Source organism: Collinsella sp. BA40, from assembly GCF_008014645.1.
GTDB lineage: Bacteria > Actinomycetota > Coriobacteriia > Coriobacteriales > Coriobacteriaceae > Collinsella.
The window spans coordinates 1-57,671 of record NZ_VOWY01000016.1; the positions used below are offsets into that span (position 1 = coordinate 1).

The 57,671-nt window shown below is 63.9% G+C and carries 43 protein-coding genes and 1 tRNA gene (1 of these 44 running past the window's edge); 26 read left to right on the forward strand and 18 right to left on the reverse strand.

Annotation, left to right across the window (positions count from 1 at the left end):
- Positions 1-144: 144 nt before the first annotated feature.
- Entirely contained in the window at positions 145-1,152 is a 1,008-nt protein-coding gene (locus E4J93_RS07145) for a YitT family protein (RefSeq protein ID WP_147588781.1), read from the reverse strand.
- A 263-nt stretch (positions 1,153-1,415) separates the two neighbouring features.
- On the opposite strand from E4J93_RS07145, the gene E4J93_RS07150 reads away from it, so the two are divergent.
- Together E4J93_RS07150 and metA are read left to right on the forward strand one after the other, a co-directional pair.
- Entirely contained in the window at positions 1,416-3,365 is a 1,950-nt protein-coding gene (locus E4J93_RS07150; protein ID WP_147588782.1) for a RecQ family ATP-dependent DNA helicase, read from the forward strand.
- 594 nt (positions 3,366-3,959) lie between these two features.
- Positions 3,960-4,880 carry a homoserine O-succinyltransferase gene (metA, locus tag E4J93_RS07155; RefSeq protein WP_147588783.1) on the forward strand — a complete coding sequence of 307 codons (921 nt, stop codon included), beginning with the start codon at positions 3,960-3,962 and terminating at the stop codon, positions 4,878-4,880.
- Positions 4,881-5,670: 790 nt separating this feature from the next.
- Here metA and E4J93_RS07160 read toward each other — a convergent pair.
- On the reverse strand, positions 5,671-8,637 hold the full coding sequence (locus E4J93_RS07160; RefSeq protein ID WP_147588784.1) for an insulinase family protein: 2,967 nt from the start codon (positions 8,635-8,637) through the stop codon (positions 5,671-5,673).
- A gap of 203 nt (positions 8,638-8,840) precedes the next feature.
- Here E4J93_RS07160 and E4J93_RS07165 point away from each other — a divergent pair, with 203 nt between their 5' ends.
- On the forward strand, positions 8,841-9,863 hold the full coding sequence (locus E4J93_RS07165; RefSeq protein WP_147588785.1) for a DMT family transporter: 1,023 nt from the start codon (positions 8,841-8,843) through the stop codon (positions 9,861-9,863).
- Positions 9,864-9,896: 33 nt separating this feature from the next.
- On the opposite strand, the gene E4J93_RS07170 is transcribed toward E4J93_RS07165, so the two are convergent.
- Both E4J93_RS07170 and E4J93_RS07175 read right to left on the reverse strand, forming a co-directional pair.
- Positions 9,897-10,478, reverse strand: coding sequence for a Crp/Fnr family transcriptional regulator (locus E4J93_RS07170; RefSeq protein ID WP_147588786.1), 582 nt, complete (start codon positions 10,476-10,478; stop codon positions 9,897-9,899).
- Positions 10,479-10,790: 312 nt separating this feature from the next.
- A complete protein-coding gene (locus tag E4J93_RS07175; RefSeq protein ID WP_187231655.1) occupies positions 10,791-11,738 on the reverse strand; it encodes an SPFH domain-containing protein in 948 nt (315 codons plus the stop codon).
- Between the two features lie 244 nt (positions 11,739-11,982).
- Here E4J93_RS07175 and E4J93_RS07180 point away from each other — a divergent pair, with 244 nt between their 5' ends.
- Complete coding sequence (locus tag E4J93_RS07180; protein ID WP_187231656.1) at positions 11,983-14,817, forward strand: DUF4091 domain-containing protein; 2,835 nt, start codon at positions 11,983-11,985, stop codon at positions 14,815-14,817.
- Between the two features lie 161 nt (positions 14,818-14,978).
- Here E4J93_RS07180 and E4J93_RS07185 read toward each other — a convergent pair whose 3' ends face one another.
- Positions 14,979-16,670 carry a carboxypeptidase M32 gene (locus E4J93_RS07185; RefSeq protein ID WP_147588788.1) on the reverse strand — a complete coding sequence of 564 codons (1,692 nt, stop codon included), beginning with the start codon at positions 16,668-16,670 and terminating at the stop codon, positions 14,979-14,981.
- 292 nt (positions 16,671-16,962) lie between these two features.
- On the opposite strand from E4J93_RS07185, the gene E4J93_RS07190 reads away from it, so the two are divergent.
- A complete protein-coding gene (locus tag E4J93_RS07190; RefSeq protein WP_147588789.1) occupies positions 16,963-18,087 on the forward strand; it encodes a C45 family peptidase in 1,125 nt (374 codons plus the stop codon).
- Between the two features lie 355 nt (positions 18,088-18,442).
- Here the strand turns inward: E4J93_RS07190 and E4J93_RS07195 are convergent, their stop codons facing one another.
- A complete protein-coding gene (locus E4J93_RS07195; protein ID WP_147588790.1) occupies positions 18,443-19,051 on the reverse strand; it encodes a thioredoxin family protein in 609 nt (202 codons plus the stop codon).
- 58 nt (positions 19,052-19,109) lie between these two features.
- Positions 19,110-19,772 carry a cytochrome c biogenesis CcdA family protein gene (locus E4J93_RS07200; RefSeq protein ID WP_147588791.1) on the reverse strand — a complete coding sequence of 221 codons (663 nt, stop codon included), beginning with the start codon at positions 19,770-19,772 and terminating at the stop codon, positions 19,110-19,112.
- Between the two features lie 312 nt (positions 19,773-20,084).
- Between E4J93_RS07200 and E4J93_RS07205 the strand changes: the two genes are divergently transcribed.
- The 4 genes from E4J93_RS07205 to E4J93_RS07220 all read left to right on the forward strand — a co-directional run bounded on the left by E4J93_RS07205 (position 20,085) and on the right by E4J93_RS07220 (position 29,566).
- Positions 20,085-24,266, forward strand: a complete 4,182-nt coding sequence (locus E4J93_RS07205) for a family 20 glycosylhydrolase (RefSeq protein ID WP_147588792.1) — start codon at positions 20,085-20,087, stop codon at positions 24,264-24,266.
- 548 nt (positions 24,267-24,814) lie between these two features.
- Complete coding sequence (pheS, locus tag E4J93_RS07210) at positions 24,815-25,891, forward strand: phenylalanine--tRNA ligase subunit alpha (RefSeq protein WP_147588793.1); 1,077 nt, start codon at positions 24,815-24,817, stop codon at positions 25,889-25,891.
- Between the two features lie 227 nt (positions 25,892-26,118).
- On the forward strand, positions 26,119-28,593 hold the full coding sequence (gene pheT, locus E4J93_RS07215) for a phenylalanine--tRNA ligase subunit beta (RefSeq protein ID WP_147588794.1): 2,475 nt from the start codon (positions 26,119-26,121) through the stop codon (positions 28,591-28,593).
- Between the two features lie 148 nt (positions 28,594-28,741).
- Positions 28,742-29,566 (forward strand): hypothetical protein, encoded by an 825-nt coding sequence (locus tag E4J93_RS07220; RefSeq protein ID WP_147588795.1) that lies wholly within the window; start codon positions 28,742-28,744, stop codon positions 29,564-29,566.
- 208 nt (positions 29,567-29,774) lie between these two features.
- Here E4J93_RS07220 and E4J93_RS07225 read toward each other — a convergent pair whose 3' ends face one another.
- Together E4J93_RS07225 and pyk are read right to left on the reverse strand one after the other, a co-directional pair.
- Positions 29,775-30,866 (reverse strand): hypothetical protein, encoded by a 1,092-nt coding sequence (locus E4J93_RS07225; protein WP_147588796.1) that lies wholly within the window; start codon positions 30,864-30,866, stop codon positions 29,775-29,777.
- A gap of 381 nt (positions 30,867-31,247) precedes the next feature.
- A complete protein-coding gene (gene pyk / locus E4J93_RS07230; RefSeq protein ID WP_147588797.1) occupies positions 31,248-32,708 on the reverse strand; it encodes a pyruvate kinase in 1,461 nt (486 codons plus the stop codon).
- A 447-nt stretch (positions 32,709-33,155) separates the two neighbouring features.
- Here pyk and E4J93_RS07235 point away from each other — a divergent pair, with 447 nt between their 5' ends.
- The 17 genes from E4J93_RS07235 to rsmI all read left to right on the forward strand — a co-directional run bounded on the left by E4J93_RS07235 (position 33,156) and on the right by rsmI (position 49,364).
- Complete coding sequence (locus tag E4J93_RS07235; RefSeq protein WP_147588798.1) at positions 33,156-35,834, forward strand: calcium-translocating P-type ATPase, PMCA-type; 2,679 nt, start codon at positions 33,156-33,158, stop codon at positions 35,832-35,834.
- 333 nt (positions 35,835-36,167) lie between these two features.
- On the forward strand, positions 36,168-37,337 hold the full coding sequence (gene rsgA, locus E4J93_RS07240) for a ribosome small subunit-dependent GTPase A (protein ID WP_255431963.1): 1,170 nt from the start codon (positions 36,168-36,170) through the stop codon (positions 37,335-37,337).
- 245 nt (positions 37,338-37,582) lie between these two features.
- On the forward strand, positions 37,583-38,233 hold the full coding sequence (gene cpaB, locus E4J93_RS07245) for a Flp pilus assembly protein CpaB (protein WP_147588800.1): 651 nt from the start codon (positions 37,583-37,585) through the stop codon (positions 38,231-38,233).
- Positions 38,234-38,337: 104 nt separating this feature from the next.
- Complete coding sequence (locus E4J93_RS07250) at positions 38,338-39,636, forward strand: P-loop NTPase (protein WP_187231657.1); 1,299 nt, start codon at positions 38,338-38,340, stop codon at positions 39,634-39,636.
- The gene (locus E4J93_RS07255) at positions 39,633-40,967 is read left to right on the forward strand and encodes a CpaF family protein (protein WP_370511761.1); all 1,335 of its coding nucleotides are present in this window, start codon (positions 39,633-39,635) and stop codon (positions 40,965-40,967) included. Before E4J93_RS07250 ends, E4J93_RS07255 begins: the two co-directional genes overlap by 4 nt.
- Positions 40,943-41,893, forward strand: coding sequence for a type II secretion system F family protein (locus E4J93_RS07260; RefSeq protein ID WP_147588802.1), 951 nt, complete (start codon positions 40,943-40,945; stop codon positions 41,891-41,893). The genes E4J93_RS07255 and E4J93_RS07260 overlap by 25 nt, the downstream gene beginning before the upstream one ends.
- 170 nt (positions 41,894-42,063) lie before the next feature.
- Entirely contained in the window at positions 42,064-42,534 is a 471-nt protein-coding gene (locus E4J93_RS07265) for a type II secretion system F family protein (RefSeq protein WP_255431967.1), read from the forward strand.
- A gap of 9 nt (positions 42,535-42,543) precedes the next feature.
- On the forward strand, positions 42,544-42,759 hold the full coding sequence (locus E4J93_RS07270; RefSeq protein ID WP_229056313.1) for a hypothetical protein: 216 nt from the start codon (positions 42,544-42,546) through the stop codon (positions 42,757-42,759).
- The gene (locus E4J93_RS07275; RefSeq protein WP_147588803.1) at positions 42,723-43,247 is read left to right on the forward strand and encodes a hypothetical protein; all 525 of its coding nucleotides are present in this window, start codon (positions 42,723-42,725) and stop codon (positions 43,245-43,247) included. Before E4J93_RS07270 ends, E4J93_RS07275 begins: the two co-directional genes overlap by 37 nt.
- Before the next feature lie 104 nt (positions 43,248-43,351).
- Complete coding sequence (locus tag E4J93_RS07280; RefSeq protein ID WP_147588804.1) at positions 43,352-43,564, forward strand: hypothetical protein; 213 nt, start codon at positions 43,352-43,354, stop codon at positions 43,562-43,564.
- Positions 43,545-44,030, forward strand: a complete 486-nt coding sequence (locus E4J93_RS07285) for a TadE/TadG family type IV pilus assembly protein (protein WP_255431964.1) — start codon at positions 43,545-43,547, stop codon at positions 44,028-44,030. The genes E4J93_RS07280 and E4J93_RS07285 overlap by 20 nt, the downstream gene beginning before the upstream one ends.
- A 22-nt stretch (positions 44,031-44,052) precedes the next feature.
- Complete coding sequence (locus tag E4J93_RS07290; protein ID WP_147588805.1) at positions 44,053-46,071, forward strand: hypothetical protein; 2,019 nt, start codon at positions 44,053-44,055, stop codon at positions 46,069-46,071.
- Positions 46,068-46,529 carry a hypothetical protein gene (locus E4J93_RS07295; RefSeq protein WP_147588806.1) on the forward strand — a complete coding sequence of 154 codons (462 nt, stop codon included), beginning with the start codon at positions 46,068-46,070 and terminating at the stop codon, positions 46,527-46,529. Before E4J93_RS07290 ends, E4J93_RS07295 begins: the two co-directional genes overlap by 4 nt.
- A 2-nt stretch (positions 46,530-46,531) precedes the next feature.
- Positions 46,532-46,864, forward strand: coding sequence for a DUF192 domain-containing protein (locus E4J93_RS07300; RefSeq protein ID WP_147588807.1), 333 nt, complete (start codon positions 46,532-46,534; stop codon positions 46,862-46,864).
- 105 nt (positions 46,865-46,969) lie between these two features.
- Positions 46,970-47,042: transfer RNA gene (locus E4J93_RS07305), tRNA-Phe, on the forward strand.
- A 325-nt stretch (positions 47,043-47,367) separates the two neighbouring features.
- Positions 47,368-48,441, forward strand: a complete 1,074-nt coding sequence (locus tag E4J93_RS07310; protein ID WP_147588808.1) for a glycoside hydrolase family 5 protein — start codon at positions 47,368-47,370, stop codon at positions 48,439-48,441.
- 2 nt (positions 48,442-48,443) lie between these two features.
- A complete protein-coding gene (gene rsmI, locus E4J93_RS07315) occupies positions 48,444-49,364 on the forward strand; it encodes a 16S rRNA (cytidine(1402)-2'-O)-methyltransferase (protein ID WP_147588809.1) in 921 nt (306 codons plus the stop codon).
- Between the two features lie 81 nt (positions 49,365-49,445).
- On the opposite strand, the gene E4J93_RS07320 is transcribed toward rsmI, so the two are convergent.
- The 9 genes from E4J93_RS07320 to E4J93_RS07360 form a co-directional block, all read right to left on the reverse strand.
- Positions 49,446-52,616, reverse strand: coding sequence for a type I restriction endonuclease subunit R (locus E4J93_RS07320; protein ID WP_147588810.1), 3,171 nt, complete (start codon positions 52,614-52,616; stop codon positions 49,446-49,448).
- A gap of 213 nt (positions 52,617-52,829) precedes the next feature.
- A complete protein-coding gene (locus E4J93_RS07325) occupies positions 52,830-53,195 on the reverse strand; it encodes a hypothetical protein (protein WP_147588811.1) in 366 nt (121 codons plus the stop codon).
- The gene (locus E4J93_RS07330) at positions 53,192-53,608 is read right to left on the reverse strand and encodes a hypothetical protein (protein ID WP_147588812.1); all 417 of its coding nucleotides are present in this window, start codon (positions 53,606-53,608) and stop codon (positions 53,192-53,194) included. Before E4J93_RS07330 ends, E4J93_RS07325 begins: the two co-directional genes overlap by 4 nt.
- Entirely contained in the window at positions 53,609-54,271 is a 663-nt protein-coding gene (locus tag E4J93_RS07335) for a DUF4417 domain-containing protein (protein ID WP_187231658.1), read from the reverse strand. It abuts the gene before it with no gap.
- A 176-nt stretch (positions 54,272-54,447) separates the two neighbouring features.
- Positions 54,448-55,011, reverse strand: coding sequence for an ImmA/IrrE family metallo-endopeptidase (locus E4J93_RS07340; protein ID WP_187231659.1), 564 nt, complete (start codon positions 55,009-55,011; stop codon positions 54,448-54,450).
- A gap of 13 nt (positions 55,012-55,024) precedes the next feature.
- Positions 55,025-55,330 carry a helix-turn-helix domain-containing protein gene (locus E4J93_RS07345; protein WP_222705707.1) on the reverse strand — a complete coding sequence of 102 codons (306 nt, stop codon included), beginning with the start codon at positions 55,328-55,330 and terminating at the stop codon, positions 55,025-55,027.
- 123 nt (positions 55,331-55,453) lie between these two features.
- Positions 55,454-56,278 carry a GIY-YIG nuclease family protein gene (locus tag E4J93_RS07350; protein ID WP_147588815.1) on the reverse strand — a complete coding sequence of 275 codons (825 nt, stop codon included), beginning with the start codon at positions 56,276-56,278 and terminating at the stop codon, positions 55,454-55,456.
- Complete coding sequence (locus E4J93_RS07355) at positions 56,275-57,459, reverse strand: restriction endonuclease subunit S (protein WP_147588816.1); 1,185 nt, start codon at positions 57,457-57,459, stop codon at positions 56,275-56,277. The genes E4J93_RS07350 and E4J93_RS07355 overlap by 4 nt, the downstream gene beginning before the upstream one ends.
- Positions 57,452-57,671: the 3' portion of a Fic family protein gene (locus E4J93_RS07360; protein ID WP_147588817.1), read on the reverse strand. 1,364 nt of this gene lie beyond the right edge of the window; the window shows 220 of its 1,584 coding nt (coding positions 1,365-1,584); the start codon falls outside the window, past its right edge — the gene reads right to left on this strand; its stop codon occupies positions 57,452-57,454. Before E4J93_RS07360 ends, E4J93_RS07355 begins: the two co-directional genes overlap by 8 nt.

Below are 57,671 nucleotides of genomic sequence, written 5' to 3' on the forward strand. Positions count from 1 at the left end.
GTAGCTCCGCGGACGGCCGGGCCGGTTTTGCCTCTTGACAATGTTCAACTCATATTAAAGGGGGGGGGTGCAGCTCGCATCGAGTTGCACCCCCGTCACGTTGGGCAATGTGTGCCGCGGCTTGCTCGACTCCGCGACTGATTCCTAGCGGCCGTCGTCCTGCTGCAGCTCGCTTTGCTTGTGGCGGCGGGCCTGCTTGGAGAGCAAGCGGGCGGGCTTATCGGGGTCCGGGACGGCGGTGGGCAGCGGCTCGTCTACCGCGCCGTGGTACCAGCCGCCTACGAAGTTGTCGGTGCGGAACACGTTGATGACCGCCCCTGGATCGACATCGCGCACCAGGTCGATGATGTCGGCCGATTCGTACGTGGACACCACGGTGTGCAGCAGCCACATGGTCTTGCGGCTGTAGCCGCCGATGACCTCGGCGCAGGAGATGCCGTGCTGGAACTCCTCGATATAGGCGTCCATGACCTCGTTGGGGCAGCGCGTGGTGATCTGCAGCGTGACGCGGTCGTAGCGGTTATAGAAGCTGTCGATGGTCTTGGTGGCGATGAACTGGAACACGATGGAGTACGCCGCGTTGTCCCAGCCGAACAGGGCGCCGAAGATCACCAGCAGCAGGCAGTTGCTGGCAAAGATGAGTCCCCAGATCGTCTTGCCGGTGCGGTTGGACACGAGCAGCGCCACGAAGTCGGTACCGCCGGTCGAGGCGCCTGCCTTGAGTGCCACGGCGATGGACAGGCCCGATATGAAGCCGCCGAAGATCACGAGCATCATCTTGTCGCCCAGCAGCGGCGCGAAGTTGAAGACGTTGAGGAAGAGCGAAGAGAGCGCGACCTGCATCATGGAGAAGATGACGAAGCGCTTGCTGATGGAGCCCCAGCACAGCGCGGCGACGGGGATGTTGAGGAGCAGCATGCCCACGGAGGTCGAGATGTGCACGCCGCCGAGCGAGGTGATCTGGTTGACGAGGACCGCGACGCCGGTAAAGCCGCTGGGGAGCAGGTTGGCGGGCTCGACGAACGCCTGGATGAGGAAGGTCTGCAGCAGCGCCGAGAACGTGACGGCGATCGCGGTGATGATGCGGCGTACAACGGCGAGGCGCGCGAGTTCGAGCGCGCGATCGGTGATGGCGTCAACGGCGTTTCGCATGGACCCTCCTTGGGCATCGTGCGCCGGGTGCGGCGCGGCTATTCGTTTGATCGCGTACAGGGAACGAGAGCGATGATTCTATCACGCATGATAGCCGCTTGATAGGGGGTCGGGCATCCAGCCGCGCGCCCTTTTACACGACGATAAAAATGTGGGCGTCCAGCGTGCCGCGCGCTGTCCGGTGTCCGGTCGGGCGCTTCCAGCGGGCGGATTGGGCGATAATGGTGCGCACGAGAACACGACGGACGATGCGGGGGACCACCATGAACGAGCACGCGCTCCAAACGCTCAAGACCTACTTCGGGTACGGCTCGTTCAGGCCGGGGCAGGACCGCATGGTCGATGCCATTCTGGCGGGGCGCGATGCGCTGGGCGTCATGCCCACGGGTGCGGGTAAGTCGATCTGCTACCAGGTCCCGGCGCTCATGCTGCCGGGTATCACCTTCGTGGTGAGTCCGCTCGTCTCGCTCATGGGCGACCAGGTGCGCGCGCTCAAGGCCGCCGGCGCCCGTCCGAGCTATCTCAACTCCACGCTTTCGCCCGCCCAGCAGAACACCGTGCTCAAGCGTGCCGAGGAGGGGTGGTACCAGATCATGTACGTGGCGCCCGAGCGCCTGTCCGACCCCCGCTTCCTGGCGTTTGCCCAGCGCGCGGCGGGCGAGGGCGGCATCGGCGTTCCGTTGGTGGCGGTGGACGAGGCACACTGCGTATCGCAGTGGGGCCAGGACTTCCGTCCCGCGTACCTGCAGATCGCGGAGTTCATCGAGGCGTTGCCCGCGCGCCCCGTGGTGGCGGCGTTCACGGCGACGGCGACCCAGCGCGTGCGCCGCGACATCGTGGGCATGCTGGGACTCGAGGAGCCCGAGACCGTCGTGACGGGCTTCGACCGCGCGAACCTTTCATGGAGCGTCGAGGAGTTGGGCGACAAGGCCAAGACGCGTTGGATCACGGAGTACGTGGTCGCTCATGCACAGGAGAGCGGCATCATCTACTGCTCCACGCGCAAGGCGGTGGACGCGTTGTCGGCCGAGCTCGCGCTCGCGCTCATGCCCCACGGCATCTCCGTGGGGCGCTATCACGCCGGCATGGCCATGGGGGACCGGCAGGAGAGCCAGGCGGCGTTCATCGATGACCGTGTGCCGGTGATGGTGGCTACCAACGCGTTCGGTATGGGCATCGATAAGCCCAACGTGCGATACGTGATCCACAACAACGTGTCCGAGAGCATCGAGGCGTACTACCAGGAGGCGGGGCGTGCGGGCCGCGATGGCGATCCGGCGAGCTGCTATCTGCTGTGGAACGGTCGCGACTTCGCACTGCGCCGCATGATGATCGACCGCGACCCGGACGATGACGGGCTGGACGAGGAGCAGCGCGAGCAGGCGCGCGCGAATCGGTACCGGCTCCTCGGCCAGATGGAGGGCTACTGCCAGACAACGGGCTGCCTGCGCGAGTACATCCTGCGCTACTTCGGCGACGAAGCGGCAGCGGGCGAACTGCTGCACGAGGCGCGCGATCAGGCGGCGGGCTGCGGCGCCTGCTCCAACTGCCTGGGCGCGTTCGAGGTCGAGGACGTGACGGAGGCTGCTCGCGAGGCGGTGCGCTTCGTGGCGGCGCGGCCGGGCCGGTTCGGCAAGGTGTTGATCGCCGATGCTCTGCACGGCTCGAAGGCCGAGAAGGTGCTGCGCGTGCACTTGGACGAGGCGGAAGGGTACGGCGCGCTGCACGCCATGCCCATCGCGCATATTCGCAAGCTGCTGGACCAGCTGGCGGGGCGCGGTTATCTGGCGGCATCGCAGGGCGAGTATCCGGTGCTGGAGCTGGGACCGCGCGCGGTGGAGGTGTTGGGCGACGCGGAGGGCCGCTTCCGGTTCTCGGTGAAGCGCCCGGCGGGTAAGCGCGCTCAGTCGTCGAGGGCGCAGCGCGCCGTGGACCTGCTGCGTGACGAGGCGGCGCTGGATGCGCGCCCGCGCGTGGGCGACGACGCGGAGCTCTTCGAGCGCCTGCGCGCTTTGCGTACCGAGCTGGCACGCGAGCGCCAGTGGGCGCCGTATATGGTGTTTGCCGATAAGGCTCTGCGCGGCATGTGCCGCCAGCGTCCGCGCACGCGCGACGAGCTGCTGGAGGTCTCGGGCGTGGGCGAGAAGAAGGCCGACGACTTCGGTGAGCGCTTCCTATCCGAGATCGCGGCGTTCGAGGACGGGCAGCGGTAGGAGGCGCCGGGGTCTGCGCCGCATCGTTGCGGCGAGGGGTGTGCGCGTCGTGTCGAGGAAGGGTGCGTCGGTGCATGCTGGTGCGCCATTTGACGGTGCTGGGTGCAAAACGCATATTTTTTAGGTTCTTCTGTATAGGTTTTGCCGTAAAGCCTGACTGCTGGGCGCCGCGGGCCCGTTTTCGACGGTCTTGTGGCAGTAAACGCAAAAAATGAGTCTTTTGCTGTAGGCTGCAGCGACCATCGTGTGGGTACGTTGCTAATTTGAACGTGGTCTGCGCGTCGAGCAGGGCGTTTTGGCCTCCCATCTCGCCTCGGCAACCCCTATTGACGAACATATGTGGTGTATCTTTTTATGCATCGCATTATTGCGGCTGCCAAAAGACTCAAATCTTGCATTTAATGCCCGGCGGTCCGCCACCCCCTCAAGCGATTGGGCTATTTCGCGCCCCGGCGCCATCGAGCGGTCTGGAATCGGCTGGCGGCGCGCTCTGCAGGGGGCTCCCGCGCGCGGAATTCACGCGACGGGGGTTGAAATAAGCGGGTATCGTATTCTGTACGTGTACCGAGAGAACCGAGCAACCGCGAGGTGACCATGCCCATTCGAATCCCCGACGCCCTTCCGGCAACAGAGACGCTCGAGAGCGAGAACATCTTCGTGATGACCGAGTACCGCGCGCTGCATCAGGACATCCGTCCGCTGCGCGTGCTCATCTTGAACCTCATGCCCACGAAGGTCGCCACCGAGACGCAGATCATGCGCAAGCTTTCCAACACGCCGCTGCAGGTGGATGTGGAGCTGCTGCGAACCGCCAGCCATGAAGCAGCGCATGTGTCGGCGAGTCATCTCGACACGTTCTACCGCACGTTCGTCGAGGTGGAAAACGACTACTACGACGGCCTCATCATCACGGGCGCGCCGGTGGAGCAGATGCCGTTCGAGGAGGTCGACTACTGGCCCGAGCTCTGCCGCATCATGGATTGGTCCACCACGCACGTGCACTCCACGCTGCACATCTGCTGGGGCGCGCAGGCCGGCCTCTACCACCATTACGGCATCGACAAGCACGACCTGCCGCAGAAAGCGTCCGGTGTGTTCGAGCATCGCATCCTCAAGGCGTCGAGCCCGCTCGTTCGCGGCTTCGACGATCGCTTCTGGGCGGTCCACTCGCGCAACACCGACGTGCGCATCGAGGACGTGGAGGCGTGCGCGGAGCTCGAGATCGTGGCGGCGTCGGATGAGGTGGGTCTCTACCTGGTGAAATCGACCGATAGCCGTCGGTTCTTCGTGTTCGGGCACCCCGAGTACGACCGAGAGACACTCAAGCTCGAGTACGAGCGCGACGTGGCGCGCGGCATCGATCCACAGGTTCCGCGCAATTATTTCCCTGATGACGATCCGTCCCGCGAGCCGCGCAACACCTGGCGCTCGCAGGGTCAGCTCCTCTATACCAACTGGCTCAACTACTACGTGTACCAGACGACGCCTTACGACATCGAGCGCGTGGGCGCGTAGGGGTGCTTCGGCTCGGGGCCGTCGCGAGCGGAGGGCGCCTGCGGCCTGCCGTCGGTGTTTGTTCATGGAGGGCCCCTCGTGCCGAAAACCTGACGCGAATGGCGGCGCCTGGGGCTTACCGTCGCTTTTTGTGCACGAAGGGGCGCCTCATACCGGAAAGCCGACGCATACGATGGCGACTGAGACTTAGTGTCAGTTTTTGTCCACAACATTCCCCTCGTACTGGAAGGCTGACGCGGAACGGGGGGCGTATGAGGCTTAGCGTCGGTTTTGGGTGCGAAAGGGCGCTTCGGCCCTGAAAACCGTCGCGAGCGAAGGGCGCCCGCGGTTTTCTCCCGCGAGGGACGCTTGCGAGGGCCCCTAGGCGTCAGGAATCCGCGCATCGCTGCCGCTGCCGTCAGGGATCCGTGCAGGGTGGCCCTTTCAATCCGGAAAGCTGACGTGAGCGGGCGCCGCCCGCGGCTTGCCGTCGGGTTTTACGCACGAGAGGTCCCGCGTGCTGGAAAGTTGACGCATGCGGCGGCGCTTGAGGTTTGGCGTCGGTTTTTGTTTACGGTTGCGCTTCGGCTTTGAAAGCTGGCACGAGAGGGGCACCCGATTCCCGGCCCCGCGCTCGCAGCCCCGAGATCTGGCCCGTTCGCATTCTGTCGCGGCAGCGCCCGTCCCGCCCGAATCCGGCGCCCATCCCGCCCGCGCCCGCTGACGCCCGGCGCCCATCCCGCCCGCGCCCGCTGACGCCCGGCGTCGCGCGCCGCACGCCGTGTCGGGCGCGCGGCGCACGGGCGGGCGCTTACGCCATCAGGTCGATCACGTTGAGGTCGGCCTCGCTCGCCTGAAGGATCTCACGCCCTCCGAAGACACACAGTGGTGCCTCCGCGGCCACGCGCGAGACGGCGGCACCGAGCTCGCGCAGATGCTCGGGCGTGGTGGCAAGCAGCTCCTCGCGCAGCTGCGCCCGCCAGGTGGCGGGGCGCTTGGCCAGGTAGTTGATGTCCTGGCGCTTGGCGAGCCCATAGGGCTTCACGGGTGCGTCGAATCCTGCGGCGCAGCTCACGATGAGGCCGTCGAAGGCATCTGCATCGGGCTCGTACGACGCCAGCCACGCGCCCGCCTGGGTGATGCGCTCGAGCGATGGGTCGACAGCGGGGTCGCGGTAGGTGTAGAACGCGAGCTGCGAGCCCGCCACCGAGCGGAAGCCGCAGCCGTAGGCACCGCCCTTCACGCGGATCTCGTTCCAGAGGTACTCGTAGGTGAGCGCCTGCGAGACCGCGCTCCACGAGCCGTCGGTTTCGATACCGAGTACGCGCGGGTCGGTGGCGCGGGCCACGTAGCAGACGTCGCTGGGGATGATGAACGCCTCGCGCTTGGGTTCGGGCATGGGGACGTACAGCTCCTTGGCGGGCGCGGTGCGCGGGGCCAGGCCCAGGCTGCCGGCTGCCTCCCAATAGCGACGGTAATCCTCGTTGCTGCCGGTGAAGCTCGTCACCAGCCCGGTAGATGTGAAGATGCGCTCTTGCAGCTCGCGCAGCGTGGCGCACAGCTCGTCCTTGCGCTCATCGAAATGGTCGAGCAGGTCGCGCAAGAAGCGGTAGAAGTCGACGCCCGACAGCTTCTGGGCGACGACCGCGGCAGGGGAGACGTAGGACAGCGCGCGGCCGAGCGCCGCCTGGTGCCCGGCGTTGAGGAACGACTGCTCCATGCCGATGCGCATCTGCACGAGCACGTCGTGGATGCGGTCGGTGTCTTCGAACACGGTCTCGCTCCACACCTCGCGCGGGATGCGCGCGAGGTGCTCGATCTTCTCGGACAGGGCGCCGGCCGATACGGTGAGCTTGGGCGCGGCGAGCTTCCAGTTGGGCTGGCCGATCACCTCGCAGCGGAACGACAGGAAGCCCAGGTTGGAGTCGATATAGCTGTCGAGCTCGGCGGCGGTGCGGTTCTTGGTGGCGAGCTGCTGCATGAGGCGCGCGAGGATGGTGGCGTAGGGGAGCTCGGCGAAGGAGAGGTGGGAGATGTCGAAGTAGGCCACCGCGTAGGCGAGCTGGTGCGTCGGGATGTCGTGCTTGAGGCAGGGCAGCGGCGCCTGCGTATCGAGCGCAAACGAGGGCTCGGGGCGCGCCTCGCCGATATCGGAGACGTGCAGGCGCGGCAGCGTGGCCCTGGCCTCCGTCGTGTCCTCGGCCTCCTGGGCGGCGCGCAGGGCGTCGACGTTGGCGCAGACCTCGTCACGGGCTCCATCGGACATCCGTGCGAGCGCGGCTGCGAGCTCGGCCTCCTCGCCGGCGTCCCCTTCGGTCGCGTCGCCCGCAACGGGCACGAGTTCGACGAGGGCGCGATGCTCGCTTTCCAGTACGAGCTCGCGCAGCAGGTCCTCGAAATAGGTGGTATCCAGCAGCTCGCGCAGCTCGGCGTAGATGGGCGCGTACTGCAGGGCCAAGGTGGCGTCGTCGTCGCTGTAGAGCCAGGTGCCCAGCGCGTCGCAGGCTATGGCCACGCCGTCGGGGTAGCCGAAGTCGCGCTGGCGCAGGTCGTATTCCTCGCTGGCGAGCACGGCCTCGAGGCGCTCGCGCGGGATGCCGTCCTCCACCAGGCGGCGGCACTCCTCCTCGACGATGCGCCGCAGCTCGCGCGCGGCCCCGGGCTCGGCGTTTTGCACCATGATGAGCTCGTAGGGTTGCAGGCGGTCGCCCGCGGTGTAGCTGGTGATGTTGCCGCCCAGGTTCGCCGCCATGAGGGCCTTCTTCACCGGCGCCTCGTTGGAGCCCAGGATGGCGTCGAAGATCATGTCGGCGGCGACCAGGCGCTTGCGGTCGTGCGCGGTGCCTATGACGTAGGCGAGGCCTGCCATGGCGTTCTCGGGCGTGGTGCGCATCTCGATACGCTTATGCTCGCAGATGACGGGCGCCTGCATCTCGAGCGCGTTGGGCGCGCCGGCGCCGGCGCGCGAGGCGCGGTTCTCGCGCGAGAGGAACTCGTCGTCCAAAAAGGCGAGGAAACGATCGATATCGAGGTCGCCATAGAGCGTGATGTAGCTGTTGGCGAGGTTGTAGTGGCGGGCGTGGTTGTCGAGGAACCCCTCGTAGGTGAGCGTGGGGATCGCGCGGGGGTTGCCGCCCGATTCGAACGCGTAGGCGGTGTCGGGGAACAGCGCGCCGTTGATGGCGTTGTCCAACACGTCCATGGGGTCGGACAGGGCGCCCTTCATCTCGTTGAACACCACGCCGTTGTAGCGCAGGCGGTCGTCGGCGGGTGTCTCGCCGCGGTCCAGTTCGTAGTGCCACCCCTCCTGCTCGAAGATGGCGCGCTTGGTGTAGATGGCGGGGTTGAGCACGGCGTCCATGTAGACGCTGGCGAGGTTCATGAGGTCTTGCTCGTTGGTGGAGGCGACCGGGTAGACGGTCTTGTCCGGATAGGTCATGGCGTTCAGGAACGTCTGCATCGAGCTCTTGATGAGGTCGACGAAGGGCTCCTTCACGGGATAGCGGTCCGAGCCGCACAGGACCGAGTGCTCCAGGATGTGGAAGACGCCCGTGTCATCGGCCGGCGGGGTCTTGAAGGCGATGGAGAACGACTTGTTCTCGTCCTCGCAGGGCAGGTACAGCAGGCGGGCGCCAGATGCGTCATGGCGCAGCACGTAGGCGTCGGCATCGAGTTCGGGTACCGCTTCGTGGGAGAGCACGGAGAAACCGTGCTGCGGCGCGATGCGGCCGAGCGAGGCGGCGGCGCGTGCGATGACATCGGGTACGGGTGTGGACATACAGCTCCTTATGATAGGGCCCGTGGCGAGGGACGCCGATGCGCCGGGAGGGCGCGGCGTTTCCGCACAGGGCATGGCGAGTCTATCCGATAGCTTACCCATCCGGGCTTGTTTTGGTGCGCGGAACCTTGGGAATGACGCGTCATCCGTGAGGTGGCATGATATAAGGTTGAGGAAATCGGTTTGAACGGGGGAATGCATCTATGACACGGGAGGACGCAGGTCTCGAGGTGGAGCGGTCCGACGGCTCGTCGCGGCATGGCGGCGCCGGGCACCTGGTGGACGATGGCGCCGATGCGGCGTCGCGCGCACGCCGCCGGGCATGGCGGGAGCGGCTGAACGACCAGGCGGGACGTCAGGCCCTGGTGGGCGTGATCGCCACGCTGCTGGGCGGTACGTTCTGGGGGTTCTCGGGCACGTGCGCGAGCTTCCTGTTTGCCAACTACGAGATCGACACGATGTGGCTCACCTGTATCCGGCAGATCCTGGCGGGCGCGACGTTCCTGATCGTGGTGCTGATCTTCGACCGCAAGCGCCTGTTCAAGCTGCTCACCACGCCGCGCCATATGGTGACCCTGCTAGCGCTTGCGGCGTTCGGCGTCTTCTTCAACCAGTTCTTCTATCTGCTGACCGTGCGCCTGACCAATGCGGGAACCGCCACGGTGCTCCAGTGCCTGCAGCTGGTGCTCATCATGGGCTATACCTGCGTGACCGTTCGGCGCCTGCCGCGCCGCCGCGAGCTCGCCGGCCTGCTGCTGGCGTTCGGCGGCACCTATCTCATCGCCACGGGCGGCGACCCCACCCAGCTGGCGATTCCGCCCGAGGGCTTGGCGGTGGGGCTCATCGCCGCGTTGGGCGCCGCGTGCATGACGATCATCCCCACGAGCATCCTGCCGGTGTACGGCTCGGCCATCGTGACCGGAACCGCGATGTTCATCTCGGGTATCGTGAGCTCGATCTTCATCCAGCCGTGGAACAACGTGCCCGTGCTGGACGGCATGGGTTGGGGCGCGCTGCTGGTGCTTATCTTCGTGGGCTCGTGCCTGGCGTACGCGCTGTACCTGCAGGGCGTGAAGGATATCGGCTCGGTACGCGCGAGTTTGCTGGGCACGGTCGAACCCGTGTCGGCCACGGTGACCAGCGCGGTGTTCCTGGGGACGTTCTTCGCCCCCACCGACATCCTGGGCTTCGCGTTTATCATCGCCATGGTGTTCCTCACGGCATAGGCGGCGCGATCCCGCCGTGCGGAATGGGGCGCGTTACGCCTCCGGCACCTCTTTGCGTACGCGCGAGAGGGTGACCTGCGTCATGCCGAGATACGATGCGATGTAGTGGTGGGGGATGAGGTCGATCACGCCGGGATAGGCGTCGAGGAACCACAGGTAGCGTTCGCGCGCGGTTTTCTGGCATACCGCCGTTTTTATATCCCAGTGCATCTGCCAGGCGTTTTGCAGAATCGCGATGAAATCGTGCGCGAAGGGAAGGCTGGTGCCGAGGAGGCTCTGGACGGCTTCGATCGGCATGCTCGCCACGTGGGAGGGAATGATCGCCTCGATGCGAACGGGCGAGGGCCTGCTGAAATCGGCGCATGGCGCGATGACCATGCCTCTCTTGGTGATGAGGCAGTCGGTGGTGTCGCGGCCCGCGCTGTCGATAAGCGCGGTCCGCACCGCACCGTCGATCAAGACCGCGATTTCCGCCTGATGCTCGCCGGCCTGCAGGAGGGCTTCGCCCTTGGCAAGCGCGCGCACGGTCGCATGGGCGGCAAGGGTCCCCGCCGCCTGCGGGTCTTTGATGCCGGCCGAATCTTGCAGGAACTGTGCGACGTTGATGGTGTTCACGAATGCTCCAAGCGCCTTGACTCTGGGTTCGTGTTAACCAAACCATAGAATCCCGAACCGCGTCATTATCAAACGTTAAAAATGCAACAAATGGCGCAGATTCTGTGCTGTATGCAACGAAGCGTCCCTGGTGCGCCCTTGACCGCATTTCCGCCGCATCCGCGCGGCTCGTCTGGTCGGGGCGCAACCCGCGTGTTCCAGCCTGCCCGCGGCATAGAAACGGGGAGGCCGCAGCCTCCCCGTTTGATGGATCCGAATCGGGCTCGCATCGTTTGCCGGCGCCGGGCGATGCGCGTTCGGCGGCGCGCTTTCCTACGCCTGGGTTCCGGCGTCGTCCTTCGCAACCTGCTCGGCGGCGATGATCTGCTCGAACATGCTCGCTGAGTCGCGGAAGTCCGTCGGCAGCACCACGGTGCTCGCCCGACCGCTCTTGGCGAACTCGTTCATCATCTCGGTCCACTGCGTGAACATGAAGAGCTGGTTGGCCTCGTCGTTGCCCACGCCCGTCTCCTGGATGGTTTCGAGCGAGTCCTTGATGCCCAGCGCGATGGCCTTGCGCTGGTTGGCGATGCCCTCGCCGGCCTTCTCCATGGCCTCGGCCTCGGCCTTCGCCTCGGTGACCCGGCGGATGCGGTCGGCCTCGGCCAGGTCCTGCGCCGCGGCTTTGGTGCGCTGTGCGGCGTTGATCTGGTTCATGGAGTCCTCGACTTCGGCGGGCAGCGCGATCTTGGTGATGAGCGTGCTCACCAGCGTGAAGCCGTAAGCGTCCATCTGCTCGGACACGGTGGCGTTCACGTCCTTGGCGATATCGTCCTTCTTGGCGAAGACCTCGTCGAGGGTGTAGACGGGAATGGACGAGCGCAGGGCGTCGGTGATGAAGTCGCGCATCTGTGCCACGGGCTGCTGGAGCATGTAGTAGCTCTTGTAGACGCCGGAGTCGGCGGGACCGGCGCCCATCTCGTAACTCACGTGGTACTGCGCCGAGACCTCGAGGCCGATGGTCACGTTATCCTGCGTCTTCACGTCGATGTCGAAGCCGTTCTTCATGGTGCGCAGCGATACCGTGGCCGCCTTGCGATCGATGAGCGGGATCTTCGCATGGAAGCCCGCGCCCACGATGCGGTTGAATTTGCCCAGGCGCTCGATGATCACGGCGTGCTGCTGCTTGACTACGAAGAACAGGTTGCCGGTGAGCGCGCCCACGACAATGAGGACGAGCGCGATGCTGAACAGTCCTCCCAGCAGGTCGAAGATGAACATGGCGGTTCCTTTCCGTCGGCTCGCCTGGTGCGGCGAGCGAATTAGAAAGAGGATACCCGTTTCCTTTTCGGCGAACGGTCTGCTCTCGGTGAGCGGAATACACAATTCGGATGCAATTGTCCGTATAATAGGCAGCTGCGAAAATGCGCAAACGATGGTGCCAGACGAAAACGTGTGCGCAATCTCGCATATTGGTTCGCCCCTTATACAGAGGTCCGCCGAATGGGCGGAGGAAAGGAGCAAAATGTCATTACAGCATGCTAACAATCGAAAGCGAGGTGTCTTTTCGGCAGCCGTCGCGGTCCTCGCGGTCGTCGTCTTGGCGCTCGGCGTGGCCCTGCCCGCCTACGCCGCGAGCGTGAGCATCGGCGGCACGAAGGTCGATATGGACACGGCCGTCCCCACGAAGATCGACGATTCGGTCATGGGCGACGCAGCCTTCCAGTTCAACTACAAGGGCGACTGGAGCCCTGAGGCCGGTTACGACCAGTTCTTCAATGGAACCGACCATTATTCCAATACCGTGGGCGATTCGTGGAGCATGAAGTTCACCGGCCCCAAGATCGATATCTACGGCAGCAAGAACCCCGCTCACGGCACCTACGCCGTGACGATCGACGGCAAGGCGCAGAAGGATATCGTCGCCACCGCAGGCTCTGCGCAGCACAAGCAGCTGCTCGGCTCCTATGAGGGCCTCGATGCCGACGCCGAGCACACCATCGCCGTCGAGCTGAAGAGCGGCGGCGCGATTCAGGTCGACTACGTGGTCGTCGAGCGCAAGCCCGTGGCCGCCACCGACTTCACCCTGTCCACGCGCGCCAAGGTGCTCGAGAGCGGCAGCTCCTTCGAGCTGTCCTACAGCGTGTCCCCCAAGGGCGCGGTCGATCCCGGCGTCACGTACGATTTCGACGAGAAGCTGCTGGAGATCGACGAGACCGGCGTGGTGACGGCGAAGCAGGTTTCCAAGAAGACCGTTACGTCCATCACCGCCGCGCTCAACAACGAGAGCGGCGCCTCCCACAAGATCGACGTCACCATCTACCCGCAGGTAGAGGGCTTCAACGCGTTTGTGGGCAACGAGAAGCTGCTCGATACCCAGGAGGACTGGGAGGCCAAGAAGGCCGATCGCACCGATTCCTGGTCGGGCACCGCATGGCTCGCGGACGAGCGCGCCAGCAAGATCGGTATCGCCACCCGTGCCGAGGGCGCCAAGAACGTGCGGATCATCGCCGGCGACCTGGTCGCCGCCGACGGCTCCGTGATCTCGGGCAAGGATATCGAGGTCAAGTGGCTGCGCAACGTGCAGGCCAAGGAGGGCCGCAACGCGCAGGGCAGCCTGAAGAGCTATCCGGATGTCATCTACTATGACAACACCGGTATGGATGTTCCCGCCAATACGCTGCAGTACGCTTGGCTGACCATTCCCGTTTCGGCCAGCGCCCATGCCGGCACCTACACCGGCACCGTGCAGGTCGTTGCGGATGGCGTCGATCCCGTCGAGCTCACCTATACGCTCGAGGTCATCGGCATCAAGCAGCCCACGGCCGACGAGGCCGATTTCGAGGTGCAGGTCTGGCAGCACCCCTTCAGCGTGAGCGGCTACTATTTCGCCAACAGCACGGCTGACGCCGCTACGGGCACGGGCACCAACGCGCCCATCGATACGTTCCTCAGCAAGGAGCACAAGGACCTGCTGCGCGGCTCGCTGAAGGAGTACGCCTCCATCGGCGGTCACGACCTGGTTGCCAACATCGTCGAGGAGGCCTGGAACCACCAGTCCTATTACGGCGACACCTCCATGGTCACCTGGATCTTGAACGATAAGGGCGAGTGGACCTTCGACTACACGCTCTTCGATAAGTGGATCGCGTTCGCCACCGAGTGCGGCGTCATCGATCCCGCGACCGATCTGGGCCAGATCAAGTGCTACTCCATGGTGTCGTGGGGCGGCTTTAAGTACAAGGACGCCGAGACCGGCGAGATGAAGTCCTATAACATGCAGCTCAACGGCAACAACCCCGAGGGTGAGGCCGCATGGACCGCGTTCCTGAAGGACTTCTACAAGCACTGCCAGGAGCTCGGCATCTGGGATATCACCTACATCTCGATGGACGAGCGCGATTACGGCCAGCTGAAGCCGGTCGTCGACCTGGTTTCCGCCGTTGAGGAGGAGCTTGGCATCAACATCAAGCTGAGCTCCGCGCTCAACGTGAGCACCGACCAGAACATCGTGTCGCTCTCCGATAAGATCGACGACATCTCGGTGAACACCGGCAACGTCGACGACGGCTTCCGCGGCCTGGCCGACGCCCGCGCCGCCAAGGGCTTCACCACCACGATCTACAACTGCACCGGCAACTATCCGGGCAACTTCATGATCTCCGACCCGGGCGACAACTACTGGGCCATGTGGTACGCCATGTCCTCCCATGCCGATGGCTTCATGCGCTGGGCTTGGGATAACTGGACCAACGATATGTTCGGCAACGCCACCTATCGTTATTGGGAGCCGGGCGACGGCTGGTACATCTACCCGCTCGAGAGCGCCGATGACCTGGCCGAGAACCCCGACGGCTTCTACAGCACGCCCCGCTACGAGATGTTCAAGCAGGGCATCCGCGATGTGTGCAAGGCCAAGTACCTGGTTCAGAACGAGAAGGTCGCCGACCGCGTGATGGAGCTGGTCGAGTCCCTGCAGGTGCCGCGTGCGACCACCGTTCACGGTGCCGCCGTCGCGCAGAACGAGGAGCAGCGCATGCTGGCCCACAGCGAGACGGACCGCATGTACGACGGCATCAACGAGATCGCCCGCGAGCTCGCGCCCGCTCCCGAGCCCGAGCCGCAGCCCGATCCGGAGCCGGAACCCCAGCCGCAGCCGCAGCCCCAGCCCCAGCCTGAGCAGAAGCCGGAAGGCGGCCAGGGTGCTACCGGCAAGCCGAACGGTGGCCAGGGCAAGCCCGGCACCGACGGCCCCCTTGCCCAGACGGGCGACCCCGCGCTGTTCGCCCTCGTGGCGACGGGCGCCCTCGGCGCGAGTGCGGTGGCAGCCGGCTACCGCGCGCGCAAACGCTCTCGCTAGAAGCGACGTCGCGCACGAGTGATGCGCGCATCGCATTGACGCGCGATCCGTGAAAACAAGGAAGCCTCCCTTCCCGTTGATAGGAAGGGAGGCTTCCTGCGTTATCGGCGGGATGGCCGTCCGGTGCGATATGGTGCGGGCGGCTGCCTGCGCGCGCCGTCCTACAGGTTGTAGAGCGTGCGGAACTTGCCGCCGAGGTAGTCGCAGTAGAACGTCGCATCAAACGGCGCCCCGCAGGCTCCCTGCACGAGCTCGGGAGCGTCCTTGCCGCGGCCCCAGCGCCAGATGTTCTCGCCCAGCCAGGTGCGAACCGGAGCGAGGTCGCCCGCCGCGCAGGCGGCTTCGAGGTCCACGCCCGCCGCCTTCATGGCGGGCACGTACTGCGCGTCGTAGGCGCTGCCCAGCGCGTAGCTGGGGAAGTAGCCGAATGCGCCGCCCGACCAATGGGTGTCCTGCAGCGCGCCCTCGGTATGCGTGGGTACGTCGAGGCCCAGGTATTGCTTGGTCTTCTCGGCCCACAGCCCCGGGATGTCCTTGGCGGTGGCCTCGCCCGCGAACAGCAGGCGCTCGATCTCGTAGCGGATCATGATGTGGAGCGGGTAGGTGAGCTCGTCGGCGTCGCAGCGGATGAGGTTGGGGCGCGCGATGTTGACGGCGCGGTACAGCTCGTCCTCGCCCACGTTACCGTAGACCTCCGGCGCGTGGCGACGCAGCAGCTGGAGCAGCGGTCCCATGAAGGCGCGGGAGCGCCCGACGGTGTTCTCGAAGAAGCGGCTCTGGCTCTCGTGGATGCCCATGGAGGTGCCGCCCTCCAGGCAGGTGAACGCGTACGCGGGGTCGACGCCCAGCTCGTAGATGGCGTGGCCGGCCTCGTGGATGATCGAGTAGACGTTGCTCATGGCGTTGTCTTCGTAGATGTGCGTGGCCACGCGGGCGTCGCCGGCGCTGAAGCCCTCGGAGAACGGATGCTCGGTGAAGGCGAGTGTGGTGGATGCCATGTCGAGCCCCACGAGCTTCATGAGGTCGAAGGAGAGCGCGCGCTGGGCCGCCTCGGGGATGCGGGCGTTCAGGAAGGCTGCTTCGGGCTGCTCGCCGCGCTCCGAGATGTCATGCACCAGCGGCACGACGGTCTCGCGGACCTGGGCGAAGAACGCGTCGTAGGCGGCGGCGTCCATGCCGCGCTCGTACTGGTCGAGCCAGACGTCGTACGGGTCGCGCGTGCTATCGAGGTAGCCGGCCTGGCGCTTGAGCGCCTCGACCATGCGGTCGATGTAGGGCTCGAACGAGTCCCAGTCGTTGGCGCCCTTGGCCTTGTGCCACACGGCATCGGCTTCGCAGGTCAGGCGGCTCCAGCTCTCCACCTCCTCCTTGGGGAAAGCGAGGGCTTCGCGCTGGTCGCGCTCGAAGACGCGCAGCTCATCGGCCAGCTGCTCGTCGGTGAGCTTGCCCTTGGAGAACGCCTTGCTGAGCTTGCGGACGAGCTTTTGCGCGCGCTCGCTGGTAAGCAGCTCGTGGTGCTCGCCGGCGAGCGTCGCCATGGCCTCGCCGCGTGCGGCGGCACCGTTTTCCGGTGCGACGGTGGCGCCGTCGAACTCGGCGATCTTCAGCAGGTAGGAGCGGGTCCAGAGGTCGCGCTCAAGGGCGCGGAACTCCTCGGCGCGCTGCGGGGCCTGGCAGACGTGGCCCTCTTCGTGGCCGTGGCAGCAGCAGCCGTCGCCGTCGTGCTCCTGGTCGCGTTCGTGCTTGCCGCAGCATTCGTCGGCGCGCTCGGATTGCTTCTTATGCTTGCCGCAGCAGCTGCCGTCTTTCTTGTAGTTGCCGCAACATGATTCGTCGTGCTTATGCTTGCCCATGGGGCCTCCTTGCATATCGAAGTGGTCCATCGAACAGCAGTGTACCCGTACTCGCGGGGTTATGACGCTTATGACTCCCCCTGTTCGGTTGTTTGACGACGCGGGCTGATGGGGAACGGGTGGGTGCAAGATGACAGTTCTCCTTAGGAATTGCAGCAACGATAGCGTACAAATTATGTGAAATGTCTCCGAAAATAGGTGAACGATGCAAATAGGTTAACAACTATTGTTAGAATCCTCTCCGCTGTATGGACGCCCGGCGGGGCGACGATAACGTGAGGGATAGGTTTCTATGCTGCATTCTCAGGGGCACGACAACGCATCGGTGCAGGCGGGACGCCGGGGCAAGGGCATCGTCGGCCGCGTCATCGCGGTGTTGGCGGGCGTGTGCCTGGCGGCCGCGGGCGCGGTACTGCTCATGTTTGGCGGCGAGCTCAAGACGCTCGGCACGATCGAGAAGATCGACGAGTACCCGCTCTACACCATGGATTACGCGGCCGATTACGGCCTGGATGAGTTTCTCGAGCAGGGCGGCGCCTCCAACGACGCCGAGCTCATCGACTTCGTGGTGGGCCGCCTGCTGAAGGGCCTTCCCATCAAGATCGAGCTTCCCAACCTGGCGTGTTCGACCTTCAATGCGAAGACGCCCGAGGGCGAGGCGCTGTTCGGCCGCAACTTCGACCTGGAGTTCTCGCCCGGCATGATGGTGCGCACGACGCCGAAGGACGGGTACGCATCGATCTCGATGGTGAATCTGGCATTTATCGGCTATGGCGAGGATAAGCTGCCTGACGATTTTGCTTCGAGCATCGTGTCGCTTGCCGCTCCGTTCGCCCCCCTCGACGGCGTGAACGAAAAGGGCCTGGCCGTGGGCGTGCTGCTTATCGATACCGAGGCCACGCACCAGCAAACCGAGCGCGTGGACATCACCACCACTACGGCGATTCGACTGATGCTCGATCGCTGCGCTACGGTGGACGAGGCCGTCGAGCTGCTGTCCAGCTATGACATGCATGCGTCGGGCAACCGCTGCTACCACTTCCAGATTGCCGATGCGAGCGGCAAAAGCGTGGTCGTCGAGTACATCGATAACGAGATGCGTCTGGTGGAACCCAGTGAGGAAGGTTACCAGGCGGCAACGAACTTCCTGCTCACGCCGGGCGAGTACGACTTCGGCGGCGGCCAGGACCGCTACGAGACCGTGATGGGCGTGCTCGATGCCTCCGACGGCGTGATGACGGAGGCGGAAGCGATGGATACCCTGCAAAGCGTCAGCCGCGAAGTCAAGATCAAGGATAACGGCGAGGTCTTTCAAACGCAGTGGTCGGTCGTGTACAACCTGGACCGCGCATCGGCCACGGTGTGCATGGGCGGTAAGTACGACGAGTTGCATGAGATCACGGTAGCGAGGCAATAGGACCGTAGGAAAATGCGGGGGTTTGAATTAATGAATAAAACTTGCTCGCCGCTGCATAGGAAATCATAACGAGACGGCTTCGGTGCGTTATCTGCGCATTCGGAGCCGTCTCGTTGGCACTAAATGTCATTTTTGAGTCCGCTTAGAGCCTGTTTGGTTGACCGGCTCCTCATTTTTATGCTGGCGGAGATGCTTTCCCCTCTTGTGGGGATGCAAAACCGGCCGAGTTACTACACATCTGATGATAAAAAGCGCTTGCAGGAAGTATGCACGCTGTTTTTAGAGAGCCAAAAGACTCAAAATCTGCATTTAGTGCCAGCTGGGCCTTTCGTCCGGGGAGAATCGGGTTTTGGCGCTATGATTCCGCCTGCAAGGTAGCGCCCTGGGCCATCTCGATGCCCTGCTCGATACCGTCCAAGCCCAGGCGGCCCTGCCCGTAGGCCACCAGGTTCCCCTCGGCGTCAACCAGGTACGTCACGGGAACAGCGTTGACGCCATATGCGCTGGCGGCTGACATCTCGGTGTCGAAATAGATCGGGAACGTGTAGCCCTTCTCCTCGATATAGGTGCGGGCAACGTCTTGCGTCTCGCTGCCGGCGGTGAGGTTCACCATCATGAAATGGACGTTGTCGCCATAGGCGGCGTACGCCTCCTCGAAGTCGGGCATGCCGGTTTTGCATACGCCGCACCAGCTGGCCCAGAAGCTCACCACCACGGGCTTGCCGCGCAAGTCGGAGAGCTTGACTTCGTTGCCGTCGCGATCGAGCACGGTGAAATCGGGCGCCGGCTCGGGCTTGGGGTCCGTGTCCGCGCTGACCGAGTCCTGCGGTTGCTTGCCTGCCGGTGCGGCAGCGGGAACGGGGGTCGTGGGCGCGTCGCCCATGGTGCTGTAAAGCACCGCGGCGCCACCGATCACCGCTGCGAGTGCGAGCGAGCCCACGAGTGCGAGTTGCTTGTTGTTCATGGGTGGTCCTTTCGAGTGCTCGTATGGGGGCGTGGGTGTGCGAACGTGCGGCGGCGCGCTATGACAGCGCGCCTACCAGGCCGGTCATGGCTCCGGTGGCCATGAGGACGCCCATGGCTATCAGCAGCGCACCGCTTGCCTTGGTGATTGCGTCATAGTGTCGCTTGATAACATCGAATGCCCCTTTGAACTGGTCGATCAGCAGGGCGCTGGCGAAGAACGGAATACCGAGCCCGGCGGAGTAGGCGAGCAGCATGAGCATGCCCTCGATGACATGGCCCTGCTGCCCGGCAAGCATGAGGGCGGAGCCCAGAAAGGCGCCGACGCACGGAGTCCAGCCGAGCGAGAAGACCGCGCCCAGGGCGAGGGCGGAAAAGAAGCCAAGGTCGCGGACTGCGGCAGCACGCCGTGCTCCATGGAACAGGCCGAGCTTGATGACGCCGAGGAAGTTGAGGCCCAGCACGATGACCACGCTGCCGCATACGACGTTCACCACGGTCTGGTATTCGCGCAACAGGCCGCCGATGGAGCCGGCCAGCGCGCCCATCGTAACGAATACCAGCGTGAATCCCAGGATGAAGCCGAGGGCGTTCCGTGCCGTCGCCCCGCTTCCGCGCGTCGAGTCGCCGGCGAAGTACGCTATGTAGACGGGAAGCATGGGCAGCAGGCACGGTGAGATGAAGGTGATGATGCCTTCAAGAAAGGCGGCGACATAGGGCATGCGGGAACCTCCGCGGTTGGATGGCGTTACAGGTCTGATGCTGCCCAGTTTAAAGGAGCGGACAGGTTTCTGCGGGTGATAAAGTCACAAATCCTATGGTTGCAGCGTAGGGGCGCCCGGGCCGCTGGGAGGGGTAAAGCGCGCCGTCTGGCGAGCGGGCTGCCGTGCGACGGCGCGCTCGATTCATACTTACCAAATGGTATTGACAGATCGCGGGCGTTCGACAGGCGCCGTGCGATACGAAGCGATGCGTTCCGGGTCCCGGCTTGCGCAGACGGTGCCTTCGGACGCGTTTCCTATGTTAGGAGGACCATGTCTGCTTTCCGTTCCACCTCGTGGCGCCGCGCGACGCGCCTTGTCATCTCCGGTGCGCTCACCCTGGGCGTCGTGGCCGCCCCCGCTTTGCTGCCCCCTCCTGCGGCGTATGCCGCGCAGCAGCAGAGCTCGCAGGAGCTGTGCGAGCTGGTGAACCCCGTGCTTCAAAGCTACGTTCCCGCAGCGGGGGAGCCGTGGTCGTTCGAATCGACGTCGCGCATCATCGTCAATGCGAGCGAGGCCAACCTTAAAAACGAGCGCCTCGCCGAGGTCGTCAACCTCATGAATGCCGAGTACGCCGAAAAGGAGCTCGTCGCCGGCTTCATGGGTATGGTCTACGCCCCCGCCGACTCCGCTGCCGCCGCCGACATCGTCGTCGACGTCGTGCCGGTTGAGCAGATCACCGATCAGACGAAGTCCGCCGAGGCCTATAAGATCGATGTCTCCGCAACCGGCGGCGTGCGCATCTACGGCGCGAGCGAGAACGCGGTCATGTTCGGCCTGCGCACCATCGAGGCCATCATGCAGACCAACAACGGCGAGCTTCCCGCGGGCCAGATCGTCGACTGGCCCAACCTGCAGGAGCGTCGCCTGTTCGTGGATTGCGGCCGCAAGTTCTTCTCCAAGGATTGGTTCATCCGCCAGATCCATGAGATGGCCTACCTCAAGCTCAATACGATCGACATGCACTTCTCCGAGAACCTGGGCTTCCGCATCGAGTGCGAAACCGACCCCGCGATTGTGTCCCCCGAGTTCCTCACCAAGGCCGAGGTTCTGGAGATCCTCGAGGAGGCCCGGCTGTACGGCATCAAGGTCATTCCGTCCATCGACTCCCCAGGCCATGTCGACCAGATCCTTAAGGTGCATCCCGAGTACGGTCAGATCGCCAGCGACGGCAAGACGCACTACGACCGCGGCCTCGATGTGACCAACCCCGAGGCCATCGCCTATATGAACAGCATCTACAAGGAGTACATCGACCTGTTCAAGCAGGGCGGCACCACCACCGACATCTCCATCGGTTGCGATGAGTACATGGAGTTCGACCGCCCGCCGTTCACCTCGATCTACCAGTCCGTCCTGGAGAAGTGGGCCGACGAGAACCTGGGCCGCGAGTACAGCTGGACCGATACCCTGGCCACCTATATCAACAACCTTGCCGAGTTCTGCCGCGACGAGGGCCTCACGCCCCGCGTCTTCAACGACGGCATCTATTATGGCGAGAACACGAGCTATCGCCAGAAGGTGCAGATCCACGACTGGATCGGCGTCGACTTCTGGTCGCAGATGAGCTGGAACTGGAATATCGCCAACCTGCGCAAGCTCGTGGACCGCGGTATGAAGGACTTCTACAACTTCAACGCCAACTACGGGTACTTCGTCCTGCGCAACGACAACCGCGGCGCGTCCTTCGATTTCGACGACAGCCTCGAGCGCTGGTGGAACCAGTGGCGCCCCGGCGATTTCCAGGACCGCCAGAACGCCAACGTGCTGCCCGATACCGACCCGCGCATCAAGGGAACGGCTATCGCTATCTGGTGCGACTATCCCAACGTCGCCACCGAGGACGAGGTCGCGCAGGGCATCTCCAAGGAGCTGCGCGCCATGGCGTCTCGCAGCTGGAACGTCGCCTCCAACCGCAACATGAATCTCGACGAGTTCAAGGCCCTTACCGAGCAGCTCGGGCACGACGGCGCCTGGGACCGGGGCCAGAAGCTTCCGAGCTCTGGCGAGATCTTGCCCGCCGAGAACGTGGGCAAGGTAACGGTGAGCCACGTCGACGGAGCCGGTAAGAAGCTCGCCGAGGACACCGTGAAGTACGGCGTCGCGGGCGACCCCTTCAGCATCGAGGCGCCCGAGATCTACGGCTACCGACTGGTGAGCGAGAAGCCCACCGTGACCGGCACCTTCACCAAGGAGGGCGTCGAGGTCACCTTCGTCTACGAGCTCTTCACCAATAAGGACTCCCTGCTCGAGGCGCTCGCCACCGCCCCCATCGCATCTATGGGCATCGACGCCACCTATGAGGGCGTTGCCCGCGCGCTGGCCGACGGCCGTGCCGTATTCGAGGACGAGGAGGCTACGCAGCTGCAGGTCGACGCCGCGCTCAAGGCCATCAACGACGAGGTCGCCGAGGTCGTCTCGATCGACCGGTTCGCGCTGTACGTCGAGTGCACGCACCCGCTCAAGGCCTCGGATTACGTTGGCGGCTACGATGCCTACCAGACGGCGCTCGATAAGGCCAAGGCGCTGCTGCATGGGTCCGATGTGACCGAGGAGCAGCTCGGCGCCGCCCTCGAGGAGATCCGCACGGCGAAGGCCGGCCTGTCGAAGCCTTCGGGCGAGAGGCCCTCGATCGACGCGACGGTCGATTGGTACACCTTCGACGGCGGATTCCCGTACGACAACATGATCGATGGCAACCCCGAGACCAAGTGCTGGTTCAATTCCGCTCAGGAGGCGGGCGACGAGGTCGTGTTCACGTTCCCGCAGGCCTTGCAGATGCGGGCGGTATCCATCCTGCAAACCGCCGATCTTGGTGGAGACGCCATCAGGGGCGCGGATATCCAGGTGAGCGCCGAGGCATCGGGCGATGCGTGGACCAAAGTGGGCAGCATGGATAACTCGAAGGCCGAGTGGACCTTCGATTTCGAGGAGCAGCCGGTCCGCCGCGTCCGCATCCTGCTGACTGAGTCTATTGGCAACTGGTACCAGATCCACGAGGTGACGTTCGCGTCCAAGCCCGCTGCGCAGGACAACACGCTTGCCGATATGATCGAGAACGGCGAGGACGTCAACGTGTCCCGTGCTTCGGAAGCCGATGCGAAGGCCCTGGTCGCCGCGCTGCTCGAGGGCCAGAAGGCGCTCGTCGCCGGTCGGACCGATGTCGCCGGCCTGGTCACCGCCATCCGCGATGCCGCCCGCAGCGTCGAGGCGAGTACCGGCGTCGCGTCGAGCAAGGACGACCTCAAGGCCTTCTACGATTCCGTGAAGGATCTTTCCTCGAAGAACTATGACCCTGCGAGCTGGAAGGCCTTTGCCAAGGCGCTCGAGCAGGCCAAGGTGGTCTTGGACGCCAAGGCTCCCATGCAGGTCGACCTCAACGCCGCGCACCTTGCGCTGCAGGATAGCTATTATCGCCTGGTGAAGGGCGAGGGCGAGACGCCCGAGCCCGAGGTCGACAAGACCAAGCTCCAGGCCAAGTACGACGAGGTCAAGGACATCAAGGCCGACGGCTACACCGCCGACTCCTGGAAGGCCTTCGAGTCCGCCCTCAGGACCGCGAAGACGGTCCTCGAGAGCGATAAGGCCGGCCAGGCCGACGTCGACCTCGCGCTCCAGATGCTCGCCGACGCGCACGCCGGCCTGAAGAAGGAGGAGGCCCCGCAGGTCGATAGGTCCAAGCTCGAGGCTGCCGTCGAGGAGGCAGGGAAGCTGAAGGCCGACGACTACAAGTCCGCTTCCTGGAAGCCGTTCGTCCGCGCCCTGGCCGAGGCCGAGAAGGTCCTGGCTGACGAGAAGGCCGACCAGGCAACGGTCGACGCCGCCGCGAAGGTGCTCGCCGACGCGAGGGCCGGCCTGGAGGGGGTCGAGGAGGTCTCCTTCGTCGACGTGGTAGCCGGCACGCCGCACAAGGGCGACATCGAGTGGCTCGCCGCCAACGGCATCGCTTCCGGCTGGAAGAACGCCGACGGCACCCTCAGCTTCCGCCCGTATGCTACGGTGAGGCGCGCCGACATGGCCGCCTTCCTCTACCGCCTTGCCGGCGAGCCGGAGTTCGACGCGAAGGGCGTCTCCTTCACCGACGTCGATGAGGGCACCCCGCACTACAAGGCCATCCTGTGGCTGGCGGCCGAGGGCGTTTCCACCGGCTGGGAGGCCGCCGACGGCACCGCCGAGTTCCGCCCCTACGACGAGATCGCCCGCTGCGACATGGCCGCGTTCCTCTACCGCATGGCCGGGGAGCCGAAGTTCGAGACCGATAAGGGCTTCGCCGACGTGGAGGAGGGCACTCCGCACCGCGAGGCCGTCCTGTGGCTCGCCGACGCCGGCGTGTCCACCGGCTGGACGCTCGAGGACGGCAGCTCCGAGTTCCGTCCCTACGACATGATCGCCCGCGCCGACATGGCCGCGTTCATCCACCGCATGGACCAGAAGGACCTGGTGGACCTGAAGTAGCGCTACCTGCGTTGCCCCGGAAGAGGGCTGTCGCTCCTGCCGACCAGGCGATGTGAGGGGCCCGGCTTTCGAGCCGGGCCCCTTCGCCAACCATCCCGAAGGGCGCCTCGTGCGCCCTTTCATCTTTCGAGTCATGGGGCGAGGGCGCATCCGCTTCGATTCGTGCGGCATTCGTCGCGGGCGCACCGTGCTGTGCTATCATAGTGGCGAATGCGTTGACGGAGAGGTTGTGCGCCTCACGCGCTGCGGCACAGAGAGGGTGGGTCACCGGCTGAAAGCCCGCCTGCGGCAGCGAGGACACGAGTTCACTCCCGAGCAGCGACTTGAACGGTCGCCTCGTCGAGTTCTATCGGGCGGGTGCGCACTCAGTAGGGGAGCCGCGCGGCCCCGCGATATGGGTCAAAAGAGGGTGCGCCGGAGAGAAAACCGGCGGCCAACCGAGGTGGTACCGCGGAATTCCATCCGTCCTTGGGCAGTGCGAGAGCACGCGCCCACGGGCGGATTTTTTCATGGATAGACGCGACAACGTAAAACCGAGAGGGGTTTGCATGAGTCTGATCGACGAGCTCGAAGAGCTGGAGGCACGCGCCAAGGAGCTGATCGAGGGCGCTGAGTCGAGCGAGAAGCTCGAGGCGGCGCGCGTGGCCCTGCTGGGCCGCAAGGGCGAGATCACGAGCCTGATGCGCATGATGGGCAAGATCACGCCCGAGGAGCGCCCGGTGCTGGGCAAGCGCGCCAACGAGATGCGCCGCATGGCCGAAACGCTGCTCGAGGGCCGCATGAAGGAGCTCAAGCGCGCGGCGGTGCGCGAGCTCATGGCCACCGAGGCCGTGGATATCACGCTGCCGGGCGTGCGTCCGCAGCTGGGTCACCAGCACCTCATCAACCAGATCATCGAGGAGATCGAGGACGTGTTCTGCGGTATCGGCTACACCGTGGAGACCGGTCCGCAGGTCGAGTCGAGCTGGTATAACTTCACCGCGCTCAACGCCCCGCTCGACCATCCGAGCCGCTCGGCGCGCGACACCTTCTACGTCGAGGACAACGCGCCGGGCACCGCGGCTCATCCCGAGCAGCATGCGCACGGCGAGTCCGACGTGCTGCTGCGTACCCAGACCTCCGGCGTGCAGGTGCACACCATGGAGAACCAGGAGCCGCCCATCTACATGATCGCCCCGGGCCGCGTGTACCGTCCCGACACGGCCGACGCCTGCCACCTGCCCCAGTTCCACCAGGTCGAGGGTCTCGTCGTCGACCGCGGCATCACGTTCGGCGACCTGAAGGGCACGCTCGACTACTTCGTGAAGTGCATGTTCGGCGAGGACCGCGCCACGCGCTACCGCCCGCATTTCTTCCCGTTCACCGAGCCTTCCTGCGAGGTCGACGTCTCCTGCGGCGTGTGCGGTGGCGAGGGCTGCCCCTTCTGCAAGCACTCCGGCTGGATCGAGATCTTGGGCTGCGGCATGGTCGACCCCAACGTGCTGCGCAACTGCGGCATCGACCCCGAGGTGTACTCCGGCTTCGCCTTCGGCGCCGGTGTGGAGCGCATCGCGGCACTTCGCTACGACCTGCCCGACCTGCGCGCTCTCGTCACGGGCGATATGCGCTTCCTGAACCAGTTCTAAGCTGACGGCTTGCCCGGGCACCGCATCTTGGCGTTCAATCGTCGGGCGCCGCATGTCAGGCGTGCACCCTCCTTTTTCGTGCCAACCGAGGCACCCGGACAACCCGTCCCCGTTGTTGAGTTTCCGCCTCAGATTGGTGCCTATCCCCAAATCGAGGCATGAAGTAGAGATAACGCCTCAGATTGGTGCCTGTCCCCAATTTGAGGCTTCGATAGAAAAGGTTTGAGATGAAAGTTTCTTACGACTGGCTGAAGAGCATGGTCGAGCTGCCGGAGGATCCCTCCGAGCTTGCAACCGAGTTCATCCGCACCGGCACCGAGGTCGAGTCCATCGACACCGTGGGCGAGTCCTTCGACCACATCGTGACGGCCAAGGTCCTCTCCAAGGAGGCCCACCCCGATTCGGATCACCTGTGGGTCACCATGGTCGACGTGGGCGCCCACAACGTCGACGCCGAGGGCAACGCGCAGCCGCTGCAGATCGTGTGCGGCGCGCAGAACTTCAATGCGGGCGACCACATCGTCACCGCCATGATCGGCGCCGAGCTCCCCGGCGACATCAAGATCAAGAAGGGCAAGCTGCGCGGCGTCGTGTCCATGGGCATGAACTGCTCCGCGCGCGAGCTCGGCCTTTCCGCCGACCACGAGGGCATCATGATCCTGCCCGAGGATGCGCCCGTCGGCATGCCGTTCGCCCGGTATGTTGGCGCGTCCGACACCGTGCTCGACTGCGAGATCACGCCCAACCGCGCCGACTGCCTGTCCATGATCGGCATCGCGCGCGAGGTCGGCGCGATTTACGACCGCGACTTCCATGTGGAGCTGCCCGCCGTGCAAGCCGAGTCCGGCGCCGCGACCGCCGATACCGTCTCCGTCGAGCTCGTCGACGAGGGCCTGTGCGAACGCTACGTGGCGCGCGTGGTGCGCGACGTGAAGGTCGGCCCCTCGCCCGAGTGGCTCGTCCAGCGCCTCAACGCCTGCGGTATCCGCACGCATAACAACATCGTTGACATCACCAACTACGTGATGATGCTCACCGGCCAGCCCCTGCACGCCTTCGACCTCAACGCGTTCGAGGAGCGCGATGGCCGCCGTACCGTGGCCGTGCGCGCGGCGCGCGAGGGCGAGGTCTTCCGCACCCTCGACGATATGGAGCGCACGCTTACCGCGGGCATGGGCCTCATCGTCACGGGCGAGGGCGGCGCGACCCCGGTCGCGCTCGCAGGCGTTATGGGCGGCATGGATTCCGAGGTCACCGACGCCACGGTCGACGTGTTGGTGGAGAGCGCCTGCTTCAACGCCGGTCGCACCTCCCACACCAGCCGCGACCTCGCGCTCATCTCCGATGCATCCATTCGCTTCGAGCGCCAGGTCGATGAGACCGGCTGCGTGGACGTGGCGAACATCGCCTGCGCCCTTATGGAGGAGCTCGCCGGCGGCACGGTGGCTCCCGGTTGCGTGGACGTGTATCCTGCGCCCAAGGCCGTCGAGGCCGTCGACCTGCGCTACGCCCGTGTCCTGGACCTGTGCGGCGCGCCCATCGAGGCGTCCTACATCGAGCGCGTCCTCGGCCGTCTGGGCTGCACCGTCGAGGTTTCGGGCGAGGGTCGCGAAACCCTGTTCCGCGTGACGCCGCCTACCTTCCGCGCCGACCTCCCGCGCGAGATCGACCTGATCGAAGAGGTCCTGCGCCTGTGGGGCATGGGCCGCGTCGAGGCCACGATTCCGGCGGCGAAGAACCACATCGGCGGCCTTACGCGCGAGCAGCGCCTTACCCGTAAGGTCGGCAGCGTCCTGCGTGCCTGCGGCCTCAACGAGACGATGAACTTCTCGTTCGCGGCTCCGGGCGACCTCGAGCGCATCAAGATGGGTACCGAGAACCTCGGCTGCCCGGTGCGCATCATGAATCCGCTGGTCGCCGAGCAGACCGAGATGCGCCGCTCGCTGATCCCAGGGCTGCTGCAGGCGGTCGAGTACAACATCTCGCATAGCACCGCTAACGTGCAGCTCTACGAGATCGGCACGTTGTTCCTGGGTCGCGAGAACGCGAGCGCGCCTAAGGAGCGCGAGAGCGTGGCCGGCGTCATGTCCGGCTCGATGGGCGACGTCGAGTGGAGCCGCAAGCCCATGCCCCTGCGCTTCTTCGACGGCAAGGGCGTCGTCGAGGAGCTGCTGGCCCAGCTCCGCACGCCTAAGGTACGCTTCCGCGCCGCGGAGGGCGAGGGCTATGCCTTCCTCCAGCCCGGCCGCTGCGCCGAGGTGCTGTCCGGCGGCACCGTTCTCGGCTGGGTCGGCGAGATTCACCCGGATGCGCGCGACGTCTACGGCATCGATATCCCGGTGGTCGCCTTCGAGCTCAACCTCGATGCGCTCATCAAGGGTGCGGGCTCGCAGGAGGCCTATCGCGAGTTCTCCCAGTTCCCGAGCGTCGAGCACGACCTTGCCATCGTGGTGGACGAGGGGTGCACCTGCGAGGACCTGGTTCGCCGCATCACAAGCGCCGGCGGCAAGCTGCTGGCCGACGTGCGCCTCTTCGACGTGTATCGCGACGCCGAGCGCGTGGGCGAGGGCAAGAAGTCGATGGCGTTCGCGCTGACGTATCGTTCTGACGACCATACGCTCACGAGTGAGGAAGTCGAGAAGGCGCACCAGAAGATCGTGACGAAGGTGTGCAAGGCCCTCAACGCCGAGGTCCGCTCCTAGGGTGCGGCCCCTCCTGGTGTCCGGTTGCATCTGTTAATCGTCGGGCGATCCAGGCGGCGTGCGGGCCGGTTGATATGATCGTTGTAGCTTCGACCTCCTTGGACGCGTTCCAAGGAGGTCTTTCCACACCGCGAAGGAGCGGCTTGTTATGCCAAGTTGGAACATCCACCTCGCCCATACCGAAGATGTGCTTGCCCGCAACGGTGCGCTTGCGCGTGCGCTGTGCGACCGCAACGCGTTTCTGTTCGGCGGGTTGGTCCCCGACATCCGCGTGGGCTACATGGTTCCCGGCGTGGTCGGACTCATTCCGTATCGCATCACGCACTTCGCCAAGCCCGAGCACATCCCTAAGCCGCGCGAGCACGACTTCTGGATCGAGCATGTGGAGCCGCTGCTTTCAGCGGCGCCGGCAGCGCCCGTTGCGGCGCGCAGCATCGTCGACGAGCGCGAACGTATCAACCACGTGCATTTTCCCGAACGCTACGACAACGGGGGGTGTCCCATCTCCGATGCACCGGAGGCGGGGGCGTCCCGGCAGCTCGCGGTTGCGCCTGCGGATCTCGAGGCGTCGCGCCGCGACATGGCGCTGGGGGCGTGGGCCCATCTGGTGGCCGACAACATTTGGAATACTCGCGTGCACGAATATCTGGCGGCTCACGGTGGCAAGCCGAGCGAGTCGTTCCGTATCAAGAAGCAGAGCGATTTCGATTGGTTCGGACGCATGCGGGGGCTTTCGCTCATCCCGGTGGCAAGCTCTCGTCTTGTGGAGGCGGCTGAGCGGTTCTCGCAGTATCCCATCGAGCGCGACGATGTGCTGGCGGCCGTGGGCGTGGCGCACGAGACCGTGCGCGTGAACGAGGGAGCCGGCGACCACCCGCCCTACCAGCTGCTGAGCGACGAATTCTTCAACGTCACCTTTGCCGAGGTGGGCGACACCCTCGAGCGCCTCTATACCGAGCGCGCCGTCTGCTGATAAACCCGGCGCGTCGCCTGTCGCCCGTTGCTGCCATGCCCCACGTGAAGGAAGGGGCTCGGGCTCGTTTTCAAGCTGTTGCTGTTTGCGGAACCGGACGCGAAGCCATTCGGCGGTCTTCACGAAAACCGGGTCGTTCGGAAAAGGGGTTCGGGCGTGTCTTGAGCGCGCCGCCGCGAGAATTGTCGCCGCATGGCGCAGGGGGGCGTCACGTCACGGCAAGGCCGCCGCCCAGCGTCTCCCAACTGCCGAACAGCTCCGACCGGAGGGTGTCGCGCCTGTTCAGCATCGCCTCTGTCTTGGATCGGCGCTTGAAGCGCAGGCGCGCGGCAAGATGATCGCAAAAAGCCTCGAAGCGGTCGATGTCTGTCAGCTGCTCATGCGTGACATGGATCACCTCGATGCCCATATGCTGGAGCGCAAGACTGCGATTGGCGTCGACGCCACCCTGCGCATCCCCGTCGTGCACGCTGTGACCATGACATTCGACGTCGATCGCCGGATGGGTTTCGGTGGCCGGAAAGAAGATATCCGCATAGCACGTGTGCTTGCCGGCGAGCGTGGCCGCCGTGTGCGAATAGGCGATACGGTAGTTGGCAAAGAATGGCGGGAAGCCCTCTCCGCCCTCGCGGGGCGGTAGCGAGAGCAGCATGGATAGCCTGGCCTCCAGCGGCGACGCGGTGTTGCCTTGAACGCGCGCTGCGGCGCGCAGGTACTTCTGAGCATTGCGCATCCCGGATATGCCGCGCGCGAACGCAAGCAGTTCGTGGGTGGTAATAAGGGGGCCGCGCTTCCACAGCGAGGTGGCGAGACCGCGGGTGGTCCGCACCTGTTGCCAGCCGCCGACCCATGCAAGCCTTGTATTTTCCATATGGTCGATCTGGATTTGTATTTCCCGGTTGGGACGGTAGATGCTCCATGATCCCGTGAGCTCGTACATGGCCATGATCATTTGCGTAATCGAGAGCTGCGACGCCATGGTGAACACCGTGAATGCCGGAGATGCATACGTGATGCCCAAGTCTTCGTCATCGTAGAAGGCGCCCGCTGGGAGGTCGCCCGTCCAAACGCGTGGCTTTACAACAAGGCTGGGCCGGCGAAGCGACGGATCGCGCACGATAGCGTGAAGGGGGAGCGGCCCCAATACGTTTGCCCAGCCGGTTGAACCGTCGTAATCGTGTTTAACCTGGCGTCTCCCCGCGGGAAACCCTATGTCGGGAAAAAGTGGATACAGCGACTTTACCTGCGGCGGCGTTCGAAGGCAGTGAAAGGCCGTCGGGCCGCAAAACCATTCGTGCATGGTGCTCCCTCCCTCACGCATGTGCCACGGATACCCAAAACGCAGCCGCATCATGCGAGATAGTGCGAAGTGGCGCAGAAAATGCCCTGGTTTTTATCAACATCCGTCTACGACCGGGCACCTGCCGCGAACCCGATTGCGGAAAAGCGCGCGAATGTACGACTTTTTCTAGGAGGGCAAAGTAGAGGGCGGTTTTACAAAACAAAACCGCAGGTAGAGCGCTTGTCATTTTGGCTATATCTGACACTTCCGCAGAAAATCGTACATTTGCGCGCATCGTGCTGGTTGTAAGGGAATTGGCCGCTTCGACGGCATGAAAAAGGACCCGATGGCCACGCCATCGGGTCCTTTGCAAGCATGCTGCGAGAGCGCGGTGCCGAACTAGCGCACCTGGGCGACGCACACGACGTTGGTGGACGTGATCTTGTCCTCCAGCGTGACGGACGTCTTGGGATCACCGGCGGTAACGACGGTGATGTCGCCCTTCTTCAGGTAGCCGCGATCGCGAGCAGCCTCGATGGCGTGCTCGGCGGTGAGGCTCACGTCGTCACCCTCGGTCTCGACGTGGAAGGGAACGACGCCCCAGTACATGAGCATCTTGGCCACGGCCCACTTGTTGCGCGTGAAGGCGACGATGGGCAGGTTGGGACGGAAGTGGCTCACCAGACGGGCAGAGCGGCCGGTGGTGGTGGGCACGGTGATGCAGCGGGCGCGAACGGTGGTGGCCATGTTGACGGCGGACAGACCCACGACGTTGTTGATCACGCGGGTGCCGTGGGCGCCGGCGGGCACCTTGAGCTCGCGGTGCGCGGGCAGGTGACGCTCGGTCTCCATGGCGATGCTGGCCTGCATCTTCACGGCCTCGACCGGGTACATGCCGGCGGCGGACTCGCCGGAGAGCATGACGGCGTCGGTGCCGTCGTAGATGGCGTTGGCGACGTCGGCAACCTCGGCGCGCGTCGGGCGCGGGTTGCGCTGCATGGAGTCGAGCATCTGGGTGGCGGTGATAACCGGCTTATAGGCGGCGTTGCACTTGGAGATGATCTCCTTCTGGACGAAGGGAACCAGCTCGGGAGCGATCTCGATGCCCAGGTCGCCGCGGGCGACCATGATGCCGTCGGACTCCTCGAGGATCTCGTCGAAGTTCTCGACGCCCAGGGAGCTCTCGATCTTGGGGAAGATGGAGATGTGCTCGCCGCCGTTGCTGTCGAGCAACTCGCGGATCTCGCGCACGGCCTTGCCGCTGCGGATGAAGGAGGCGGCAACGTAGTCGACGCCCTCGGAGATGCCGAAGAGGATGTCCTCGCGGTCGCGCTCGGTGATGGCGGGCAGGCTCAGATCGACGTTGGGGATGTTGACGCCCTTGCGCTCGCCGATCTCGCCGTTGTTCTTGACGGTGCAATGGATGTCGGAGCCCTCGACGCGCTCGACCTGCAGGTCGATGAGGCCGTCGTCAATCAGGATGTGCGAGCCGGGCTTAACCTCGTTGGGGAGGTTAAGGTAATCCAGCGAGATGTGCTCGGCCGTGCCGAGATTCTCCTCGGTGGTGGGCTCGGCGGTCACGATGATGGGGTCGCCGGCCTTGACGGAGACCTTCTTGTGGCCTTCGAGCAGGCCGGTGCGGACCTCGGGGCCCTTGGTGTCGAGCAGGATGCCGATGGGCAGATCGAGCTCGGCGGCGATGCGGCGGACGCGCTCGATGCGGCCGTGGTGCTCCTCGTAGGAGCCGTGGGAGAAATTGAAACGGGCGACGTTCATGCCCGCCTTCATCATCTCGCGCAGGATGTCGTCGCTGTCGCAGGCGGGACCCATGGTGCATACAATTTTCGTGCGCTTGTACATTCAGACCTCCATCTGACGTGGCTTATAGCGCTTTACAACCGAGAAGTATTATAGGTGAACGAATCGGCGGAAGTTATAACTTTCGAACGCCTGAGTCAAGTATTCACTGCGCGAACGGAAGGTTATTCCTGCTAGGCGCTTGGATTCGGATACCCAGCGGCAGCCAAAATCGAGGTCTCGTGTGGAAAAACCCGCGGCGCTCCACATATTGCGCGCCGGTTGGGCGCTTGCTTCGAGGCGGCCGCGCCCGCTGGCGTCAAGCCCGTGTAAGCGATCCCTGTAGTTCTGGAGCATCTGTCGGGTTTCGTACTAAGGGCGCAGCGCTTGGGTACCATATCGACCTATGACAAGCCCTTGCCCCTCCTGGGGGAATTATAATCGGGTGTCATGCTGTTGGAATGGGGTGCGGGGCACCGCGTCCCTACGGGTAGAGTTCCAGGAGGGAATATGGAAAAGGAGTACCTGGTTTCGGCCGAGGACGTGCTCACCAAGCAGTCTTCCAATGCCGAAACGGGACTGTCCGGCTCCGAGGCCGCTTCGCGTTTGGCGAAGGTCGGCCCGAACAAGCTGGACGAAGAAGAGAAGACTCCCATGTGGAAGCGCTTCTTCGAGCAGATGGCGGACCCCATGGTCATCATGCTGCTCGTGGCGGCAGCCATCTCCGTTATCACCGGTTTCATTCAGGGCGAGCCCGAGTGGGCTGACGCGGCCATCATCCTGTCCGTCGTCATCCTCAACTCGGTTCTCGGCGTGGTCCAGGAGGCCAAGTCCGAGCAGGCGCTCGAGGCCCTGCAGGAGATGAGCGCTGCGCAGTCGAAGGTCATCCGCGACGGCAAGCTCATGCACCTGCCCAGCTCCGAGCTGGTTCCCGGCGATATCGTCCTGCTCGAGGCGGGCGATTCCGTGCCGGCCGACTGCCGCGTGATCGAGAGCGCTTCCATGAAGATCGAGGAGGCCGCCCTTACCGGCGAGTCCGTCCCGGTAGAGAAGCATGCCGACGTCATCGCGCTCGCCGCCGATGCCGACGACGTGCCGCTGGGCGACCGTAAGAACATGTGCTACATGGGTTCCACCGTCGTGTACGGCCGCGGCCGCGCCATCGTGGTGGGCACCGGCATGGACACCGAGATGGGTAAGATCGCCACGGCGCTCACCAACGCCAAGAAGGAGCTCACCCCGCTCCAGATGAAGCTCAACGAGCTTTCCGGCATCCTCACCAAGCTCGTTCTCGCCATCTGCGTGATCATCTTCGCCGTCGACATCGTTCGCCACTTCGGCGAGCTGGGCTCCAACCCCGCCATGATGCTCGACACCTTCATGGTAGCCGTGTCGCTGGCCGTCGCCGCCATCCCCGAGGGCCTCGTGGCCGTCGTGACCATCGTGCTGTCCATGGGCGTCACCAAGATGTCCAAGCGTCAGGCCATCATCCGCAAGATGACCGCCGTCGAGACCCTCGGCTGCACCCAGATCATCTGCTCGGATAAGACCGGCACCCTCACCCAGAACAAGATGACCGTCGTGAAGCACGAGCTCGCCGCTCCTGAGGACAAGTTCCTCGCCGGCATGGCGCTGTGCTCCGACGCCGAGTGGGACGAGGAGAAGGGCGAGGCCGTCGGTGAGCCCACCGAGTGCGCGCTCGTGAACGATGCCGCCAAGGCGGGCATGAAGACCCTCAAGGCCGAGCGTCCGCGCGTGGGCGAGGCCCCGTTCGACTCCGGCCGCAAGATGATGTCCGTCGTGGTCAAGGACGTCGACGGCGACTTCGAGCAGTTCACCAAGGGCGCTCCCGACGTCGTCATCGGCCTGTGCACGCATGTGTACGACAACGGCCAGGTCGTGGAGCTCACCGATGAGCGCCGCCAGCAGATCCTCGCCGCCAACAAGGCCATGGCCGACCAGGCCCTGCGCGTCCTGGCGCTCGCCAACCGCACCTACGCCGAGGCTCCGACCGACTTCGCGCCTGAGGCCCTCGAGCACGATCTTGTGTTCTGCGGCCTGTCCGGCATGATCGACCCGGTTCGCCCCGAGGTCACCGCGGCTATCGTGGAGGCCAAGGAAGCCGGCATCCGCCCCGTCATGATCACCGGCGACCACATCGACACCGCTGTGGCTATCGCCAAGGACCTGGGTATCGTCGAGGACGCTTCCCAGGCCATCACCGGCGCCGAGCTCGACAAGATCTCCGATGAGGACTTCAAGACCCGCGTCACCGAGATCTCCGTCTACGCTCGCGTACAGCCCGAGCACAAGGCCCGCATCGTCGACGCCTGGAAGAGCCTGGGCAACATCGTCGCCATGACCGGCGACGGCGTGAACGACGCTCCGTCCATCAAGCGCGCCGACATCGGCGTGGGCATGGGCATCACCGGTACCGACGTCACCAAGAACGTCGCCGACATGGTCCTTGCGGACGACAACTTCGCCACCATCATCAACGCGGTGGAGGAAGGCCGTCGTATCTACGACAACATCCGCAAGGTCATCCAGTTCCTGCTGTCCGCCAACATCGCCGAGGTCCTCTCGGTCTTCGTCTCCACGCTCATCGGCTTCACCATCTTCCAGCCGGTCCAGCTGCTGTGGATCAACCTCATCACCGACTCCCTGCCCGCGCTCGCGCTCGGCATGGAGGAGGCCGAGGGCGACGTTATGAAGCGCAAGCCGCGTAAGGCGTCCGACGGCGTCTTCGCCGACGGCATGGGCCTTGATATCGCCTTCCAGGGCGTCATCATCACCCTGCTGGTGCTCGCGTCCTTCTTCGCCGGCATGTTCCTGCACAACGGCTACATCGACATGGGCATGCTGCTCGACGGCGTGCCGGATGCCGAGGGCGTCACCATGGCGTTCATCACGCTGTCCATGGTGGAGATCTTCCACTCCTTCAACATGCGCAGCCGCCGCGCCTCCATCTTCTCCATGAAGACGCAGAACAAGTGGCTGTGGGGCGCCGCCGCCCTCGCGCTGGTACTCACGGTCATCCCCGTCGAGGTCGACTTCCTGGCCGAGGTCTTCGGCTTCATGACGCTCGATCCGATGGCCCTGCTCGCCGCCCTTGGCCTCGCGTTCCTGATCATCCCGATCATGGAGATCTACAAGGCCATCATGCGCAAGGTCGAGAAGAACGCATAGCGCGTCTCGCGTCCAAGCCAGAAGTCCTGGCAACCCATGGAATGCAAGGGATCCGGATCCGTCCGGATCCCTTTTTTATGGCGCGACGCCGAATGTGTAAGGACGGTGCTTGGAACGTGTGAATCATGTGAGTGGGAATGTGCGGCGATAGAAAACGATTTATTGGATACAAGCTCGAGTAGAGCCATAAGGAAACACCCTCTCCGCCCCCATAGGCTCCCATGTGCATGCCGCCCCGTGCTCGGAACACGGAGCGGCCATTTTATGTATGGGGCGGCCCTGGTTGGTATACTCATCACAAGGAAGTACATGGACCCAGTGCGAGGAGCATGCGTGGCAAGATCGAAGGGCAAGCCGAAGAAGGCTCATGGGAAGAGGCGTCCGTCCGGGCCGAGCGCCGAGGAGCTCGTGGAGCAGCTTCCGCGTCTCGACGTGCTGCAGGATGTTCCCCGTTTCGACGATTTCACGGTGGATGAAGCGCAGCGCGCGGCGTTCGAGGCATTCGTGGCCAAGATGCGCGCCGACGGCGAGCAAACGGCTGCCGATGCGATGCGCCTGGGCTGGGTCGTGCGGCTGGACCGCGGATTTCCCCTGGTTGCTACAGACGCTATAACGTTGCGAGCCGAGCATGCCGTGGCGTTTGCCAAGGGCGCCGAGATGCTGCCGGCCATTGGCGATTGCGTGGCGGTTCGCTGCGATTCCGGCCACGATATGGGCATGATCGAGGCGGTGCTGCCGCGCCGCACCGTATTCGAGCGATGGCGCGGCAAGAACCGTGGCGAGCGCCAGGTGCTCGCCGCCAACGTCGATACGATTCTGGTGGTGCAGCCGTTGGGTTCGGTGCGCGATACGTTGCCGTTGGTGCTCGACCGCATCGCCCGTTCGCTGGTGCTCATCCGTGATTGCGGCGCGCAGCCGGTGGTCGTGCTCACGAAGGCCGACCGCTGCGAAGATGCGGAGCTGGCGGAGTACCTTGATCATATCGAGCGCCTGGTGGGCGCCGGCGCGCGAGTCCTCGTGACGTCCTCGGTGCTGGGCATCGGCTTGGACGAGGTGCGCGCCTGCTTGCCAGCGGGTACGTGCGGCATGATTCTGGGCGAGTCGGGCGCGGGTAAGTCCACGCTGCTCAACGCGCTTTTGGGACATGAGGCGCTGGCTACGAGCGACGTGCGCGAACGCGATGATATGGGCCGGCATACCACGGTGGCCCGCGTCATGGTGTCGCTGCCCGAGCCGTGCGGTGTCATCGCCGATGCCCCGGGGCTGCGCAGCCTGCCGCTGGTTGGTCATGAGCGCGGCCTGGCCCGATCGTTCCCCGAGATCGTCGAGGCGGCGCGCGCATGCAGGTTCAACGACTGCACGCATACGCACGAGCCCGGGTGCGCCGTGCGCGAGGCGGTTGCCGACGGCGAGGTCGATGGGCTGCGCGTCGAGGCGTTCCTTGCGCTGGCGCGGGAGATGCGCGTGAGCGCGCAAAGCTTGGACCCCGATATCCACTTATAGGACTGTTTCGTGAGCCGTTCGCCCCTTTGCGGGCGGCGGCTCGCGTACGTGTTCGAATAACGCTATAGATGAAGGAATGGCCTTCCGGTTTCTAACAACGCTGTTGGAAGCCGGAAGGTTTTCCGTTAGCGCTGCGTCCGCATTTTCTGACTGCGTTCGCTCGCTGCGCCCCCACACGGAACAATGGACTCACGGCGCGTGCGATGGATGTGCGAGCCGGCGGGACGACGAGAAAGGGTGCGGTTGTGAAGCGGAGGACGAGGATGGTCGTAAGCGTGATATCGGGGGTCGCCGCGGCAGCGATCGCCCTGTTCTATGCGTCGTCGATCAGGGCGGAAGCTGAGCGCGTGCAGCGCGAGACGCTCGAGCGCTATGGAGGGGACTTGGTCGACGTGTGCGTGGCGACGAGGGAGATCGATGCGGGCGAGACGATCGATGAGTCGAATACTGCGATAGAGCACTGGGTTGCCGATCTTCTTCCGCCCCAAGCCGCGACGTCCCTGCGCGAGGTGGTTGGCAAGACGGCGACCTCGCGTATTCCGAAGCGGGCGGTGCTGTGCCCGCTGTATACCGAGCGTCGCGATTCGACGTTGGATATCCCGTCGGGGTGCGTGGCGGTGTCGGTGGCCGTGGATGAGGCCCATGCGGTGGGCGGGGCGCTAGAGCCGGGGGACGCCGTGGACGTTTACGTATCGAAGGACGCGGTTGCCGACAGGCTGGGCAGGGCCCAGGTGATCGATACGAGCTCACACGCCACCGATGGTGGAAAGCTTGCGTGGGTGACTGTTGGCGTGGAGCCGGCGGCTGTGAACGAGGTGCTGGCCGCGGCGTCGACGGGCGAGGTCACCTTGGTGGCGCCGCGTGCTGCCGAGCACGCACGGGGAGGCGAAGAGTGATGGGGCGCGTATGGCTGGCCTGCTGCCCGCTGGATCAGTATGCGTATATGCGCGCGGAGCTGTGCGCCCGCGATGCGGGGGCGCGCCTGCTGCGCTTTGGCGAGATGGATGAGTTCGAGGAATTCGCCTCGTCCATGCCGCAGGCGAACGTCGGCGCGGCGCTGTACGTACGAGCCCTGGATGCCGAGGCGGAACGGGCGGTGGGAGAGCTTGCGCGGCTTGGTTGTGCGAGCGAGATCATCGTGTTCGCGCGCGAACTCGACCCCGGGATCGTCGCCCGCGTGTTCTATGCGGGAGCTACAGAGGTCATCGCCGCGAAGGATGGCGAATCCGAAACGCGGTTGAACTGCGAGGCGCGATCGGAGAGAGGGCCCGACGCGACCGGTGACGTGCGCCTTGGCGGCGATGACGGACGGCAGGGGGCTTCGATTGCGGGCGTTTGCGATACGCCATCGGAGCCCCTTGCGGGGCACGGGGGGATGACGCTTGGCGGGGAGGCCGGATCGTCATCGATCGATGGGAGGCCCGCGCCGCCGCCGTCTGATGGGGTGCGCCCTTCGGCGCATCGTGGTCGAGGCGCGCCGCTCGTGACGTTCATCTCCGGCCGGGGCGGCGTTGGAAAGACGACGCTCGCGGTGGAGTTCGCGCTCTGCGCGGCCAAGTGGGGCCTGCGCGCCGCCTTGGTTGACTTGGATTTGATGTTCGGGAACGCGGCGGCCCTGTTGGGTGTGAACGAGTGCGCGGATTTGGGAGAGCTTCTGGGCGACCGGGATGGATCGTTCGACCGGGCGGTGGAGCGAACGGCGATGCGCGTCGCGCCCGGGCTGACGGTGTGGGGTCCCCTGGCGCTGCCTGAACAGGCGGAGCTAATGGCCGCGCCGGTCGAGCGCCTGCTCGATGTGCTGCGCGCCGTGGCGGATGTGGTGTTTATCGATACCTCGGCGTTCTGGGGGGATGCCGTGGGCATGGCGGTCGCTTCGTCCGATCGCTGCCTGATCGTGGGCAGCGGTTCACAGGGGGTTGCTCCTGCCGTGCGAGCGATGGAGCTTGCGGTGCGCCTGGGTGTTCCGAAGACGCGTATGACGAGCTTGTTTAACAGACTGGGCGCGCCCGGTTGCGGAGAGGAGCATGCCATGCGTTTCGAGATGGGGACGGCGTTGCAATCGCGAATGAGGGTAGTCGATGCGGGCTCCGACATGGCTGCGGCTGCAGACTTTGGGCGCGTGACAGAGCTGTTTGGAGCGAACGGTCCCCATGTGAGAAGCGTTGAAGCGTGCGTTGGTAGGTTGCTGCGGGAGATGGGCTGTCCGGTCGACACCGGTGATCAGGAGGCGAGCGTTGCGCTCGAGGAGCGCCCGCGTATTCGGCTCCCTTGGGGACGAAGGGTAGGTGAAAGGCCGTGAGCGTGTACGAACGCGTGCGTGATCGCGAGACGCAGCGGCATGCCGGTGCGGCGGATTCCCATGTTGGGGCGCACGTGCGAGAGATGGGGCCGACCGTAAAGCGGGCGGTGCTGGAGCGCGTGGGATATGAGGAAGTGGCACGAATCGTGGCACTCGCCGATCCGAATCGTGCACGTGATGAATTGCGTCCGGCGGTCGAGGCTGTTGTGAACGTGGTGGCGCCCGATGCGCTGGACGGCGCGAAGCGCGACGAGCTCCTTGCGGCGGTTCTCGATGACATCGTGGGGCTGGGTCCGCTGCAGCCGCTGTTGGAAGACGACACCATCACCGAGGTGATGGTGAACGGGCCGCGCTCCGCTTTCTATGAGCAAGGTGGAATGCTGCATCCGTTTGAGCGGCCCTTCGAGAGCGACGAGCAGATCAGACTTATCGTCGACCGGATTATCTCGCCGCTCGGGCGCAGGATCGACGAGCGAAGCCCCATGGTGAACGCACGGCTGAGGAACGGGTATCGCGTGAACGCGGTGATACCGCCAGTTGCCCTCGACGGCACGCTGCTGACGATCCGCAAGTTTTCCGATCGCATCAGCACCCTTGACGAGCTGGTTGAGATAGGCTCCCTGCCGCGATGGTATGCGACCTTGCTGTCGTTCGCAGTTCGGGCGCGCGAGGATTTGGCGGTTGCGGGCGGAACGGGTTCCGGCAAGACCACGCTGCTTAACGCGCTTTCCGGAGAGATTCCCGAGGATGAGCGCATCTTGACTATCGAAGACGCCGCCGAGCTCCAGTTTTCCCACCATCCGCACGTGGTGCGGCTTGAGGCTCGCGAGTCCTCTATCGAGGGCGAGGGAGCTGTGACTATTCGCGATTTGGTGGCGAATTCGCTGCGCATGCGACCCGACCGCATCGTGGTGGGAGAGGTACGCGGGGCCGAATGCATAGATATGCTGCAAGCCATGAATACCGGGCACGATGGGTCGCTGACAACCCTGCATGCGGGGTCGGCCGAGGAGGCGGTTGTGCGCCTGACGCTGCTTGCGCGGTTCGGCATCGATCTGCCCTCCGCGCTTATCGAGGAGCAGATCGCTACGGCGCTCGATGGCATCGTGATGTCTGAGCGCCGGGCGGACGGCAGGAGGTTCGTGAGCTCGTACAGCGGTGTGGGCCGTGCACCATCCGGAGGAATCGAGCTGGCGGAATACGTTTGCTTCGATGTGACGAGCGAGGAGTGGAGACTCGTGTGCGAACCGCCGTTCGTGGAGCGCGCGATGCGTGGTGACGTGCTCGGTGCAGAGGAGGTGGAGGCATGGAGGCGATCGTTGCCAGCCTGATCGGGCTTTTGACGGCGATGTCGGCGTGGGGGCTGCTGCAGGAGAAAGCTTGGGCCGAGGAGGCGGTTCACGCAGCGCGCGGCCAGGGCGCTGGGACGGTGGGGGTGGCTGCGCGCACGGCGGTGCGCCGGTTGGATTTGGCGGTGGCGCAAAGCGTGGAGCGCATGCCCGCGACTGCTCGCCGACGGGCCGTTGCCTGTCGGGATCTGCTTGCGTCCCGTCTGCCGGACTGGTGGGGCGCGCCACCCTATGCATCGATTGCCGTATGCGCGGCTGCATGCGGTCTTGCTGTGGCGCTCCTGGGCGGGTCGTGGGCGGGGTTTGCTGCCGGCTGCATAGGTTTTGTCGCGGTACTCGGCGTGGAGAGCGCCCGGGAGGAAAAGCGTTCGGCCGAGAAGATCGAGAAAGAGCTGCCCGAGGCGTTTCGCGCCCTTTCGATTTCTTTGGGATCGGGGCATTCCCTTGCGCGGGCGATGCGCTATGTGGGGTCGCATGCCGACGGGGTGATCAAGGTTGAATTCATGCGCGTCGGCATGCTGATCGACTGTGGGACCTCGGCGACCGTGGCGCTCGATGAGTTGCTCGCCCGCATGCCGACGCACGGTATGGATATGGTTGCCCTTGCCTTGAAGGTGTCGAAGCGAACGGGTGCGCCGTTGTCGGGCTTGCTCGCCGAAGCGGCATGTTGGGCGGGCGATCGTATCGAGCTGAGGAGGACGCTTGATGTAAAGACCGCGCAGGCGCGGATGTCCGCGCACATCGTTTCGGCGATGCCGGTGGCCATGATGTTGTTCTTGCTGTCGTTTTCCGCTGATTTTCGCGCTGGGGCGGCAACGCTCTCGGGTGCTCTTTGCATAGGGGTTGCCGTGGCCCTCAATGCGGTCGCGGTCGCGGTGATTACCCGAATCATGAGGTTGGAGCTGTGATGGATGGCGTGGCGATGGACGGAATGGCCGTTGCGGTAGGGCTGTGCGCCGCAACCTGCATATGGACGGCGGGCGGTGCGAGCCGGGCAGAGATGCGAGAGATGCTTGATGGCTGGCTGGATGCTGTCTTGCGGTTGCGGGGTGCCGTCAATCGGGGGATGGGCGCCTTGATGCATTCTCTGGAGCCCGTGCAGCCCGAGACGACATTGGGCGAGGTGGCGGAGATGGTTGACATGGTTCGGCTGGGGCTGACGGCGGGATTGTCGTTCGATGCGGCGCTCGATTTGTATTGCGAACACCGATCGAGCGGCTTGGCGACCGAGTTGGCGCATGCGCGCATGAGGTGGAGGGCGGGTGCTGCAACAAGGGGCGATGCCCTGCACGAGGTGGCTGCGGCGTTGGGGGTGCGCGCGTTGGAATCGTTTGCAGTTGCTGTCGAGGAGGCTATGGAGCTGGGGGCTCCGCTTGCAGATGCGCTGGAAGCGCAGGGCAGGGAATGTCGGCGGGCTCACCGCGCCCGCGTGGAGCGGGCTATCGAGCGAGCGCCGGTGAAGATTCTCATACCTACGGGCACGCTCATTCTTCCAGCTCTGCTGTTGTCGATAATGGGCCCGCTCATGGCTGCGGGCGGCATGATCTAGGAGGTTTGCATGAATGGATTGCTGGCTTTGATGGGCGCGCGCGGTTACGCGGCGGCCCGCAGGGTGCGAGAGATGTGGATGCGTGAGGACCTGGCCCAGGGCACGACGGAATACGCGATTCTCGTAGGGGTGCTGGTGGTTATAGCGATTCTGGCCATCATCGCGTTTCGCGGCAAGGTGAGTGAGCTATGGAGCGCAATCGAATCGGGCATCAACAGTCTTTAGGTGGACGACGAGCCTTGTTCGCCGCCTATGCGATCTGCGCGGCGGCGGTGGCGGGTGCGCTCATATGGGGCGCGTCGTTGGAACGCGACGCCACCGATGGCGCGGCGCTGCGGCAAGCGGTGCATTCAGCTGAAGCGGGCCTGCGAGGAGACAGCGAGGCCATGGCGTCTTCGGCCGAGGCGTTCTTGGATGATCTGGACGCGGCGCTCGAGCGGGATGCAAAGGCCGATGAGGCGGTGGTGACGTGGAGGTCGGAAGGGGACGTGATGGAAGCAGGCGCACGTGTCTTAGGGAACTATGTCGAGGGCGGGGTGGGGGCATCGCTGGTGACGAGCGGCTACTTGGACATGAGCGGGAATGTCTGGGGGGCGGTTGTGTGGGACGGTGAACACTGGGCGGATGTAGTGCTGGTAACGCAGACGCCCGGTGAGCGGGAAGTGGCGGTTCGCGTCGCGCGCATGATGGCGCCAGATGGCTCCGGGAGGTAGCGCGGTGTGCACCGGCGTTTTGCGGGTGTGTTTTCGGCGCGGCCATCGGGGCGCGGCGCAAAGCGGAGCGCGCGGGCGCCGTGGTTTGAATGAGGGGAAGGAAGATGGGGCGATATAGCGGATTGGGGGCGCTGGGGGAGCGGCTGGCGCAAGGGACGCTCGAGTATGCCGTGGTCACGGGCGTCTTCGTTGCCGTGATCGTAGCGTTGGGCGCGTTGTGGAGGGCGGCTACCGATGGGGCGCTGTCGAGGTTGGTTGAGGAGGCGGCTTCGCATGTGCTCGATGGGTCGGGGGCCATTGATATCGCGTTGTTTTAAGGTGCTCGTCGAACGCGGGGCGCAGGCGACGGTCGAGGCGGCCATCTTACTGCCGAGTTTCTGCATCGTGGTGCTCTTGGCGCTGCAGCCGGTGTGTGTGAGATATACGCAGGCGGTGATGGAGGTCGCGGCGGCGCAAGGGTGCCGGTTGGTGGCGACCGGGGAGGGTACGGACGAGCGGAGCACCCGCGCTTTCATCTTGCGGAGGCTTACCGCCGTTCCCGATATCGCCATATTTCACGCGGGGGGTCCGCTGGCGTGGGAGGTTGATTACGGGGGCGAGGGAGAAGCGGGGAGGTTCGTGGAAATCGAGGGCTGGGTGAAGCCCCTGCCTGTGCTGGGCGTGTTCGTGGGGGCGTTCGGCGAGCGCAACGCTGCGGGCGATGTGCGATTGCGCGTAAGGGCCGCGATGCGCCCGCGCCCAGCGTGGGTGAAAGGTGATTACGATGCATGGATTCAGGAGTAGGTTGCGGCGCGGGCGGCACCCGATGTCGGGAATCGAGCTGCTTGCCGAGGAAGCGGCATATACGACGATGGTCGCCGCGGTGACCATCCTGGCCGTGTTGGCGCTCTTGTTCTCGTCTGTCTCTGCCGTGTGGTCTATGGCGCGCTCGGGGGGCGTGCAGGTTGCCGCGGATGCGGCGGCGCTTGCCGGCGCTAACGCGGTGTCGTCGTATTACACCGTGGCAACTACGGTCGATGCGACGGTGCTGAGCATGGGGCTTGCGGGGTTCGTGTCGGTGGGCGCCGGCATGCTGGGAACATTGATTCCAGGGATGGAGCCGGCTGCGCACGATATGCTCGATTCGGGCATCGAGATGCTTCAAGCGCGAAACGAGCTCTGCGCGTCAGCGAGCGAGGGGCTGCAGAAGCTGGAGGCGGGACTGCCGTTTGCCGTCGCGGCGCGCGCGACGGGGCTGTGCCGTCAGCAGGGTGGCGAGCGCCTGTCGTATGCGGGCACGGCGCTGGTGGCGCCACGCACCTCGGATTCGTATTTCCCTGCACTTGAGGGACCAGCGATCGACACCGGATCGATGGAGCTTGCGAGCGAGGAGCTTGACGAGGCTGCCGAGCGGCTACGTCGCGCCCGGGAGAAAAGCGCTGCAGAGAAGGAGCGTGCCTGGCTGGCGGATTGCGGTCGCGATGGTATGAATATGCAGGAGCGGGCCGATCGGCTCTCGGGTATCGCACCCGATCAGAACCCGGATTTCGCATCGAGCGTCACCTGGGCTCCGGAAGCGGGGTTGCGGCGGGCGCGGGCATACTATCGATGGCGGTTCGAGCACGAGGCGCCCGTGGGGAATAGCGTCGAGGACCGTGCCGATTCTGCGGCGCGCAAGGTCTTTTACGAGTATGCTGCGGGCGTCGTCGAAGCGGCGCGGGTGGAGGAGGGCGAGAGCGGGTTCGTGAACACGCTCGAGCCGTTGCCGAGGAACACCGATGACGTGCGCGAGACGCCGTTGTATACGGATGCGCGCTGGGCGACATCGATCGAGGCCGCAGGAACGACGCTGCATTACGCCCCGTCGTGCCCGGGTGCGACGGGGGCGCCCGGGGGAGGGGCGGCTCTGTGCGACGTGGAGGCAGGGCGCGTGCGCGAGTGCGAGACCTGTCGCTTCGGCGTAGGCGATATGGGGCGTGTGCCAGCGGCTTCGACGTCGATCGAGAATGGTTTCGAATATCATTTCCGGTCGTATACGCTGGCCCTGCGGGACTACGCTGCAGCCCGGGGCGAGGAACATGCCGCGGAGGAGCATGCGAAGGGGTCGGCAGAGGGTGCGGGCAGCGCGTTCGAGGAAGCGCTTGCGGCGCTTCGCAGCGAGCGCCCGCGCATCGCGCCGCCCGGGCGCTATGGGTGCGTGGCGCTCGTGGTGTCAGGTGACGTCTCATCGGCAGGAGAGCTATCCAGCTCGTTCGCTTCTGATGTGCATGTGGGTGCGCGCGGTGCTATTTCGGCGGCCGCTTTGGCGCGAGATCCCGCCACGCACGAGAACAACGTTCTCGCGTCGTTTCTCTCGTCGATATCGTCGGATGGGGGATTGCCGGGAATGGCCGACGAGGTCCTGGGGCTTTGGGGGCGCTTGTTGCTGGCGTATGGAAACGCGTCCGAGCGAATCGGCGAGGCGCTCGATGACCTGCTGGGAGGTTCTGCGGGTTCGCCTGATTCCGTGGGCGGCTGGTTGGAGGAGAGGGTGATGGGCGCTTTAAATGGTCTGGGTCTCGAGCCCGTTGACCTGTCGCTGTGCAAGCCCGTGTTGACCGATAGCGCGCATGTGCTCGCAAGGGGGGACCTAGGGAGCGCTGCCGAACTTCAAAAACGCCTGCGTTCGATTGCGCCTACGAGCAGCGATCCGATGGACATCTTGCGAGCTGTCGGCTACGAGTTGGAGGAGGCGGTGCTTTCTGCCGAGATCGTGGTCGCGCGTATCCCGTTGCCGGGAGGTGGGACCCTGCCGCTGACGGTGCGCCTAGGGGATTTCGTTTCGGAGGGCGGTGCTGCTTCATGACGGTGATGCGAGAGCGTCGGGCGCAGGCGACGGTTGAGATGGCGGTGGTGTTGCCTGTCTTATTGGTGCTCGGGCTTATAACTTCAAACTTGATGCGGTTCGCGGTCGCCGTCGCGCGCTTCGACCGCGTCGCGCCCGATATCGTGGTCGCCCAGGGGGTTTCTCCCGAGGGGGACGGAGGGGCCGGGCAGGCGGCTTTGGAAGCGGTGCGGGGCGAATTGGCCACGGCGATGGAAGGGTACGGGGTCGACGTCGAGGTGACGGTGGAGGACCGGGGGTTCGGGTCGGAGGAGACCTTTTCCCTTGCGCCGCTCACGCGTTCGTTTACGTGCAGCATGGCGATGGCGCCGTGGCCGTCGGTCGTGGAGATCGCCGGGGTGTCGTTGGGGGCTCCCGCGCGGCTTCGGCATGAAAGGACGATGGTTGTAGACCCCTGGAAGCCCGGGGTGGTGGCATAGGGATGCAGAACGACGAGCGATATGGCCAGGCGGTTCGCGGTCTTGGATGGGCATGCGGCGACATCGTCGTTGCGCGGACGTTTTGGTGCCGGCTATGGGGTCTGATGGGGCATCGGCCTCGTGGCAGTGGGAATGTCGAGATCATCTTGGTGTTTCCACGGTGTTCATCGGTGCATACGTTTGGTATGGTGGCGCCGATCGACGTCGTGTTCTTTACGGATGACAACCGTGTGCTGGCGCGCTATGAACGGGTTGCCCCAGGCCGCATCCTGGCGCATCGGGGCGCCTCGTGGGTATGCGAGCGGATCCATGTGCCGCCGGATGATCGGGGATAGGGGGGGCGTGTGTAAAAGAAAGTGACAAGAATCTTAAAAAAGTCGCTTGCGCCGCCGCGATGATTTGTTATAGTAATCAAGCCGTCAGTGAGACGGACATCAATTGGCCAGATAGCTCAGTTGGTAGAGCAGCGGACTGAAAATCCGCGTGTCGAGGGTTCGACTCCCCCTCTGGCCACCCTTTAATGATAAAGCCCTCCGCATGTCGGGGGGCTTTTTGTATACCGTTTCGATGTGTTCGGATAATCTCCTCCGGATCCGAGCCGGCTGCGGATGCGTGCGAGCATGGGGGAATTCGTTCGAGCCCAGTTCGCCTCGTATTGCGTTCGCATGTCGCGGATCCCGCGACCGTTTCGGGGCATGCAAGGTTGTGCGCCCGTTGGGCGAGGCCGCGCTACCGTGCTGCAACCTTTCATTTCCGACACGCTTTGCGCCGCCGATGCGCGTGTCGGGGCGGGCAGGTATACTCTTCAACAATGAGCATCGATGGCTAGGGGGCAGGTATGGACGAGAAGATTCGCGGCGTCAACCTTTCGGGTTGGTTTATTCCCGAGCCGTGGGTTTCGCCGTCCCTGTTTGCCGCCACGGGCGCGTCGTCCGACGCGGAGCTGCATGACGTATTGGGTAGCGCCGCGTATAACGAGCGCCTGCGCCATCACTACGAGACTTTTATCGGCGAGGGCGACTTCCATCGTATGTCGTTGATCGGCTTGAACGCGGTGCGCCTGCCCATTCCGTGGCATGCCTTCGGATCGCAGGGCGACGCCGCAACCTTCATCCCGGCGATCGACTACATCGATCGCGCGATCGAGTGGGGCGAGAAATACGATATCAAGGTCCTGCTCGACCTCGCGACGGTCCCGGGCGGTCAGGGCGATTCGAATGAATCGACCACCACCCCCACCACGCCCAACTCGACCGCTGATTGGCATTCGTCGGTGAACGGGCGCCATGTGGCGCTCGAGGTGCTCGAGAAACTTGCCGCTCGCTACGGCAAGGCCGAGAGCCTCTACGGAATCGAGCTGCTGGACAGTCCCGTCATGAGCGTGCGCAAGAACCTCTTTTCCATGACGGAGGGCATCCCCAGTCATTATCTGCGTAATTTCTATCGCGATGCCTACGAGCTCGTGCGCGCGCATATGCCGGTCGAGAAGGCGGTCGTGTTCTCCGCCTCCGCGCACCCGGAGATGTGGAAGCATTTCATGCGTGGTTCGCGTTACGAAAACGTAGTGATGGACGTGCACCTCTATCATTATTACGACGAGTTTGCGCAGGATATCACCTCGCCGCGCGGCCTCTCCTCTGCTGTCGCGCGCAACCGCAAGGTGATTCGCGAGGCGCGTTCGGCCGGCTTCCCCGTGCTGGTGGGCGAATGGTCGGGTGCCGCGGTGATGTCGAGCGCGTCCGTGACTCCCGAGGGTCGTGCCGCTTATGAGCGCGTGTTCGTGTCCAATCAGCTCGCCTCGTTCGCCGATACGCGCGGCTGGTTCTTCCAAACGTGGAAGACCGAGAAGCGCAACGCGGCATGGGATGCCCGCCTTGCGTTGGGTACGCTCGAGCGCGCCATGATCGAGTAGCCATGGGGGAGACGACGAAGCGCCCGCAGGCGGGCAAGCTCTATGTGGTGGGAACTCCCATCGGCAACCTCGGCGACCTGACGCCGCGCGCCGCGGCAGCGTTCGAGGCTGCGGATGCCATCTGCTGCGAGGACACGCGCGTGACTTCGAAGCTCCTCGCGCACCTCGGTATCTCCAAGCCGCTCGTGCGCTGCGACGAGAACGTTATCGCGGGGCGCGCGCCGCAGCTCGTCGAGCGCATGCTCGCCGGCGAGACGCTCGCTTTCGCGTCGGATGCCGGCATGCCGGGCGTGTCCGATCCCGGCCAGGTGCTGGTGGATGCGGCGCGAGCCGCCGGTGTACCCGTCGAGGTGATTCCCGGTCCCACGGCTTGCATCACTGCGCTGGTGGCGACTGGCATCCCTTGCGAGCATTTCTTCTTCGAGGGCTTTTTGCCGCGTAAGCACGGCGAGCGCGTCCGTCGCCTGCGCAGGCTCGCGTCCATTCCCGGCGCGTTGCTCTTCTACGAGTCCCCGCATCGCGCGGAGGATTCGCTCGTTGCGATCGCCGAGGTGTTTCCCGAGCGCGAGGCCGCGCTCTGCCGCGAGCTCACCAAGCTCCATGAGGAGGTCCTGCGGGCGCCCGCGTCCGAGTTGCTCGAGCTGGTGCGTGAGCGCGGCGAGATGCGCGGCGAGATGGTGCTCGTAGTGGCGCCGCCGAGCGAGGCCGAGCTCGAGCTCCACGAGGCGGCCCTGGCGGCCGGCGCGGGCGCGGGCGCGGACGCCGGCGCGAACCCCGACGACCTGCTTGCCGCGGATATCGCCGAGGCCCTTGCCGCCGGCGAGTCCGCCAACGCGATCGCCAAGCGCCTGTCCCAGAAGTACTCGCGCAAGAAGCGCGACGTGTACAACCTGGTTCTCTCGACACAGGCTGAGTCTGATTGATGCCGGGTCCGTCCCCGGATGAAGAAGATCCCGTCCACATGTGCGATGCACTCGTGGACGGGACCTTTCGCATAGCGGCGGCTACCTTGCTCCCGCCTCGTCGCGCATGGGGTAGTGCGCGGTCAGGCTGCGGAATCGGTCGTAGAACGCCGAGAGCAGCGCTGTCACGCGCCGGCGCTTCTCCGCTTGCGGGTTGCCCTTGGCGAAGCGCGACACCGGCGGCAGGATGCTGGCCACGGCGGTGCCCTCCTGGGGAACGCCGCCCGTCTCGAAGGCCTCGCTCACCAGTGCGCGCGTCTGATCGGGCTTGAGGTGCTCGCACTCGATGATGCCGCCGAGCTCCGTCTCCATGGACTCGCGTACGAGCTCGCGCCAGTGCGCGGAGACGACCTCGTGCCTGCGCTCTTCGCTCGCCTCCGGGTCGATCGAGAAGGTCGCGGGCGTCTCGCAGAAGCCCGCCATCTCCAGGAACCGGTCGATGAGGTCCTGCTTGTCGCGCAGCTCGGGCGACGCCGCCACGGAGCTGCGGATGCGCTCGGCGATCTCGCGGTCGCGCACGTTGTCGCCATGGCGCTTCTCCACGAGCATCAGGATGTAGTCGATGTTGATTTCCAGCTGCCGAACGAGCTCCATCTCGAAGACCAGGTCGTCGGCGATCGACTCCTTCTCCGCCTGCTCGCGGCCACGCAGCTTGTCGCGCAGGTCGAGGTACACGCTCTGGTAGTCCTGCAGCTCCCAGACGTCGATGGTGTCGTCCTCCTCGAAGCCGTCGAAGCTCGAGAGGATGTTGCGCAGGCGCAGGATCGCCGAGAACGTCTTGATGAAGTCGCGCTCGGCCTCCTCGCCCATCGGCTCGTCCAGCGCGTCGAACGAGAACGCCTCGCGCAGGTGCGCGAGCTTCTTGGCGTATTCCTCGAAGTACACGTCATAGGGCTTGAGCAGCACGATGCCGCCGGCCTTGGGGTCGCCGAACAGCCCGATGGCCTCATCCACGTTTTCCTCGAGGTTGCGGAAGCACACGACGTTGCCGAAGGTCTTCACCGAGTTGAGGATGCGGTTGGTACGGCTGAATGCTTGGATGAGGCCGTGCATGCGCAGGTTCTTGTCGACCCACAGGGTGTTGAGCGTCTTGGCATCGAAGCCCGTGAGGAACATGTCTACCACGATGAGCAGGTCGAGGCACTCGTCTTGCGGCAGCGGCTTGCCATCGACGTCCTCGCCCTTCATGCGGCGGCTCACGTCCTTGTAGTAGCCGTCGAAGCCCTGGGAGTCCGTGGAGAAGCTCGTGGAGAACATCGCGTTGTAGTTGGCGATGGCACCATCGAGGAAATCGCGGTCCGCCTGGGGCATCCCGTCGCATTCGAGCTCCTCGTCGTCGATGAAGCCGCAGGGGTCCTCGGGCGCGTTGGGGGCGAACGAGAAGATCGTGGCTACCTTGAGGTCGCATCCCTCACGCTGGCCGATCATCTCGCGCAGCACGCGGTAGTAGGACTCAGCGGACTTGATCGAGTCGCAGGCGAGGATGGCGTTGAAGCCGCGCCGCGCGGCCCCCTTCACGCTGTACGCCTGGCCGCTGCGCTTGGTCTTGCGGTCGAAGTTATCCAGGATGTAGCCAGCGATGTTGCGCAGCCGCTCGGGGTGCAGCCAGGCGGAGTCGGTGTCGATGGCCTCGACCCGCGCATCGGTGTCTTCGGCCTTGCGGTGGAAGGTGCTCACGTAGTCGACCTTGAAGGGCAGCACGTTGCCGTCGTCGATGGCGTTCACCACGGTGTAGGTGTGCAGGCAGTCGCCGAAGGCTTGCGCGGTGGTGCGCAGCTCGGGGTCGGCGCCCGCCCCGGCGTTTTGGGCGAAGATCGGCGTGCCGGTGAAGCCGAATAGGTGGTAGTTCTTAAAGTGGCGGGTGATGGCCTTGTGCATCTCGCCGAACTGCGAGCGATGGCACTCGTCGAAGATGAACACGGTGTGCCGGTCGAAGACCTCGCGCCTGGCGCTGGGTCGCTTGAGGTAGACCGCCAGCTTGTTGATGGTGGTCACGCAGATCTTGCGCTGCCCGAGCGGCGCCTCGAGGTTCTCGGCGAGCGCATGGGTGTTCTTGGAGCCGTTGACCGCGCCCTCTTGGAACTTGTTGTACTCCTTCATGGTCTGGTAGTCGAGGTCCTTGCGGTCCACCACGAACAGGACCTTGTCCACGCCCTCCATGCCAGCGGCGAGCTGCGCCGTCTTGAACGAGGTGAGCGTCTTGCCCGATCCGGTGGTATGCCAGATGTAGCCGCCGGCGTCGAGCGTGCCCAGGCGACGCTTGTCGTACTCGGAGACGAGGATGCGGTTGAGGATCTTCTCGCACGCGCAGATCTGGTAGGGGCGCATGACCAGGAGCGTGTTTGTCACGTCGAGCACGCAGTAGTGCGTGAGGATCATGAGCAGGGTTCCGCGCGCGAGGAACGACGCCGCGAAGGGTACCAGGTCGGCGATCTTGTGGTTGTTCGCGTCCGTCCACCAGCTGGTGAACGCGAAGCTCGCCGAGGACTTCTTGCCGCGGCGGCTGCTCTCGGTCTTCTGCCAGCGCGTGGTGTTGGAGTAGTACTTGGTGTGCGTGCCGTTGGAGATGACGAAGATCTGGACGAACTCGAACAGGCCCGACTGGGACCAGAAGCTCTCGCGCTGATAGCGCTCGATCTGGTCGAACGCCTGGCGCAGCGCCACGCCGCGGCGCTTGAGCTCGATGTGCACGAGGGGCAGGCCGTTGACGAGGACGGTCACGTCGTAGCGGTTCTTGTGCGCGCCCTCGCTGGCCTCGTATTGGTTCATGACCTGCAGGCGGTTCCTGTAGATGTGGTCGCGGTCGAGCAGCATCACGTTCTTGAGGGTGCCATTCGCGAGGGTGAAGTCGATGACGGGGTTCTTCTGGATGCGGCGCGTCTTCTCCACGATGCCCTCTGCCTTGTTGGCTACGACCTCGCGGAAGAAGCGCTCCCAGTCCTCGTCGGCGAAGGCGAAGCCGTTGAGGAGCTCGATCTGTCGGCGCAGGTTGGCGATGAGTTCGGCCTCGCTGGCGGGGGAGACGCGCTCGTAGCCCTGGTCCACGAGCTGCTCGATGAGCTCCTTTTCCAACTGGGCCTCGGTTTGATAGGAGGTTGCGGCCCGCGCGACCTCGGGCACCTGCGCGCACACGGTCGAGCTGGGTCCCTCGAGGATGAGGCTGTAGGAAGGGGCGGGGGAGCCGCCCGCGAGTTCGAGGTCGTCCGTCAGCATGCCGCTTCCTTTCTGGCGTGGCCGGAGTGGCATGGTGGGGTCGGTTAAGGACGGCCCCACCATGCCGATGTTTGTGTCCCAATATAACTGTCCGTACGGACGTCAGATCTTTTGATCTTCGTGCGGTCTGTGAGTTGCGGGAAAGCGCGGCGTCAATGCTTGGTCGAACCTTCCGGGTTTCCCAGTATGTGGGTCAGGAGGGAAACCTTCCGCTTATTGCGCGTTTCCTTCGGCGCGATATTCCGATATCGCTGCTTGAGCTTTTGGGCCAAATGGGATGAGTGATGCCAGGGGGGGTCGATCGAGGGCGATCCATTCAACAATCCCAACAATGGCGACGTTCTCTGCATACTCGTCATTGAGGTTTAGGAGTCGCTCGACGTAGGCTCCAACCCGCTTGAGAATCTGCTGGTCCTCATCCTTGAACGCTTGGTCGATGAAGGGGTGGAGGACATCCTCATGAGTAAGGAAGCAGCCGGTGTCCATACCGTCCCCGTCTTCCTCCATGTAAAGGGTGAGTTCCTCCTTGAGTTCGGGGAAGGCATCCATCAGAATGGCGTTCAGTTCGTGTTCGGTCATTGCGTTCTCCCTAGTGCGTTTTCTAGATCAGCCTTGAGCCTGCGAAGGAGATTCGAGTCTGGTCCGTTGGGGTCTTTCCTCAGTATCTTTGCAATCTGCTTCAGCCTTTCACGTCCCTTTCTGATGTGCGTTTTTCCACCAACCTTTTCGCCTGTTGCCAGCTCGTGGCGTATGGCATCTGCGGTGCCTCCGTCACCAATTCCACCATCTGTATGGTAAAGCTCTTTGATGAGGGTTTTTACCTTTTCCGTTTGAGCTTCTGCCAGTAGGGATTCGCGAGCCGATTTTGCTGTCGGGCTGGTGTCATCTGTTGGCTCAGATGAAGGGGTGTTTTTCGCTGCGTATTCCAGTGGCAGCTGTCCAGAACCGTAAGTTGCACCGAAGTTGAGCCCATTGCCTGCACCGCCTCCCACTTACACCGCCTCTTCGATTCGAGAATGGGCAATTTCGGCTTGCGTCGGGAAGGAAATGACATTAACTCCCGCTTCGTACGCGGTGTGGAAAAACTGTTCAGGAGCCCTTCCATAGACGATGATGTTTTTAGGACGAAGTCGTTTGACCGCCTCATTGACGAAGCGCTTAAAGAAAACACGATCGTCGGGATTGATGAGGTTTCCAAGGGTTCCCATTGCGATGCTCGCTTCGGTTGGGAGGCCATCGAACGAGTAGAGGAGTCCGCGCGAGTCGGTTGGCCGAAGGTTGGGAATGCACTCTCCGCCGAGCCGTTCGTGAAGGCTTCCGAGTAGGCGGCCCCTGAAGCAGTTCCATAATTGGAGGCCGAAAGGCATGTTGCGGTACATGGAGAAGTCCCAGGAGATGATTCCGGGGTGTTCAAGTAAGGACGGCTCGTACTTGAAGGCATTGTTCCAGACGCGTTCAATCTGGGTGTCGTGTTCGTAGGGCACTACCCAGGCATCTGTGTTGTTTCGTTTTGGTGACCGCGAATCTGAGAAGCGGATTAGCTGATCGGGGACCTTATCGGTGCCCTGGATGATCGGCATCTCGTAGTCCCCAGCATAGGTTGCTCCGTGATAGTAGCGGGTGTGCCAGACGTCATAGGCTGATAGGCTAGGCATGGAAGTCCTTTTCTGCCGGCAAGTGGCATAGCGTTTAATTCTCTGCTGAAACGCTGGGGACCATCTGGTTGGTATGGGCATAATTTGGCGTTCGCCCTATACTCTTCCGTGTGGGCGGGTCCATTTGGGCCCCAGCATTAGTCGCTCTCATTGGCGTGGGGGCGACTATTTTTCGTCTATATGCTTTCGATAAGACCGCCTCCTTTCCATGTGGCGTTATTTATGAGCCATTGCTCGTGCGGTCGCCAGGTTTCTCCTTCGCGTTTTCGCGCAAGGGCTTGGTCTTTAGCGAAAAGTGCGCAATCGCTGCTCACCTTGAAAACCTCTGTCAAATTGAAAGCCGGATTACATTTAAGGATCAGGGGGTGGGGAGCAAGTAGATAGCCCGCAAAATAGTCGGCTTCTCTCTCGCGGTTGGGGGTGTCTTCTCGATGTTCAAGAATAATGTGACCGAGTTCATGGGCTCCGGAAAACCGAGTGCGGTTATGGTACGCGTTGCATGTGTCGTCTAAGACGATGCACGCTTGTGAATAGTTGGGCGTGCGCACGTGGAAAGCGTCGTTCGATGCGGAGCGGGCGAGCGCAAGCTCTTGGGGCTGCAGGCAGGAGTAGGGAACAAGATCGATTCCGAGCGTCTCGACTATTCGTTTGATACTTATGGGGTATTCTGTGATTCCAAAATCGGATAGCAGTTCGACCACTGCGGTTTCGATTTCGATTTCTCTTGTCCTGGACGGCATTGACAATGAGTTCCTAACGCTTGAGTAGTGTTGTAATGAGCTGAGCGCGTTGTTCCTCTGTGAGGGAATTTGAGTTACGAGCGATAAGCTGGACAGCCCCATCGATCTCCTGCTCCTTTTGGGTGCCCAGAAGATCCGAAGGTTGGACGTCGAGTGCCTTTGCGATCCTTGCAACAACGATGGCCCGGGGCATTCTGTCTCCGCTTAGATAGCGGCTGATTGCTGCTGGAGTAAGGCCTGTGCTTAGTGCAAGTTCTTTTTGAGTGAGGTCGCGTTGGCTTAGCAACGCCGAGAGCCTCATGGGGAACAGCTCGGACATGGGATTCCTTTCGGTAGTTACCAATATACGGAAATAATTACCGTATGATGGTAATGATAGCACAAATGGAATCCCTAGATTGGGTTCTGGATCTTATGCCTCGCGGTAGACTACGGAGAGCGTTCACCCGTCCTCGGAGACCCATTCGGTCCAACCGTTTTGGCTGCCGCCGAGGACGAACACGGCGGCAGCGCTGGGCGTATCGAAGCTCACATCGTGCGCGAGACGCCATGCGCCTCCGTCGTTCGAGAGCGCTCTCTCTGCTCGCAGGGAAGCACGCAGTTCCTCGAGGCGCTGGGTGGGCCTTGCTTTGGTGCCGCATTGAACGTCGAGGTCGATTTGCGAACCGGCCAGGACGGTGAATTTGCCTGCAGATGAGTCGTATCGCCCGCGGGCGTCGATGTTGCGACGGGGCGTGTGGAACGCAAGGCCGTCGTCGGTCACGCTCTCACCAACGGCGTCGAGGTCGTATCCCAAGACGCCCATCCTAAAGAGGATGTCCTCGTGCAGGCTTGCGATGAATGACTCTGTGTAAGGGCTCACGAACGGATTGGGGAGGTTACCGTTGTCCGTGGCGTACGAGCCATGTTCGGCGATGTAGGCGATCATTTGTCTCTCAAGGCCGCTCACCACGTCGAGCGAGAATTCGCTATCGGGTCCGAGGAACATAACCGCCGTGTTCCACCAGCCCTTCTTTGCGTAATGGTCATCCAGGCGGGAGATTCCTTGGACCGTCTGGCCGGCATAGACGCGACGCAGGCGCCCCTTGTTATCGTCAAGCAGATAGTAGACGCCGCGCTTGGGAATCTCGGGCAGCTTCTTTGCCTGCGCGAGCAGGTCGCGGGGAATCACGACGGTCACAAGCGTGGAACCCGTCAGGCGGCAGATCTTGATGCCGTTGGGCTCGCCATCGATCAGCTGCAAGGTGAGCGTCTTGAGGTTGATCATGCTGCCGACTCCTTTCGGGGAAAGCTGAGGAGCTTGTCGCGGTAGTACTCGTATTGCTGGCGGCGCGCCTCGATCTCGGCGGGGAGGCCGTCGGTGAGCGAGGTGGTGAGGGCGTCGAATCGGTCGAGGATGTCGACGACCTTCTGCTGCGTCTCGAGAGAGGGGACCAAGAACTCGACTTCTTTGAGTTTTCCCACGGCGAGTCCTGGTTGGGCTCCAGCTGATTTATACCTGTTCAAATTTCTGTTTACGAGCATGTGATAGGCATAGTCTTGGAGCACTAAATCGCTGCATGTCGCCACAACCGCATGCTCGGTGGCATAGAAATCCTCTTCGACGCGATAGACATTTCCGCACAAAGCGCCTTGCCTTCCGATGAGAAGCGCCTTGCCGGAGTGGCTTGGTGACTCGACGAAACCACGAAGGCCATTTCCTCCATAGCAAGGTGTCGTCTGAACGGCGCTCTTGCTTTCAGAGATGTTGCTGGCGGCGATGTGCGTACCCGCCTTCATGTAGAAGAGGTCTTCCATTTTCAGCCATCTACTCTCTCTCTCTCTCTCTCTCTCGAAGGAGAGCAGCTTGTCGCGGTAGTAGGCGTACTGGGCTTTCCTTGCCTCCAGCTCCGCTTCCAGCTCCGCTTCCAGCTCCGCGAATTTGTCAAGGATTCTGACAATTTCTTTTTGGATTTCGATGGGCGGGATGGGTGCCTCAAATGTGGCCATGGCATCGCCGCTGACGCGAAGAACTTTAGTGCCCGTGATTCTGCGTTTCTTCTGCGCTTGGAACGAAGCGGAGCAGAAAAGGTAGGCCATGTATTTTGGGTCTGCCGAGTGCGAATAAATGTAGGCGTCGCCGCTCACTGCACACGGCTCATCTCCGAGCCATGCGCAACATTTGCAGACATCATCTTCGTTTTCACTGGTGGTCGCAATGATGAGGTCGCCATGCTTCGCCTTCTTACGAGTTGCATAGAGTTCTTCCGAGATGAGCGACTTCGTTTCCGAAGCTTCAAGTCCGTAGTAGGTGTAAATCTGCCCATAGTGGATGCATGGTTTACCGTCATCTGTGAAATCAGATTTCTGAATACCGGCACCGCGCGTAAATGTGCCGATATCCCCAAGCCGCTTGTACTCCACGCCGTCCGGGCAGAGCTCGGCAATCATCTCGTCGATTCTACTCATTGCTATCTTTCTTGTCGGAGTCGGTGCTGTTCATGGGATTATCCGAATTGAGAGTGGAGAGGGTATTCCGTCCCTGTTCCGTTAGTCGATATTTCTGCAGGCGGCTTTTGGGTTTGTCGGGAACGGTGCGCTCGATGAGCCCGGCGTCGAGGGCGGGATTAAGATAGTTTTCCCTAAAGGTGGGGCGATGGGTTAGGCGCAGGGCAGTCATC

Bases quoted from the DNA above. Each gene is read 5' to 3' on its own strand.
- E4J93_RS07185 (WP_147588788.1), bottom strand. From the start codon at position 16,670: ATGGGCAAGCATAAGCACGACGAATCATGTTGCGGCAACTACAAGAAA.
- E4J93_RS07275 (WP_147588803.1), top strand. From the start codon at position 42,723: ATGGAGCGCAATCGAATCGGGCATCAACAGTCTTTAGGTGGACGACGA.
- E4J93_RS07265 (WP_255431967.1), top strand. From the start codon at position 42,064: ATGCATTCTCTGGAGCCCGTGCAGCCCGAGACGACATTGGGCGAGGTG.
- E4J93_RS07200 (WP_147588791.1), bottom strand. From the start codon at position 19,772: ATGCCCTATGTCGCCGCCTTTCTTGAAGGCATCATCACCTTCATCTCA.
- pheS (WP_147588793.1), top strand. From the start codon at position 24,815: ATGAGTCTGATCGACGAGCTCGAAGAGCTGGAGGCACGCGCCAAGGAG.
- E4J93_RS07320 (WP_147588810.1), bottom strand. From the start codon at position 52,616: ATGCTGACGGACGACCTCGAACTCGCGGGCGGCTCCCCCGCCCCTTCC.
- rsmI (WP_147588809.1), top strand. From the start codon at position 48,444: ATGGGGGAGACGACGAAGCGCCCGCAGGCGGGCAAGCTCTATGTGGTG.
- E4J93_RS07250 (WP_187231657.1), top strand. From the start codon at position 38,338: ATGGATGAGTTCGAGGAATTCGCCTCGTCCATGCCGCAGGCGAACGTC.
- E4J93_RS07195 (WP_147588790.1), bottom strand. From the start codon at position 19,051: ATGAACAACAAGCAACTCGCACTCGTGGGCTCGCTCGCACTCGCAGCG.
- E4J93_RS07310 (WP_147588808.1), top strand. From the start codon at position 47,368: ATGGACGAGAAGATTCGCGGCGTCAACCTTTCGGGTTGGTTTATTCCC.
- E4J93_RS07235 (WP_147588798.1), top strand. From the start codon at position 33,156: ATGGAAAAGGAGTACCTGGTTTCGGCCGAGGACGTGCTCACCAAGCAG.
- E4J93_RS07270 (WP_229056313.1), top strand. From the start codon at position 42,544: ATGAATGGATTGCTGGCTTTGATGGGCGCGCGCGGTTACGCGGCGGCC.
- E4J93_RS07355 (WP_147588816.1), bottom strand. From the start codon at position 57,459: ATGAGTAGAATCGACGAGATGATTGCCGAGCTCTGCCCGGACGGCGTG.
- E4J93_RS07345 (WP_222705707.1), bottom strand. From the start codon at position 55,330: ATGTCCGAGCTGTTCCCCATGAGGCTCTCGGCGTTGCTAAGCCAACGC.
- E4J93_RS07150 (WP_147588782.1), top strand. From the start codon at position 1,416: ATGAACGAGCACGCGCTCCAAACGCTCAAGACCTACTTCGGGTACGGC.
- metA (WP_147588783.1), top strand. From the start codon at position 3,960: ATGCCCATTCGAATCCCCGACGCCCTTCCGGCAACAGAGACGCTCGAG.
- E4J93_RS07190 (WP_147588789.1), top strand. From the start codon at position 16,963: ATGCTGCATTCTCAGGGGCACGACAACGCATCGGTGCAGGCGGGACGC.
- E4J93_RS07220 (WP_147588795.1), top strand. From the start codon at position 28,742: ATGCCAAGTTGGAACATCCACCTCGCCCATACCGAAGATGTGCTTGCC.
- E4J93_RS07160 (WP_147588784.1), bottom strand. From the start codon at position 8,637: ATGTCCACACCCGTACCCGATGTCATCGCACGCGCCGCCGCCTCGCTC.
- E4J93_RS07145 (WP_147588781.1), bottom strand. From the start codon at position 1,152: ATGCGAAACGCCGTTGACGCCATCACCGATCGCGCGCTCGAACTCGCG.
- E4J93_RS07205 (WP_147588792.1), top strand. From the start codon at position 20,085: ATGTCTGCTTTCCGTTCCACCTCGTGGCGCCGCGCGACGCGCCTTGTC.
- E4J93_RS07165 (WP_147588785.1), top strand. From the start codon at position 8,841: ATGACACGGGAGGACGCAGGTCTCGAGGTGGAGCGGTCCGACGGCTCG.
- E4J93_RS07295 (WP_147588806.1), top strand. From the start codon at position 46,068: ATGACGGTGATGCGAGAGCGTCGGGCGCAGGCGACGGTTGAGATGGCG.
- pheT (WP_147588794.1), top strand. From the start codon at position 26,119: ATGAAAGTTTCTTACGACTGGCTGAAGAGCATGGTCGAGCTGCCGGAG.
- E4J93_RS07350 (WP_147588815.1), bottom strand. From the start codon at position 56,278: ATGATCAACCTCAAGACGCTCACCTTGCAGCTGATCGATGGCGAGCCC.
- E4J93_RS07280 (WP_147588804.1), top strand. From the start codon at position 43,352: ATGGGGCGATATAGCGGATTGGGGGCGCTGGGGGAGCGGCTGGCGCAA.
- E4J93_RS07325 (WP_147588811.1), bottom strand. From the start codon at position 53,195: ATGACCGAACACGAACTGAACGCCATTCTGATGGATGCCTTCCCCGAA.
- E4J93_RS07290 (WP_147588805.1), top strand. From the start codon at position 44,053: ATGTCGGGAATCGAGCTGCTTGCCGAGGAAGCGGCATATACGACGATG.
- E4J93_RS07260 (WP_147588802.1), top strand. From the start codon at position 40,943: ATGGAGGCGATCGTTGCCAGCCTGATCGGGCTTTTGACGGCGATGTCG.
- E4J93_RS07225 (WP_147588796.1), bottom strand. From the start codon at position 30,866: ATGCACGAATGGTTTTGCGGCCCGACGGCCTTTCACTGCCTTCGAACG.
- E4J93_RS07335 (WP_187231658.1), bottom strand. From the start codon at position 54,271: ATGCCTAGCCTATCAGCCTATGACGTCTGGCACACCCGCTACTATCAC.
- pyk (WP_147588797.1), bottom strand. From the start codon at position 32,708: ATGTACAAGCGCACGAAAATTGTATGCACCATGGGTCCCGCCTGCGAC.
- E4J93_RS07340 (WP_187231659.1), bottom strand. From the start codon at position 55,011: ATGCCGTCCAGGACAAGAGAAATCGAAATCGAAACCGCAGTGGTCGAA.
- E4J93_RS07180 (WP_187231656.1), top strand. From the start codon at position 11,983: ATGTCATTACAGCATGCTAACAATCGAAAGCGAGGTGTCTTTTCGGCA.
- E4J93_RS07175 (WP_187231655.1), bottom strand. From the start codon at position 11,738: ATGTTCATCTTCGACCTGCTGGGAGGACTGTTCAGCATCGCGCTCGTC.
- E4J93_RS07300 (WP_147588807.1), top strand. From the start codon at position 46,532: ATGCAGAACGACGAGCGATATGGCCAGGCGGTTCGCGGTCTTGGATGG.